The organism is Bacillus sp. Marseille-P3661 (genome assembly GCF_900240995.1).
In the GTDB taxonomy this organism is placed as follows: domain Bacteria; phylum Bacillota; class Bacilli; order Bacillales; family Bacillaceae_J; genus OESV01.
The window spans coordinates 115,344-173,014 of the sequence record NZ_LT965953.1 but is presented as its reverse complement, the minus strand read 5'-3'; the positions used below and the strand labels follow the sequence as shown (position 1 = coordinate 173,014).

43 protein-coding genes (2 of these 43 cut by a window edge) are annotated in these 57,671 nt (G+C 37.5%); 10 read left to right on the top strand and 33 right to left on the bottom strand.

Going from position 1 to position 57,671, the window contains the following annotated elements; all coding sequences use genetic code 11:
* The 5 genes from C1724_RS00755 to C1724_RS00735 form a co-directional block, all read right to left on the bottom strand.
* Nucleotides 1–3,418: the 5' portion of a hypothetical protein gene (locus C1724_RS00755; protein ID WP_102344853.1), read on the bottom strand. It extends 26 nt beyond the left edge of the window; the window shows 3,418 of its 3,444 coding nt (coding positions 1–3,418); it begins with the start codon at nt 3,416–3,418; its stop codon lies off the left edge, out of view.
* Between the two features lie 99 nt (nt 3,419–3,517).
* The gene (locus tag C1724_RS00750) at nt 3,518–4,381 is read right to left on the bottom strand and encodes a nuclease-related domain-containing protein (protein ID WP_180994080.1); all 864 of its coding nucleotides are present in this window, start codon (nt 4,379–4,381) and stop codon (nt 3,518–3,520) included.
* Nucleotides 4,382–4,977: 596 nt separating this feature from the next.
* Entirely contained in the window at nt 4,978–5,139 is a 162-nt protein-coding gene (locus C1724_RS00745) for a hypothetical protein (RefSeq protein ID WP_180994079.1), read from the bottom strand.
* Between the two features lie 436 nt (nt 5,140–5,575).
* Nucleotides 5,576–6,268, bottom strand: coding sequence for a response regulator (locus C1724_RS00740; RefSeq protein WP_102346678.1), 693 nt, complete (start codon nt 6,266–6,268; stop codon nt 5,576–5,578).
* A 233-nt stretch (nt 6,269–6,501) separates the two neighbouring features.
* Nucleotides 6,502–7,644, bottom strand: a complete 1,143-nt coding sequence (locus tag C1724_RS00735) for a sensor histidine kinase (RefSeq protein ID WP_374703409.1) — start codon at nt 7,642–7,644, stop codon at nt 6,502–6,504.
* Between the two features lie 491 nt (nt 7,645–8,135).
* Here C1724_RS00735 and C1724_RS00730 point away from each other — a divergent pair, with 491 nt between their 5' ends.
* On the top strand, nt 8,136–8,771 hold the full coding sequence (locus tag C1724_RS00730; protein WP_102344850.1) for a YigZ family protein: 636 nt from the start codon (nt 8,136–8,138) through the stop codon (nt 8,769–8,771).
* Between the two features lie 77 nt (nt 8,772–8,848).
* Nucleotides 8,849–9,895 (top strand): LCP family protein, encoded by a 1,047-nt coding sequence (locus C1724_RS00725; RefSeq protein WP_102344849.1) that lies wholly within the window; start codon nt 8,849–8,851, stop codon nt 9,893–9,895.
* A gap of 123 nt (nt 9,896–10,018) precedes the next feature.
* Here C1724_RS00725 and C1724_RS00720 read toward each other — a convergent pair whose 3' ends face one another.
* The 8 genes from C1724_RS00720 to C1724_RS00685 form a co-directional block, all read right to left on the bottom strand.
* Entirely contained in the window at nt 10,019–11,980 is a 1,962-nt protein-coding gene (locus C1724_RS00720) for an N-acetylmuramoyl-L-alanine amidase (protein WP_102344848.1), read from the bottom strand.
* Nucleotides 11,981–13,050: 1,070 nt separating this feature from the next.
* On the bottom strand, nt 13,051–14,121 hold the full coding sequence (gene csaB, locus C1724_RS00715) for a polysaccharide pyruvyl transferase CsaB (protein WP_102344847.1): 1,071 nt from the start codon (nt 14,119–14,121) through the stop codon (nt 13,051–13,053).
* Between the two features lies 1 nt (nt 14,122).
* A complete protein-coding gene (locus C1724_RS00710; RefSeq protein WP_102344846.1) occupies nt 14,123–16,087 on the bottom strand; it encodes a DUF5693 family protein in 1,965 nt (654 codons plus the stop codon).
* 423 nt (nt 16,088–16,510) lie between these two features.
* Nucleotides 16,511–17,572, bottom strand: a complete 1,062-nt coding sequence (locus C1724_RS00705) for a glycosyltransferase family 4 protein (protein WP_102344845.1) — start codon at nt 17,570–17,572, stop codon at nt 16,511–16,513.
* Between the two features lie 293 nt (nt 17,573–17,865).
* Nucleotides 17,866–19,443, bottom strand: coding sequence for a putative polysaccharide biosynthesis protein (locus C1724_RS00700; RefSeq protein ID WP_102344844.1), 1,578 nt, complete (start codon nt 19,441–19,443; stop codon nt 17,866–17,868).
* Entirely contained in the window at nt 19,440–20,186 is a 747-nt protein-coding gene (locus C1724_RS00695) for a WecB/TagA/CpsF family glycosyltransferase (protein ID WP_102344843.1), read from the bottom strand. Before C1724_RS00695 ends, C1724_RS00700 begins: the two co-directional genes overlap by 4 nt.
* Before the next feature lie 436 nt (nt 20,187–20,622).
* Nucleotides 20,623–20,856: a hypothetical protein gene (locus tag C1724_RS00690; protein ID WP_102344842.1), complete on the bottom strand. Its 234-nt coding sequence runs from the start codon at nt 20,854–20,856 to the stop codon at nt 20,623–20,625.
* 84 nt (nt 20,857–20,940) lie between these two features.
* Nucleotides 20,941–21,159 (bottom strand): hypothetical protein, encoded by a 219-nt coding sequence (locus C1724_RS00685; protein WP_102344841.1) that lies wholly within the window; start codon nt 21,157–21,159, stop codon nt 20,941–20,943.
* 275 nt (nt 21,160–21,434) lie between these two features.
* Between C1724_RS00685 and C1724_RS00680 the strand changes: the two genes are divergently transcribed.
* Nucleotides 21,435–21,950, top strand: coding sequence for an HXXEE domain-containing protein (locus C1724_RS00680; protein WP_102344840.1), 516 nt, complete (start codon nt 21,435–21,437; stop codon nt 21,948–21,950).
* Between the two features lie 113 nt (nt 21,951–22,063).
* Here C1724_RS00680 and C1724_RS25945 read toward each other — a convergent pair whose 3' ends face one another.
* The 9 genes from C1724_RS25945 to C1724_RS00645 form a co-directional block, all read right to left on the bottom strand.
* A complete protein-coding gene (locus C1724_RS25945) occupies nt 22,064–22,195 on the bottom strand; it encodes a hypothetical protein (protein WP_258000247.1) in 132 nt (43 codons plus the stop codon).
* A 728-nt stretch (nt 22,196–22,923) separates the two neighbouring features.
* Nucleotides 22,924–25,695: an S-layer homology domain-containing protein gene (locus C1724_RS00675; protein ID WP_258000246.1), complete on the bottom strand. Its 2,772-nt coding sequence runs from the start codon at nt 25,693–25,695 to the stop codon at nt 22,924–22,926.
* Nucleotides 25,696–25,767: 72 nt separating this feature from the next.
* Nucleotides 25,768–26,367 carry a YdcF family protein gene (locus C1724_RS00670; protein WP_102344839.1) on the bottom strand — a complete coding sequence of 200 codons (600 nt, stop codon included), beginning with the start codon at nt 26,365–26,367 and terminating at the stop codon, nt 25,768–25,770.
* Nucleotides 26,354–26,521 carry a hypothetical protein gene (locus C1724_RS25365; protein WP_180994078.1) on the bottom strand — a complete coding sequence of 56 codons (168 nt, stop codon included), beginning with the start codon at nt 26,519–26,521 and terminating at the stop codon, nt 26,354–26,356. Before C1724_RS25365 ends, C1724_RS00670 begins: the two co-directional genes overlap by 14 nt.
* Before the next feature lie 127 nt (nt 26,522–26,648).
* Nucleotides 26,649–27,860, bottom strand: coding sequence for an MFS transporter (locus tag C1724_RS00665; protein WP_102344838.1), 1,212 nt, complete (start codon nt 27,858–27,860; stop codon nt 26,649–26,651).
* Between the two features lie 764 nt (nt 27,861–28,624).
* The gene (locus tag C1724_RS00660) at nt 28,625–30,127 is read right to left on the bottom strand and encodes a stalk domain-containing protein (RefSeq protein WP_102344837.1); all 1,503 of its coding nucleotides are present in this window, start codon (nt 30,125–30,127) and stop codon (nt 28,625–28,627) included.
* A 201-nt stretch (nt 30,128–30,328) separates the two neighbouring features.
* Nucleotides 30,329–33,442, bottom strand: a complete 3,114-nt coding sequence (locus C1724_RS00655) for an efflux RND transporter permease subunit (RefSeq protein ID WP_102344836.1) — start codon at nt 33,440–33,442, stop codon at nt 30,329–30,331.
* 2 nt (nt 33,443–33,444) lie between these two features.
* Nucleotides 33,445–34,713 carry an efflux RND transporter periplasmic adaptor subunit gene (locus C1724_RS00650; protein WP_180994077.1) on the bottom strand — a complete coding sequence of 423 codons (1,269 nt, stop codon included), beginning with the start codon at nt 34,711–34,713 and terminating at the stop codon, nt 33,445–33,447.
* A gap of 42 nt (nt 34,714–34,755) precedes the next feature.
* Entirely contained in the window at nt 34,756–35,631 is an 876-nt protein-coding gene (locus C1724_RS00645) for a TetR/AcrR family transcriptional regulator (protein WP_102344834.1), read from the bottom strand.
* A gap of 466 nt (nt 35,632–36,097) precedes the next feature.
* Here C1724_RS00645 and C1724_RS25270 point away from each other — a divergent pair, with 466 nt between their 5' ends.
* Genes C1724_RS25270 through C1724_RS25360 form a run of 4 tightly spaced genes read left to right on the top strand, consistent with a single transcriptional unit; the run spans nt 36,098 to nt 41,031 of the window.
* The gene (locus tag C1724_RS25270) at nt 36,098–36,286 is read left to right on the top strand and encodes a hypothetical protein (protein WP_180994076.1); all 189 of its coding nucleotides are present in this window, start codon (nt 36,098–36,100) and stop codon (nt 36,284–36,286) included.
* A gap of 38 nt (nt 36,287–36,324) precedes the next feature.
* Nucleotides 36,325–38,019 carry a hypothetical protein gene (locus C1724_RS00635; protein ID WP_102344832.1) on the top strand — a complete coding sequence of 565 codons (1,695 nt, stop codon included), beginning with the start codon at nt 36,325–36,327 and terminating at the stop codon, nt 38,017–38,019.
* Complete coding sequence (locus C1724_RS00630) at nt 38,012–40,888, top strand: DEAD/DEAH box helicase (protein ID WP_102344831.1); 2,877 nt, start codon at nt 38,012–38,014, stop codon at nt 40,886–40,888. The genes C1724_RS00635 and C1724_RS00630 overlap by 8 nt, the downstream gene beginning before the upstream one ends.
* Before the next feature lie 2 nt (nt 40,889–40,890).
* Nucleotides 40,891–41,031, top strand: coding sequence for a hypothetical protein (locus tag C1724_RS25360; protein WP_180994075.1), 141 nt, complete (start codon nt 40,891–40,893; stop codon nt 41,029–41,031).
* Nucleotides 41,032–41,214: 183 nt separating this feature from the next.
* Here C1724_RS25360 and ssb read toward each other — a convergent pair whose 3' ends face one another.
* The 4 genes from ssb to galU form a co-directional block, all read right to left on the bottom strand.
* The gene (gene ssb, locus C1724_RS00625) at nt 41,215–41,598 is read right to left on the bottom strand and encodes a single-stranded DNA-binding protein (protein ID WP_102344830.1); all 384 of its coding nucleotides are present in this window, start codon (nt 41,596–41,598) and stop codon (nt 41,215–41,217) included.
* A 403-nt stretch (nt 41,599–42,001) separates the two neighbouring features.
* On the bottom strand, nt 42,002–42,256 hold the full coding sequence (locus C1724_RS00620) for a hypothetical protein (RefSeq protein ID WP_102344829.1): 255 nt from the start codon (nt 42,254–42,256) through the stop codon (nt 42,002–42,004).
* Entirely contained in the window at nt 42,222–42,509 is a 288-nt protein-coding gene (locus C1724_RS00615) for a hypothetical protein (RefSeq protein WP_102344828.1), read from the bottom strand. The genes C1724_RS00620 and C1724_RS00615 overlap by 35 nt, the downstream gene beginning before the upstream one ends.
* Before the next feature lie 357 nt (nt 42,510–42,866).
* Nucleotides 42,867–43,763, bottom strand: a complete 897-nt coding sequence (gene galU, locus C1724_RS00610; RefSeq protein ID WP_102344827.1) for a UTP--glucose-1-phosphate uridylyltransferase GalU — start codon at nt 43,761–43,763, stop codon at nt 42,867–42,869.
* 144 nt (nt 43,764–43,907) lie between these two features.
* Between galU and C1724_RS00605 the strand changes: the two genes are divergently transcribed.
* The gene (locus tag C1724_RS00605; RefSeq protein ID WP_102344826.1) at nt 43,908–44,393 is read left to right on the top strand and encodes a YwpF family protein; all 486 of its coding nucleotides are present in this window, start codon (nt 43,908–43,910) and stop codon (nt 44,391–44,393) included.
* Nucleotides 44,394–44,559: 166 nt separating this feature from the next.
* On the opposite strand, the gene C1724_RS25355 is transcribed toward C1724_RS00605, so the two are convergent.
* Complete coding sequence (locus tag C1724_RS25355; RefSeq protein ID WP_180994074.1) at nt 44,560–44,730, bottom strand: hypothetical protein; 171 nt, start codon at nt 44,728–44,730, stop codon at nt 44,560–44,562.
* A 597-nt stretch (nt 44,731–45,327) separates the two neighbouring features.
* Between C1724_RS25355 and C1724_RS00600 the strand changes: the two genes are divergently transcribed.
* Entirely contained in the window at nt 45,328–46,173 is an 846-nt protein-coding gene (locus C1724_RS00600; protein WP_102344825.1) for a helix-turn-helix domain-containing protein, read from the top strand.
* Nucleotides 46,174–49,070: 2,897 nt separating this feature from the next.
* Here the strand turns inward: C1724_RS00600 and C1724_RS00595 are convergent.
* The 3 genes from C1724_RS00595 to C1724_RS00585 form a co-directional block, all read right to left on the bottom strand.
* On the bottom strand, nt 49,071–50,903 hold the full coding sequence (locus C1724_RS00595; RefSeq protein ID WP_102344824.1) for an S-layer homology domain-containing protein: 1,833 nt from the start codon (nt 50,901–50,903) through the stop codon (nt 49,071–49,073).
* An 89-nt stretch (nt 50,904–50,992) separates the two neighbouring features.
* Nucleotides 50,993–52,957, bottom strand: coding sequence for a S41 family peptidase (locus tag C1724_RS00590; protein ID WP_180994073.1), 1,965 nt, complete (start codon nt 52,955–52,957; stop codon nt 50,993–50,995).
* A gap of 248 nt (nt 52,958–53,205) precedes the next feature.
* Nucleotides 53,206–53,673 carry a hypothetical protein gene (locus tag C1724_RS00585; RefSeq protein ID WP_258000245.1) on the bottom strand — a complete coding sequence of 156 codons (468 nt, stop codon included), beginning with the start codon at nt 53,671–53,673 and terminating at the stop codon, nt 53,206–53,208.
* Nucleotides 53,674–53,879: 206 nt separating this feature from the next.
* On the opposite strand from C1724_RS00585, the gene C1724_RS00580 reads away from it, so the two are divergent.
* Nucleotides 53,880–54,245, top strand: coding sequence for a VanZ family protein (locus tag C1724_RS00580; protein WP_102344822.1), 366 nt, complete (start codon nt 53,880–53,882; stop codon nt 54,243–54,245).
* Between the two features lie 77 nt (nt 54,246–54,322).
* Here C1724_RS00580 and cysC read toward each other — a convergent pair whose 3' ends face one another.
* From cysC to C1724_RS00565, 3 genes are all read right to left on the bottom strand, one after another.
* Nucleotides 54,323–54,931, bottom strand: coding sequence for an adenylyl-sulfate kinase (gene cysC / locus C1724_RS00575; RefSeq protein WP_102344821.1), 609 nt, complete (start codon nt 54,929–54,931; stop codon nt 54,323–54,325).
* Nucleotides 54,932–55,096: 165 nt separating this feature from the next.
* Nucleotides 55,097–56,278 carry a sulfate adenylyltransferase gene (gene sat, locus C1724_RS00570; protein ID WP_102344820.1) on the bottom strand — a complete coding sequence of 394 codons (1,182 nt, stop codon included), beginning with the start codon at nt 56,276–56,278 and terminating at the stop codon, nt 55,097–55,099.
* 997 nt (nt 56,279–57,275) lie between these two features.
* Nucleotides 57,276–57,671, bottom strand: the 3' end of a protein-coding gene (locus C1724_RS00565; protein WP_102344819.1) for an S-layer homology domain-containing protein. It continues 2,595 nt past the right edge of the window; only the last 396 of its 2,991 coding nucleotides appear in the window; the start codon falls outside the window, past its right edge; the stop codon is at nt 57,276–57,278.

The following is a 57,671-nucleotide window of genomic DNA, read 5'->3' as shown; positions in this document are numbered from 1 at the left end:
CGGTATACACAGGTCTTAAAGGTTTGGTCACTTGATTTTCTTGATTCGACGATTCGCTAGTTTGCTGATTACTTATAGGCGTCATTCTTGTAAAACTAATACTATTAACGTTATAGCCAATCTCATCCAGCTTTGCTTTTGTAATTGCAGCAATCGGCTCCATTTTTTCTTTGAACCCTGGCTTATCATTTTTTATTGTAATTGCCAAATTTCGATCAGTTGAGGTAAGCATAATGCCTACATCACCCAACTTTTTCGTTTCAAGTAAAAAGTATAGGCTGCAATTCTCCCAATCTACTTGTTCACCTTCATTTTGCGAGTTTACAAATACTTGAAGGTTTTCAGGATTTTCACCTAAAAGCAAAGGCAAACTGAAAAACATACTTTGTAGGTTACCACTATCTGATTTACTTAATAGCTGTTGGCCAGTAAGATTGTTTAGCGCTTGTTCAGCGTGTTGGGCTACTTTTGGAGAATTTTCAGCACTATCCATTTGCGCTAATTTCGTTAATGCTGCTTTTAAATTTTGCTGTTGTTGACTTTGATCACTAGTATCTGGTCCTGTTCCATCACTTTTTTGAAATACAAGAGATTTTGCTAAGTCACTATCATGGTTTAAACCAAGTGAACGTAGTGTTTCAAACATCTGACGTGGTGATCCGTCTTGATTTAATTGCGTCCGAGCAGTTTCATTTATTTGAGTTAAAAGTTGCTGACTAGGCGGACGATTTTCCAATGCTGCACTTTCTTTTGAAACAAAGTGCATAACCCTCTGATCAGATGGTTTAAAATTAATTTTATCGATCAATGCTTTTACATCCTGAACAATTTTAGCAGCGTCTGCATGTTTCGCTTTAGCTAATAGTTTTTTGGCATCAGCTAAATGAGTGCTTGCTTGCATTAATTGTTTTTCAGTTTTCATATCGGTAAATAGCATCATTTCACTTTTTAGAATTGCATTATCAAGTTTACTGATTGCTGTCTCTAGCATTTTTTTAGCTTGTGGATTTGCAATGTTCTTAAACGTTTCTACTAAACGTTGTACATTATCGAGATTTTTTGAAATATCCCTTTTTAATTCACGAAAATCATGAGTAGCTTGAGCTAACTTTTGAGTAATTTTTGTAACTACTATATCTTTAGAATTTAGGTTCATAGATTGCATTTGTTCATTTAAATCATATTGAGCTGATTCTTGCTTTTGGTTGTTATCAACAAACTGCGTTTCTGATTTTGCAAACTCTTGTTGGAGCTCAGTTAGTGAATTAATAATAAGCTGTCGAGCAGCCAATTCCCTACCTTTGTCCTGCAACTGGGATGCTTGATTAAACGTTTGATTAATTTTTTCTACTGTTTTTAAATCAAGATTAGGGTTACTTGAGACTTCTTTTCTTACCTGTTCAAGCGCTTTTTCCAGTACAGGTTCCTTTTGTATATGTTTTAAAGCTTGCGAAAGCGTTTCGCTTGGACGCACTGCAGATTCCTGTCGTGGTTTCGAATTATTAGCTTGCAATCCATCTATACTATCGTCTGTATTTTGAGTAATTGAATTTGTCAATTTTGTTTCAGCTTGTTTTAGCGATTTCACTATTTGATCTAATAGGTTTATTATTCGATCACGACCTGCTTGATTCAATTGATCAGCTTGCTTAGCTAATCTTTCAACATTACGAGCAACTTCTGGGTCGATATTTTTATTATTAGCAATCAAATTTTGAACTTTTTCCACTGCTCTTTGCAGATTCGGCTCTCGTTGAACTTCCTCTTTTACGTGTTTAACAGTTTCGCTTGATGGCTGGGTCTGCTGAGGACGTTGTTCTACTTGCTTGAGTTCACTTTCAGCTTGAGTTAATGCTTGAGCTAATCGCTCTCGACCTACACTTTCTCTACCTATTTGTTGCAGTTGACGAACTTCATTCAAGGCTTTTTCTACCTTTTGCGCTACTTCTCGGTCAATCTTCGGATTATTTACCACTGACTCCCGCACTTTTTCCACTGCTTTTTGCAGATTCGGCTCTCGTTGAACTTCCTCTTTTACTTGTTTAACCGTTTCGCTTGCTGGTTGGGCCTGCTGCGGACGCGATTCTACCTGCTTGAGTTCACTTGATGCCTGGTCACGACGAACTACTTGAAGTTGTTGAGTTTTTTGCGATTCGATAACCTGAAGATCTTGTTCAATTGAGTTTAGATCATTCACCAGTGTTTCTTTTCCTGCTGTAAGTCGCCCTTGACCCAACAATTTACTAGTTTCAGCGATTGATCGCTCTACTTTATCTAGCACGTCCTTTGAAAGACTTGATTCGTTTACTATTCTTGCTTTCACAGTTTCAATAGATTGCTTCAAGTTGGGATTATTAGCAACACTATTCCTAACCTGTGCTACAACTTCGCTAGGTTTAGCTGCTCTAATTTGGGTTGACTCAACTCTATTAGGTTGATTATTTCGAGTCTGAGATAGCTGTTGCTCTTTTTTAACTAGCTGCTCTTCCGCACTCTTCAATGCTTGTACAAGACGCTCTTTTCCGATCGTTTGTAATTTTTCCGCTTCAGAAAGAGCTTTTTCTATTTTTTGTGCCATTTCTCGATCAAGCTTTGGATTTTTTACAACTTCTTCGCGTATTTTTTCAACTGCTTTCTTTAAATCTGGTTCTTGTTGCACTAATTCTCGACTTTTTCGAATTGCGTCTCTTAGTTCTAAAGTATTTGAATCATTTGATTGGCTTTGTGTATTTTCAGTTCGAACTGCCTGAGTTACATTACTTTGACTTGCTTGAGATACAATATTCCCCGTCTTACTATCCGGTTGCAGCGTTACTTTTTCCTTTTTAGCAAACTCAAATTCAGGGTCAATTTCTTTTGCTAAATCTGAGAGCACTTGGTTCAATGGCTTGCCATGCAAAGCCTCGTGAATCGGACGCAGATGGTTCTCAGTGACTTCCAACCTCTTGTTCGCCAATGCCTTCACTGTATCCAACTTGGCTTCAGTTGTCCCTGGCGCTTTTTCAAAAAAGTCCTTGAGTACTTGTACAGATTCTTTTGTAACAGGAACACCTTTATCTAATAACATTTGCACGGTACTTTTTAACTCAGGAGAATCATTTTGGCTAATACCAACGCTTTGTAAAATTTTCGACTCAGACGAAGATTGTGGCGAACTTGTTATACCCGTGTCAACTGCAATCGTTTTAACAACCGCTCCTTGGTCTTTTTGTCCTGTTACTTGTACGGTGACCCGGTTTTCGGAAGGAACTTTATCTTCAAAGGTAGCTGTTATTTCTTTTCCGCGGATTTGTAATACCGCTTCTGAATCTGAAATTCTTTCTTTAATTTGCGCTTTATATAATTCCCCACGTTTCAATTCAAGGGGCTTTTCCGGCATTTTCGGTTGAGCTGTCGAAAGCTGATTGTAAATTTGCATATGGTTCCACTCCCGTACCTATCGCTTAGTACCTTTTATATCGGTTGAAATTTGTCGATGTTTACGGGAGATTTTTTTCCAAATGTACCAATTGATTTTTTAATCTTCTGTCGGAAGGTGATAAACCCGGCCTTTATTAACGCCAGTGGTTTGGAGATTTAATGTAGTAAGAATTTGATTCGCAACCTTAGCTGAAGATAAATGTAGAAAAGTTCTTAACTGCTTATTCGTAATAGAAGTTTGAAATAGTAAGGCATAATCCTGTAGTGCCAAAAGATGGGCATCTTTTGAGATATTTGAGCAGTTTGGGCATTTCCAAGTAGAATAAATCCTTTTCATGGGAATAAACGAACATCGAGGGCAACATACACCTGTCAATACGTTGGCTGGGTTAATATTGAATTTCTCAAGAACATTTTGGTCAGCAGGCGTATGTCGTTTAATTAATAAATTTGATAATCTTCGAATTTCTTTAGCAGTCATGACATTTTCATTATATAGTTTTTCAAAAGAAGTCATTTTCTTAAGTAGGCTAGCACCGCGGATAACTTTATTTCTATAATGGCGATCCCCGCTTTTAAACTTTATGATGGAGCTAGAGTTAGCCACAACAACCAGCGTTTCAATTGGTGGAACCTGACATTTGTTGCTCTTTAACCATGCTTCAAATTGAAACTTCTGATGATTAACCTGATTTACAGGATCAGGCAGCGCTTTTTCTATATTATTTTGCGTCCATATAAGTTGATCACAATCAGGATCGAACTCTAAAATCCCTGAAATATATTTCACTTCGGTAATCAGAAAATATGCCGGAGAAAGGAAAAATATATCCATTTGAAAGTGGTAATTATTACATGGGAATCTTAAGTGATGATAGATGAAGTATTTTTCCTGAGGTAAAAAAATTAAAATAATATTGCAATGATTGCTCACCTTTATATCCAGCCAAATGCCTACCATGTTCTTCTTGAATTTCACGCCTCATTGGATGATTTGACGGGATTCTTCTTGTAAGTGCCTCTAGTTTCCTCACATATAGTGGCACTTTAAATTCTTTTTTTATCAAAAAGCTCAACTCCTTTCAATTATGATTTATACTTTCGTACCGCATCGAGCAAAATCCTTCATTGTTCGACATAAAATTTTATTTTCTATATTGGCTCATACATATATCTGCCACTTTTTAAGGATATCAGCAACTTTTCCTATAATATCTGCCAGAAGGGACCGGATATCTGCCACTTTCCAGTTATATCTGCTACTGACTTTGATTCTCACCCTGGCCAGTTAACCTTACACAAGCAAAATCCCCTACTAATGCCAAATTTAAATAATTAGTTAATAAAAACACACGCATTTATGTGTTAACACAATACTAGCTGAACCAAGCACCCAACTAAACGCACCATTACCGATCATGCCCATTAACCTGCAGTTAACAGTGCGCTTACACTTTGGATGATACATATATCTGCCACTTTTTGAGGATATCAGCAACTTTCCCCTCGATATCTGCCACTCGGGACCGGATATCTGCCACTTTCCAGTTATATCTGCTACTGACTTTGATTCTCACCCTGGCCAGTTAACCTTACACAAGCAAAATCCCCTACTAATGCCAAATTTAAATAATTAGTTAATAAAAACACAAGCATATCAATGAACAACACAATTCTAGCTGAACCAAGCGCCCAACTAAACGCACCATTACCGATCATGCCCATTAACCTGCAGTTAAAAGTGAACTTACACTTTGGATGATACATATATCTGCCACTTTTTGAGTATATCAGCAACTTTCCCGAGATATCTGCCACTCGGGACCGGATATCTGCCACTTTCCAGTTTTATCTGCAACTGACTTTGATTCTCACCCAGGGCCAGTCACTCATTGCATGCTAACTTACACTAAATAGTCAGTTAATATAAACACACGCATATCTGTGTTCAACACAATACTAGCTGAACAAAGCACCCAACTAAACGCACCATTACCAACCATGCCCATTAACTATCATTTTCACTATGGGTGTGATGTTAATCACACCCAACATTTATCAATTATAGTAAAATATAAAAGCAAATGGCACAGGCCACATATTCAAAACAAAAAACCCTCAGTCATCGACAAAGGGCCTTTGCAACACTATTCATTTATCGAACTTGTACCCAACCGTTTTTGATCGCGACAACAACTGCTTGGGTACGATCATTTACATTCATTTTTTGAAGAATGTTACTTACATGGTTTTTAACTGTTTTTTCACTTATATACAGCGTTTCGCCGATGGCTCTGTTGCTTTTACCGTCCGCGAGCATTTGCAGCACTTCGCATTCGCGACGTGTTAAAATATGCAGCGGCTTGCGGTATTCTACGTCTTTTAATGTTCCTACTGATTGTCCGTTATCACCAGTAGCTAAACGACGGTATTCATTTACTAGATTGTGAGTCACTTTAGGATGTAAATATGAACCACCTTCAGCTACAACTCTAACAGCTTCAATCAATGAGTCAGCATCCATTTCTTTCAGTAAATAACCAGATGCACCTGTTTTAAGGGCATGTGTTACATAGCTCTCATCATCATGAATAGATAAAATTAATACCTTTACATCTGGGTATTGCTCTACTAATTTTGCAGTTGCTTCCACACCATTCATTGTAGGCATATTAATATCCATTACGACTACATCAGGATTATACTGCTCAACTAGAGCTACCGCGTCGCTGCCGTCATCCCCTTCTGCCACTACCTCAAAGTTTTCTTCAAAATCTAGAATACGTTTTACACCTTCACGAAATAGTTGATGATCATCAATAATTAAGATACGCGTTAATGTTTTCACCACAACTATCCCTCCCTCATTAAAAGTTATTTTACTATCTTTCTACTATTTAGAACTGACTCGAATTTTCTCTATATAATCATTAATTATTATTTTTAGAAATTCCCCCACTATAATAATACCAATACTTGTGCCTTATATAAAATAGAATGAACAAAACCATCCAACAATGGTAGATAGGACCTATGAGTCTATCCAATTTTACCTAAATTAATAAGTATAGATTCCTAGATTTATGTTTGATCCGAGAGTGGCACTTGTATCATAATAAGAGTTCCTTTACCGATGACAGAATCAATGGTTAATTGTCCTCGTAAAAGCTCAACTCGCTCTCTCATGCCTACTAACCCAAACGAGCCTTCCTTTTTTGAAGTTGTATCAAAACCTTGGCCATCATCTTTGATCACTAGTGTGACGTGTTTTTTATTTATATCCATTTTCACTTGAACTGCTTTAGGCTTAGCATGCTTCATTGCATTTTGCACAGCTTCTTGAACAAGTCGAAATAAAGCAACCTCTAGGCGCTGGGCCAGCCTAATTTCTCTGCCAATACTAATAAACTCAATTCGAATTTTATGGTAGTCTTCTACTGTCGTTAAGTAACGCTTTAATGTAGGAATAAGTCCTAAATCATCGAGTGCCATTGGTCTTAAATCATAAATGATTTTTCGTACCTCATAGAGAGCTGAACGAACCATTTGCCGTAAATCTTTTACCTCAATTAGCGCTGCATCCATTCCTTTTTCCCTAGAAGTTCTCTCAATCAATTCAGAACGCAGCATGACGTTGGCTAGCATTTGTGCGGGTCCATCATGAATTTCCCGTGATAGACGGCGCCTTTCCTCTTCCTGCGCCTCAATAATTTTTAAGCCAAATTCTTGTTTTTGCCTAGCATCCTCGATCAGCTCGTTCACTTGTTTTAAATCACTCGTTAAATAATTTAAAACAACTGAGATTTGACCAACTAATGCTTCGGCCCGCTCTACGGTATTCTCTAGTGCTTTTAAGCGGCGTTCGAGTTCATTGCGGCGTTCGAGTAATACCCTTTCGCTTTGGCGGATGCTTGATAATTGCATTTGCAGATTGTGTGCTTTTTCATACGCATCACGAATTTGCTCTTCTGAATACTTATTGAAATGTCTGCTCACTTCGGACAAGCGCTTTCTAGCAAATTTTTCTTGAACTTCTAAAATATCGCCTTTGTCAATTAAGTTATTTACTTCTTGCTTTGTCATTTCTAGTTCATTTTTTAAAACTTCATATTCACTTCGCGATTGTTCGCTTATTTCAAAAATTTCTTTTTTACTATCGGAAACGGTATTAACCATCCTTTCCAATATACTATCTAAAACTTTGTCATCTAATTTTATTGACACAATATCGCCTCCATATAGAAAAGCGGAAACGTCTGGATTCTCCCGACCTCGTGCCACTTTTTTATCAAACTTCCTTGTTGTAAAAAACCTATTACTATAGTCTTCGTATATAAGGAGCACTTTTCGGGGTGTTTTTATAAAAAATTAATAAAAAGTGCTTATAACTGGAAATTATCTACTATAAAAGCAACGATGCACCATCATTCTTTAAGATTAATTATACTGAAAGTAGGCATATATACATCCCTTGGAATTTCGGAGTATCCAGCAATCATTCAGGCCCCTTATCACTTTCATTGAAGCAAAGCAGATGTCGTTCTATAATAAAATAAGTCTATAAACAGATGGCTAAAGCTTTCCAATGTAATCTACCCAAATAAAACCATTTTGAAGATAGTTTTTATTGACGAATTTCGACAAATTTCGCAACCATAGCAATACGAAACCCTTTATTTAATTGATTTACTCCAAAATACATTAGGAGGAATGGCATGTTACTTAACTATTATACAGTAAAAACAACAGGTGAGCATGAAATAATTATTCAAAAGTCAAGATTTATTGCTTACATAAGTCGCGCAACATCTGAAGAACAAGCGCAAGAGTTTATTCAGACTATAAAGAAGAAAAATTGGGATGCTACCCATAATTGCTCCGCTTATATGATTGGTGAACATAATCATATTCAAAAAGCAAACGACGATGGCGAACCGAGCGGCACAGCTGGAGTTCCAATGCTAGAAGTTTTAAAAAAGCGTGATTTGAAAGATACGGTCGTTGTTGTAACGAGATATTTCGGGGGTATTAAATTAGGAGCCGGCGGACTGATTCGTGCATATGGTAAAGCTGTATCTGAAGGTTTGAACGCGATTGGCGTGGTCGAACGAAAATTGATGCGCGTTATGCACACAAAAATTGATTATACCTGGTTAGGTAAAATTGAAAATGAACTGCGTGCACACCCACTATATTTATTAAAAGATATTCATTATTTAGATAATGTTGAAGTTGAAACCTATGTGGATGAAGATAAAAAAGAAGGCTTTATTTTGTATATGACAGAATTAACGAACGGACAAGCTGACATCAGTGAAGGGGAAAGCGAGTATTTAGAACAAGATATTTAAACTCTATTTGTTATTTTTTGCGCTTTTAAGGGTAAACTGACTAGTAAACTCTGTTTTACTAAAGGGAGTTAATACCTATGGCAAAATCAAAAAAGCGTAAGAGCGTAAAAATTCTTATGGCTGTTCTCATCCCAGTGCTTATTGCCTTAATTGGCGTGGCGACCTATGCCTCTTATCTAACTAGTACGGCAAAGGAAGTTGTGGAGAGTTCACAGCATAAGCTTAGTACCCGAAAGCTCGAGGATAAATCAAAACTTCGCGAACAAAAAGTGGATCCACGGATCGATAATATTTCTGTGCTTTTTTTAGGCATTGATGATGGCAGCGATGGTGTTTTTAGTGGTTCGACCCGGACGGATGCAATGATTCTGGCCACTTTTAACGAAAAAGAGAAGTCGGTCAAAATGGTGAGTATTCCTAGGGACTCGCGTGTAGAACTTGTCGGACGTGATCGAATGGATAAAATCACCCACGCTCATGCGTTTGGCGATATTGAGATGACAGTTGATACGGTAGAAAAGCTTTTTGATATTCCAGTCGATTACTATGTTCGCCTTAATTTTGATGCTTTTATCAAAATCATCGACGCTTTAGGTGGAATTCAAATGGATGTTCCTTTTGAAATTACAGAACAAAATAGCCATCGTGAAAAAAATGCAATACATATAGCAAAAGGGTTTCAAACGTTAGATGGTGAAGAGGCGTTAGCATATGCTAGAACACGCAAATATGATGGCGATGTAGAACGCGGCCATCGCCAGCAAGAAATTTTAAAAGCAATAATCAATAAAGGACTATCATTGCGGTCTGTCGCAAAATATGATGACGTCATGAAAGGCATTGGTGACAATTTAACAACGAATATGTCGTTTGACGATATGCTCGCGTTTCACGACTATGCCTATCAAGGCTCAAATGTAGACATTGAGATGCTGTCGTTAACAGGTGAAGGCGCACGGATCAAGGGTTTATATTACTATGTGCTAGATGATGATAACCTTGAAACAGTAAAAACAACATTAAAGCAGCATTTAACATTTGAAGGTACTGATGATTCAAGTACTGGTACTGATAGTGATACATCATCTGAGGAAGATATTACAACGGAAACAGATCAATTTTAAGTTTTGTTATTAGTAAAGCGACAGTCGAATGTAATGCCCCGCGAACTAGCCCCGGCGCTGGACAAGTTATATACTTCTTTTAAAGCTAAAACCAGTTCATCCATAAGGAGAACTGGTTTTTTGTTAGTTATAAAATTCAACGAACGATTCGTAAATCGCTTGTGCTGCTTTTTGACGTGATTCGTCTGATTTAAGCATGGCTTCTTCAGTAGGATTCGATAAAAACGCAAGCTCGACTAAAATGGCTGGGATTTCAGTTTCACGAATAACGTGTAAGCTTTTGTCGTTCGAACCTCGATTAACGGTTCCTAGCGCTGCAACAATTTTTTTAATCGTAATATCCGATAACTGCTTACTTTGTTGCCAGCTTGGATTTTTACCTGAATGATAAAAAGTCGTTGAGCCCTGAGATGTTGCTTTAAAAGAGTCTGCATGTAAGCTAATAAATGCATCCGCATCATTTCGGTGTGCAATCGCTACTCGCTCTGACAGAGCAAGAAAGGTATCACTATTTCTAGTCATTGTTACTTCTGCTCCTGCATCTTGCAATAAATTAGCTAATTTTTGGGCAACAACTAAGTTAACCGTTTTTTCATTCAACCCTGTTACACCTACTGCACCAGGATCATGGGCACCATGCCCCGCATCAATCACAATTCGTTTACCTGTTAATCCACTTTCAAGCAATGTTATTTTTACATCATTGTTTGAATGTCGGACAACAAAATGATAACCCGGATTGAAATATATTCTAATTTTTGAACCGCTTGCATATTCAATTCGTTTTACCGCGGGATGATTGCTGCTCCATTCGTCTACCGTTGTTGCATTCGAACTAATTTCAACTCCGCCTGAAATCAGTTTATGGCTTGTTGTAACTGCACCAACCTTTGACCACGTTAACAAGCTGCGGTTTCCGTTATTTTCAAACGTCGGCGATCCAAGAGCAACATAGGATTTATTATTTTTTTTCAAAGTTAAATAATAACTATGTACATAACCCCATTTGCCGTTCGTTTTAAACCTAGCCCACTGACCATCAAACTCATAGACAATCACTTCTTGACCTTTGCTTAGTCGGTCAACGATATCTGATTCGGAATCTGCATACTTCCGAACATTTAATGCCGTTGCATTAACCGTACCTTTGATAGTGCTTTGCTGTGAACGAATTGAATCGGACTTTATATAAGCTGATTCATTTTTATATTGTATTTCTAACCATTCGTCGTTCTTACTAAGGCTAGCAGCATAAGCTTTAATTGTATCTCCCTGCTGCAGACTACCAAGTTTTTTACTTTTAGAATTCGGCTCTTCATAAACGCCTACATCCGCATCTTCAATTAACGCTAGGGTTAGTGAGCCACTTGTGTTTGGCGAAGTCGCTTCCTCGTTTTCGTTTGAAATAGATTCTCCTCGGTTGATTTCAACTGTACGTGTGGAATCGATCCAGCGTACGTCAGCACCAAAGCTTTCTGCGAAAAACCGCAGCGGCAACACTGTGTATTCTTTTTCAATACGAGCCGCAGGCACTAAATTCAAGGTTTCATTTCCAACCTGAACTTTTTGTTTGCCAATGGTAAACAACACGTATTTTCCGTTATCAATGGCTTCAACCTGTCGAGTCGCATTTAGCCAATTCACTTGTATGCCTAGCGCTTCGCTAATTCCGCGAAATGGAACAAGAACTCGTCCATCTGTGATGGGTGGTTCGATTGGGAGTTGTAATAATTCACCATTAACATAAACCTTTACTTTTGAAGACGATGAAGTCGCTGTAGAAGTGTTTGATGTTTTATTCGTAGAAGTATGTATATTTACATATGAACTATGAACAAATCCGTCACCAAGATTCGAGCTGATTTTGTACCACTCACCTGTTTTTTCGAGTATTTCCACTTCAGTTCCAGTATGGATTTTACCTAAAATTTCACCTTGAGTGGAAGGTGCTGTTCGCACATTGAGGTCATCTGTCGTTATTAGACCTAATTCATTTGCACTGGCCGTTTGCAGTGGTATACCAAGGTATATGAAAACAATGGCAAACGTGCAAATTATGAATGTTAAAAACGACTTTTTTGTCATGTTGTTTGTCTCCTCCCTTCTAGTAGTTTTTTCTAAAACATTAGCAAATCCTACCTATTTTTTCTTTACTTCAAATGTAATAGTTTACTAGGAATATATCAAGGGTGTTTCAGCAATTTGCAACAAATTGAGACAATTGACCCCATTTTGTCATTTAAAAGAAATTTTTGTAGCAATTATTGGTAATATGTGTCGCTAGTTTGGAAGTGGAGGTTGAATAATGCATGGTCTAAATCAAGTTTGCAACGATCCCCCGACTAGGATCACAGTGTTAATTTAGAATGTCTACTGTCTGATTGAAAATAATAGTTTGCAATAATGCGTATGGCATTTGATTTTTCAATTATCTCCGTCTTGGCGGCTCTGCATTAATTGAGAATGTCTAACTGTTGGAAAAAACGTCAGCAGGTTGAAAAAGTAGTTTGCTATTATTTACTTTGCATTTAATCTTGCAATTACCACTGACCAGGCGCCCCCGCTGTAATTGAGAATGTCTATTAGTTACTGATATGTATCCAAAAGTGGACGATATATTGAAAAAGTAGCAGATATCTACAGCAAAGTGGAAGATATAATCGAAAAGTGGCAGATATCTGCTTGCTGAGGTTTTAACTCTAAACGAAATGTTGTGGATAACCCGTTTTTGCATGCTTAAAATGTTGAAACAAGTTGAAAATCTGTTGATATCTTGTTAAATGTTTAAATTTCTTTTGCAGCTCTACGTTAATATTGCAAATAAAGCCGAGTTATCCCCGATAAAATGTTGATATATTGCTAAACTATAGATATGTTTTTATACGATGGCACTTCATTCATAAAAATTGTGTGGATATGTTGGTAACAATTTAGATTTTGTGCACAAATGATGACATGTTGAAACAAATTAATATGACGTGAATGCTAGAACCCGTGCACAAAACGTTGGTATCAATTAAATGTTGTACACAGGTTCATTAATGATATAAAAACTGTTGATAACAAACCGAGCCAATCTCCAATTTATAATTCACAGCAAAATAAAAACCCCACAGCCAATCATCAGACTGTGGGATTTTCCAAAGTTATCTCAACTAGCTCAAATACTCAACCACTTTTGCTGCAGTTTCATTTGCTTGTTGCTGTAATGGAGCTGCTTTACTTTTTAAAATACTAACTTGGTTGGCATCATGCAATTGCTGTTGAATGAGTTTATACAAATCATCTGCTGACCATTTTTCATCAACATGGCCGATTAAAGGTTGGCCGACTTGGTTAATAAAAGAATCAATTTTCGGATCATATGATAAACCAATCATCGGCGTATGTGCAACCGCTGCAAAAATCAACGCATGCAGGCGCATACCAAATAGTAAATCAGAATCGCCAATCACGGAGATTTTTTCTTCAATACTTGCTTTATAAGGAAACACAACGGCTTTCTCTTCCATCATCTCAACCATTTCGCGCGATGTTGCATCGTCGTGCACACCATGCATCGGTACATACACTACATCGATACCCTCTGCTGCGCACTGGTCGAGTGCTTTTACAATTTTTTTCTTAAAATCGACCTGTGATGGCCAGTCTCTGATCGCGACGGTAACAAACGGAGTTGTCACGCCCTGACTGCGCAGCCAGCTATCGTTTAAATCCTTCCGAAAAGCCATGCCCATTACAGGATCAGGAACGAGTTCTACTTCTTTTTTTATACCAATACGTCTTAACAGCTGCAGCGAATCTACATCGCGTACAGTTAGAAAACTTGCTTTTGAAAGTGCATAGCTTACAAGTTTTTGGCTAACAGAATTATTTAATGGACCAATACCTTGTGCGTAGATAAAAAATGGCTTTCCTAACATACGGGCAATCATCATTATTCCTGTGTAGTATGGCACGCTTTTCATGCCCGTTTTATCCTGAAGCAAGCTACCACCGCCACTAATAACGCCATCTGCAGCGCGTATCGCACTCATGACTTGTCCAAGTTTCCAGCGATTAACCGCATCTACGTTATATGTTTTGCTTGTATAATCAGGATCATTTGAAAGCACGGTGATTTGTATATCTTTTTTCGCTTGACGTAACGCATGTATGATTGCTTGTAAAATGGCTTCGTCGCCGACATTATGAAAGCCGTAATACCCTGATAGCACTACTCTCATTTTATAACCTCTCCTGAACTAACGGCCAATATTTTTTTGCTAAACGATAAAGGGCGATTAACACAAGACCGATAATCGCACCGATGATCCAGCCATACACTGTGCGTAACAATGATAAATACAGTGGGATATGCAAATGCGTAAATGTATTTACGCTTGACATAAAACCAATCGCGCCGCCTGCTAATAAATATTTACCGATGCGCTGCTCCCAGCCTTTTCCTTGATAAATAATATACATCGCTAACACAAATAACGGATAACCAATTAAAAATTCTTTCGTACGTGGACGAACGAACATCAAATCTTCTAAGCCTTGACGGAACATTAATTCAGCACCAGAAACAAGCTCACCTGCATCATTGCCTGAACGAGCTAGTAAAATCATAAAACCAGCACCAAGTATACCAATGATAATAAAATAATAGTTGCGAGTAACCATCATTGCCAGTTCTTTTATATGATCACGCATTACATGTAATGCTGTTAACACAATCGGCATAATAAACAACAACTTAACGCCTCTGAATTCTTCAATTTTAACTAGGAATTCATTGCCATAAAGCAATGCCGTTACAAACCAAGCGCCAAGCAATACAAGGCCTGCGCCTTTTAAAAACTTCACTACCATGTCTTTTTTACTTCGAATATGTTCGCCTGAAATCGCAGCCAATGTAGCAGCTACAATCGACACTGCTAGTGCTGCAGCTTGTAAAAATAATGTTGCACCGGTGACGACATAGCCTAGAACTAGTACTAGCATCGCGCCAAACGTAAGCAGTGCCATTTTTTCATTTAACATCATTGCTGCCAATGCGACAAACGCAGCTACTCCAATTAGCGCTGCTATCGACTGCCAAATAGGAGCTGCTAAAATATCATAAGACTGTGCGATACCTGGCTCATGTTTATCAGCCATTTGATTTTGAATGGCTTGAATTTCCTTAATAGCAACTTCATAGGTTTGTTCTGCGGTCATATATTCAGATTCAAGCTTTTTTACATCGGCAACATGTAGATACAGAGCACGAATATTACGTTCCTTCACCGCACGTGTCGCGCGGTCCGTATAACCGCCGCGTGAATCAAAAAAGTTTAAGCTATGAAGACGAACAATTTTATTATCAAATTTTGCGGCATATGCTGAAAGTCCATCTTGCTTTGTAAATTCAATCGGCATAATCACATAGCCTTCATCTTTAAAACGAGTCGCATAATACTCTTCATCATGTTTCATCTCGATCGCAGTATGCGGTGGTACACCTAGCATTTCTGTACCGGTAAATAATATTTTATGCGCATCATATTGATCAGACAGTTTTTTCATTTGATCTAACACATATGAATTGTTGTCGTCGATATCATTTCCAATACGAAAAACAGGTTCAAAACCGTGTGCTACAAATTCTTCAACAATACTTTCAGCAAAGCCAAGCGGTTTCGTTAAAATTGGGTTAACGATGGTGCTCGCACCCTCAAGCAATTCAATTTTATCCGCACCCTGAATGAAATAAAGTGACTCGCTTTCTAATGTCGGAAGTCCTTCAACTTCCTCAATTCGATCAGCAAATGTTGTTAAAATGGCATCCTTCCAACGAGGATTCAAATTTTCTTTTAATAATATAAACAAGCCCTTCGATTCAGTGTAAATAATTTGTTCACGAAGTTGTTCATCATGATCAACCATACTTAACATATCGCTTTTCGTTAACGTAATAACTTGACCATCTTCCACGAGATCACGAATACCCGTTGGTTCAATTGCAACCCCACGTACACCACTTTCGTAAAGCTCCTTATACATAACATCCGGGTCAAGACCTCTCAATGTTAATTCTTGAAGTTCATCATAAGGTACAATCATTTCGTATGTATCATTTTGCCATTCAACTTTGGCGCGGTTATAAATGAGTGGTGCTGTTAACAATATCGATAGAGCGACGATTGCAAGTAATATTTTCTTCACAAAATCACATCCTTTTCAATTAGAAATGCGCAAGCGCCCTGATCAGCCCCGACAGGCAAATGTTCTTCCGACGAAGAAGTCGGTAGACTTCACGAGGAGGAAGGTTATTTGACCCCGAGGGGCTGGGCGCTGAAGCTGGACAAGTACGTACGATCCTAAAGCCAAAATAATCTACTCTTTTCATTTTCCCCTAATAAAAAACTCCCGCCAATACCTCTAGCGGAAGCCACATTTTCCAATACGAGCGCCATCTGGATTCCATATCTTTTTATATACTACCATGCTTGCTCTTAAAATTCGACAATTTATCCTTTGATAGCTATTAAAAAGGAAAGCTGTCGCCAGCTCTCCTTTTGTTAAAATGTTTAACCGTTTAACGCGTTTGTATACTAATTTTTAAAAACAAACCGTTTAACAGCATTTTTATCTTCTACTATTTGCTACTTTCCCTACTCTTCTAAATAGGTTTAACATCGGACGATAGTTTTCACTAACTAAGCCAACTAGCTCCGCTATTAATTGAATCGCTAGCAGCACGATTGTAATAATCAATGTTGCACTCCAAAGCGTTGACTTTGTTAACAACACAGCTGCAATTCCGAAAAATGCGCTCATTGCATAGATAATTAAAACCGTTTGGCGATGTGAATAACCTAATTTTAATAAGCAATGATGTAAATGTGATTTATCTGGAGCCGATAAAGGCTTTTTATTAACGATTCGACGAATAATCGCGAAAAATGTATCAGAGATAGGTACACCTAAAATAACGATTGGTAGTACTAGTGAGAATACTGTGATTTCCTTAAATCCTAAAATAGAGATAATTGAAATCATAAATCCTAGTAATAGAGCACCTGTGTCACCCATGAAGATTTTCGCAGGGTGGAAGTTATAAATTAAAAATCCAAGCGTACTAGCTAGCAATACAGTACTAGCCATCACAACGAAGGCATTACCCATAACCATACCCATTGCTGCAATCGTAATTAAAACGATTGATGATACACCAGCAGCAAGGCCATCTAAACCGTCGATTAAATTAATGGCGTTCGTAATCCCAACGATCCATAGCAATGTAAATGGAATACTGAAATATCCTAAATTAATTTGTGTTTCAATAAACGGTACGTTGATAACTGGGATTTGAACACCGCCAATGATTACAACTGCTGCAGCCAAGATTTGCCCTAGCAACTTAACCTTCGGCGAAATTTCAAAGCGGTCGTCAAATGCACCTGTTAGCATAATAACGGTTGCCCCTACAATAACAGCCCATGTATAAGGCTCATCAGGCCGCATAACAAGGAAACCTATCATCATACTTATATAAATCGCTAAACCACCTAAACGTGGCATAATTCTTTCATGAACTTTACGTTGATTCGGCTTATCGATCGCACCAATATAAAGTGCAAATTTCTTTACTAATGGCGTTAACGCAATTGAGGAAAGAAAACATATAACTGCCGTTAAAATTAACATATTTACACTCCCCGTACTAAAGTAATTACAAATGAATTACTAGTTAATATCCGTTTCTCTACTAAGATTGTTGTTTTCTACTTTTCAAATACCTATTAATTTTAAAACTTGTTTACCGTCATAAGTTGAATAAAATATAAGAAAAATCAGCATAATTTTCCATTGCGGGCAAAATATGTGTTTTTCTGATATCACAAGTGATTATATCATAACTACTAGAAACGCGTTAAGATATTTTATGACAATTTCTGACTTTATTCATTTAATAATGCTATCACTTTTACTAGGTTAACTCAATTTCGCTGATGTAATTTGCCAAAATAGCGTCCAATTATTGGTAATCCCCGCAACTCCTCATTGCTAAATCCTTTTCCTAGTAAAACTAGTGCTGCATAAACAAGCGCACCAATAGGAATCATAACTACTAAGTATAGCATTGCTTCCAGTCTTGACCATGTCATTACCGAAAGATAATGTAACGGTAAAAAAGCCACAACCCCCATTATAATACTTGCGCCGACAAATACAAGAGTTTCTTTTCGCCAAATGTTGTAATTTGTCGTTCTGTAGATCATCACAATATTTACGATTGTTAATAAAATATAAGTAATAATCGTTGCATATGCTGCACCTATAATCGCAAACTGACTGACGAGCACAATATTTAATAACCCTTTTAAAATTGCTCCGCCAACAATTAACCATGCTGCAAGTTTCGAGCGATTAAGGCCCTGCAAAATTCCAGTTGTTAACACAGTTAAAGATGTAAATACAGAGCTAAAACTAATGAGCGCTAACACCTCACTACCTTGAAAATCCATAAACAATGCCCGGTTAATCGGCCACGTAAGTGCAACGAGCCCCAGCGCTGCCGGCCAAGAAACTAAATGGGCCATCTTTAATGAACGTACTATGTAATGATTCGTTTGCTGTATGTCGTTTTTGGCCATCGTTTTTGAAATAATTGGGATCAGCGGCAAAATGACTGCACTCGAAAAAACAGCAGCAATTTGTACAAGCGATAGCCCTCTCCTGTAAATACCAAATTGCTCTTGCACATCGTCTGGAAGAATTCCTATCCACTTTAAGCCATGTGGAACGGTTAATGAGTCAATCATATTTAGCAATGCCATCGTTAACGATCCAATTGCAATCGGAATGGACAACACCAAAATTCTCTTCGCCCACTGCCTAAATATATTCATTGATAGCTTATTCATTCCAGTTGGACGAGCATGGAACCTTCTAAATTTCATTCTTAAATAAAAGAGTGACAATAGCGCTCCTACGGATGAACCAATCATGACCCCACCCGCTACCACTTCATTCTCAGCACCTTGTTTAACTAAAATATAAGCCGCCACGATGATAAGTCCCACCCTTAAAAACTGCTCAAGAACCTGTGAAATCGCGGTCGGTCTCATATCCTCAAAGCCTTGAAAAAAGCCACGGTAAACTGCCATGTATGGCGCGATAAGGAGCGTAAAGGATACAACGATTACCGCTGGGCGTGTGAATTCTCCACCAAGTGCTTGGGCAATCGGACTAGAAAATCCAAACATGAGGATAAAGCTGGTGATTCCAAATGCAATCGCTAAAATACTTGCTGATCTGTAAATATTGGCAATTTCGTCATCACGGCCAGCTGCTTTCGCTTCGGAAATAAGCTTGGAAATCGCAATTGGAATCCCTGCTACTGATAAAATTAATGCAATCATATACACCGGATAAACAAGTCCGAAAATCCCAAGCACCTTATCCCCAGCGATATTTTGCAATGGAATTTGAAAAATACTGCCTAAAATTTTAGATATTAAGGTCGCAATCGTAATTATGATTGTGCCTTTTACAAAGGAAGACTGTTGGGTCATGATGCGTTCGTGCCACCTTTGAACTTTTGTCCGAATACTTTAATCGCAAAGCGTGGAAGAGCTAGCATCCGTCCTGCGCGCGTTGGTTGTTTTACTAGTCTGTAAAGCCATTCGATATTCAGCTTTTGCCACATTTCTGGCGCCCGTTTCACAGTTCCAGCAATCACATCAAAACTGCCGCCTACTCCGATAAATACGCCCTTATCAAATTGGTTAATATGCTCGGCAATCCATTTTTCTTGACGTGGCACACCTAAGGCTACTAACACTAGATCAGGCTGCTTTTCTTTGATTTCGTTTGGAATACCTGGGTCGTCCCAATTGAAAAAGCCATTGTGGTAGCCCACTAGCTGAATGTTTGGATATTCCGCTTTGATTTTATCGACTGCTTTTACGATCGTGTCTTGCTGTGCTCCAAGCATATATAGCTTTAAGCCTTTTTCATTGAGCACAGCTAGCATATTGCGCATTAAGTCATAGCCGGCAACTCGCTCTGGCAATGGATTCCCAAGAATTTGCGCAGCTTTTACAACTCCGATGCCGTCCGCAGTTACATATGTGGCTTTTTCTACATACTGCTTGTATGTCGCATCTTCGCGTGCTTTCATCACAATTTCTGGATTAGCTGTAACAACAAATGCTTTTTGATTGCTTTGTATTCTTTGTTTTAAACGCTCGACCATATCAGTCATATTTGTATGTATAAAACGTACGCCTAATATTGAGACGAATTTATCTTCCATTTTGTTTCACCTTACCTGCAATTTTGACATTTTTTTATGAATAACTATATCAGACTATACCAAATTCACGAAAAAAAAGCGATATTTTGCGGATTGGTGCTGGAGGTGGTGGGTAGCGTTAGGTTGAATGATTGGTGTGTTTAGCAAGGTTTGAGTGGCAGCGTGCGGTGGGGAGCGATTTACACTGCGGGACATTAGACGGTGAGTATTGGGAGGACGTATTTTTTGCCTAGATGAAGGAGAGTTGAAAATAGTATGCTGAAAGCTGCAAATAAATTTGCTAAGCTTGAAAATAAAATTTGAAAATAAACTACAAATCCTACCGCAGACTGTAAAAAGCTATGCGTTAAAAATAGGGAAGTTTCCCATATATAGCACGGTTAGAGTTTATATAATAGGTGTCAATTTATCAATTAATTATTATTGAGTATCCATATTAAAATTCTACTTTATCAAAAACAGTTGATTTGGCTGGAGGTGCTAGCTGTGACTTGACTTGATTGACCAATGTTTTAGCTTGAGCAATTTCAAATGACGCTATCTTTAATGCTTCATTTGCCAGAATGGCGTTCGCAGCAGATTGTTCGATTGCTACCGTAATCGAATCTTTTGCGAGCGTGGCTGCAGCATCAGCTTGCTTGAGTTTGGTAATGTCAATTTGTTTTAGCATGATTGCACTCCTCTTTCTTTCCTATGTATTCTAATTTAATCGGTAAAAACAGTCGCTTATAAAAGCAACTGTTTTTATATATCATTATGATTCAGATTTTGATGATTGAGTTTGCAGCTGCGATTGTACTTGGCTAATTAATGTCTGAGCTTGAGCAATTTCATTGGCCGCCTGTTTTAATGCTTCTGAAGTCATTGTAGTGTTCGCTGCAGATTGTTCAATTGCAGAAGTGATAGAGTCTTTTGCTAAAGAAGTTACAGCCTCTGCTTGTTTTAGTTTATTCGTGTCGATTTGATTTGTCATGGTTTTTCCTCCTCTAATCATAAAATACAAACTATAGGATGCTTTTAAAGAAATGTTTTATTCTAGGTATAGGAAAGGTATTTACTTCCTATCTACTGAATCAGAAGGATTGCCAAAAAATTATTATTTACATACAATCATTAAGGTTATCTGTTTTCATGACAATTTATGTAAAGTAAGTGTAAGAACAACTCAAAGAAATTATTTAAGGAGCATAATTTATAGTGGAGTTTGTGTGAGGATTAAATGAATTTATTTATGATAAGGTGATATCTATGAACAATCCATTTTTAGAGTTTCCATTGTTAAAAAAGTTAATTTTACTGTTTCCAATTCTTTATTTAATTCATGATATCGAAGAAATACTAACCGTCGAAAAATTCCTCATAGATCACGCAGAAATCCTTCCTATTTCCATGACATCAGAAAAGTTTACATTCGCATTTATACTACTGTGGATTCTAAGTGCAATCGGATGTTACCAAGCATTAAATAATAGAAAATACTTTGGGATGGAACCGATCACATTTTTATCGTTTTTAGTTCCCGGGGTTTTGTTAGCAAATGGAATTGGTCATTTACTTCAATTTATCTTTTTTCGAGACTATGTTCCAGGAATCCTCACTTCCATAGTAATCATATATCCATACTCTTTTTTCACATTAAGATACCTACTAAAAAATGAATTGTTGACCTTTAAAAGGTTTGGATTATTTTTCCTCATGGGCTTTATTTTACAAGGCCCATTTGCGCTTGCAGCTCATTTAGTTGCTAAGTTGGCATTAAATTAATCATTAGATTAATCCTTTTTTATAGTTATACATTAAAACAAATAAAAACGGACTGAAGTCAGCACACTCCAATCCGTTTTTATTTTATTAAGAACTCATTTTCCAAATGCATATTATTTAGATTCAGATTCTTGATATTTCTCATATTTTTCTTTATCAATATACTTCTCGAAACCTTTTTCAACAATTTCTTCCCACGTTAAATCAAATAAATTAAAAGTTGTAACTTCCCCATGCATGCTCATGTATATTTCTCCTTTCATAATAGACAGTGATATTTTAATAAATAAGCGTACCCCTTGCGTTGGTGTACATTCTAAAATGGCATTTCATATTAGTAAACTTTTTTCCAAATCAAACGCTTACATTTTAGGAAAACTAAAATTTTACGCGCTAGTTGAACTCCCCCTCCCGTTATTTGAATTGTTTGAAAAGTAAGTTAATTATATCAATTATTTTAGCATATTTCATCCCAAAATCAATATTATTTTCCATAAAATTCAAAAAGCGAACTGGAGTTTTAGCTCAAGATCGCTTTTTTATAAACATAGATTAACTTTTATTCATAACCTGCTTTTCATTCACAATAGAATAGCAACAGCTTTTAAATTGTGGCTTGCCTTTGCACATGTGAAAACGTCGCACCAACAGCCTTGAATCAGACTTCGCTTAGAAATGACGAATTTGGATTAGAAACGTTGAAATTCCGATTACAAATCCATAAAATCCGCTTACAAATCGAAAACTTCGACTAGAAATCAGCAAAATCGGATTATAAATGCAAAACGACCACACTACCGGTATGTTGAATCCGCTAGATCATTTAAATGACGCACAAAGTCTGCTAAACCACGCTCTTTTAGTGAATAAAAATCAGGTTATAAGTTTGGATCCGGGCATGTTTTTAACTATACCAAAGCAAAAAAGCACCATTCCCCTAGTTGAACCAAGGGACTGGCACCTTCTCTATAAATTATTTTGCTAACTTAATTACACGCTCCATGAATGATGAGAATTCAGCACGTGTTGTTGGTGCAGATGGCTTGAATGTGCCATCCGGATAACCGCCTGTAATGTCGTTCGCAACTAATGCTTTGATCGACTTAATGGCCCAGTGATTATCTTTTACATCTGTAAATTTATTTTCTGCTTCACCTTGCAGTGAATATGCCCGATTTAAAACAACTGCCATTTCTGCTCTTGTTAAAGGCTCATCTGGCGCAAATGTGTCTGCACTTTTACCTGTAATAATGCCTGCAGCTGCTACCTTTTTAATGTCATTAATCGCATAATGCTTTTCTGGAACATCCGTAAATTTTAACTCGATATCATTAGCAGCTTCAAGCTTAAGTTCGCGCGCAATCATCGCTGCTGCTTGTGCTCTTGTAATTTGAGCACCTGGTCTAAATGTTCCATCTTCATAACCGCGAATCGTATTGCGATCGCTTAAGAACGTAATCGAACCAATTGCCCAATGATCGCTGCTCACATCTTTAAATGATACTTCTGTGTAATTATCAACATATACCGATTGCAGTTTATCAAGATAAATAACACCACTGTTTTGCTTTTCTTTTACAGTTTCCGCAACGTAAATGCGGTCAAACTTAAGCGGTAATGGTAAGTTTGCTGGAACTTTCGCTTGAACATACTTCCAGCCTTTCCATGTTAATTCGCCTTCTTCAGTAAAGCTGATTGCATGTTGTTTACCTGTACCATCACTTATCGTTCCGCGTAACCAATGGCCAGCGCCGTCGCCATATACCCATAAGCCGATCGCCTTAGGATTACCTTGAATCGTGATTGGATTGATTAATTTCGCATATGCTGCTTTAGTACCTTCTTCAGCAGTTGTAAAATCATACGTTAATTTTAATGAGGAGCTACCTTGCTTGACTGGCTCACCACTTGCTGATTTTGCAATCGATGCTGTTGCTTTCGCTTGGTCAGCTGACCATTTTGCAAGATCTTCAAAGCCGTCAATTAAAACTGGATCTGCACCAACCTGTACAGCAACTTTTGCTTGAACTTGTCCAAATGTGGCAACGATATAGCCGGATGATTTTTTAGCACCAGCTGTAAATTTACCATCAGCTGTTATAGAGCCAATATCGCCTTCAACAGACCATTTTATTAAGGATGTATCGAATAAAAGTGGTTCACCATTGTTATTCGATGCTTTTCCACTAAATTGAACCGTTTCATTTACGCCAACTACTGCTGACTTCGGACTAATTTCAAGCTTATCAAACGTATCCACAACGGTTAACGGTAATTCACCAACGCCACCATTATAGTGAGCGACTACTTTACCTGTACCCACGTTTTCAGCGATGAATTTCATGCCTTCTGTTGATCCAATGCCACCTTCAGCACTTAACGTAATAGCACTTGGACTGAACGCCACTGGGTTCATATATTGGTCAATTACATAATCAACTGTAATATCAATTGGTGTTCCTTTTAAAATTTTACCTGCAGGCTTGCTAAGCTTAATTGTTTTCGGGTCACTTGTTGGCGCTGTGCTAATAACTTGAAGAACAGTTGACACCGGTCTTTGCCAGTTATCAGATGGTTGGTTCGCTAATGTTGGCTGCGAACTGCCTAGTTGACGTACAGCCATTTGCGTTGAACCGCCACCATCAAGGTTGATTGCGTTATAAGCACCAAGTGAAATTAAATGGTTTGCTAAATCGCGCAACCCTACACCATTACTATAGCCTGATTGTCTGCCATCAATTGTTATAATAAATACTTTATCGCCCGCTTGATTTGTTGCAATGGCTGTTCTTGGATTACGGCCTTTTGAAAATGCTTGCGCCTCGTCCATTGAAATGGAAACCTGGCCATTTTTTACTAATAACGGGCCTGTACCAATGACATATTTCGCATCCTGCCAAACATCGCCTAAACCTAGCTCCACTTGAACAGAATCACCTTCAGTAATATTTTTTAACTTCTCGGCCCATTCAGAGCCGTGCGCAGATAGAACTAAACCATTTGCAGGAACAGTTGAATTCCCAGCTTGTCCAAATCTAACAACCTTTGAAACTGTTCCAATCATTTTTGAGCCGACTTCCATTGAACTTGGCGATGGACTTACATCGGTAATAATAATCTCTGTTCCCCATTCATTTGATCCTGTTGTTTGATTAGCTTTTGTATATAAAACAACAGATCCCTCTGTACGTGTTGTGTTTACTTTTTTAATGGCTTGTGTAAAATCGCCAATTCGCACATCATATCTTAAATTATATTCGCCAATCACTGCTTTGCCATTCGCATTAACTCCAAATGCTACTGGTGCATTAAGTGGACTTGTAATCGGTAAATCAAAAACACCAACATTAATAACCTTATTTTCTTTCGCAATTAAATTAATAGGATATTTACTAACTGTATCAAAAAATCCAGCATTTGCTGCGCCAACGACAAAGTTGCCTTCGCGATTATTTTGCTGTGCAACCTTCGTTACAGTCGTAGTATTATTAATTGGATTTGGAATGTGTACATCTAGCACTGTAAACGGATCATTTAAATCGACTGTTAATTGGTTCACTGCTTGTTTAGTTGAACTGCCTTCGTACGCTTGTGAGCTGTACGTAACCCCAGGTGATATTTTCGTACTGTTATCGGCAACTTTTGTGCCTAAAACAGATGCACTGGCCGTAGCAGCACTAGCAAAGCTCTGTAAAACTAGTAAAATAGTGAGCAGTATTGCCAACCTGTTGCGTTTCAATTTCATTTAATTCTCTCCCTTATGATGAATCTTTTGTTTTTAGCTTAGAAGCTTGTAATCTTTCTTTTTTTTAAAAAACTAGTATTTAAGATAATAAACGATAAACTTAGCCCATTCTGTTAATACAATTTGCTGTTTTTCAGAGTCTGTCCACCATTCTGTTAAACTATCAATGCGCTCATCCTGCGCACCAGCATATGTGAGTGCAATATCTGTGCCTTTAAATACCTCATCAAAAATAAACTGACTTCGTTTCGTATGCCAATCTGTCGTAACAACGATCGCCGACTCCCAACCATTTTCAATCATGACTTCTTTTGAATAAAGAGCATTTTCATAGGTACTGCGCGATTTTGATTCTTTTACAATTGCAGATTCAGGCACATGTAGCTCAAGCGCTAGCGCAACCATTTCATCTGCTGCTTTCGTTCGCCATGAAAGGTCGGTTCCATCTGAAAAAAGCAGCATTGGTGCATAGCCTTGATGATAAAGTTCTACTGCTTTTTTAGTACGTTCGCCTTTCACCTCACCACCAAGAACGATGATCACATCACTTTGGACAACCTCTTCTTTGACAATTAAAAAATCCGCCAGTGCTTGCAATAACGGATTTTTTATGACAAAACCTAATAAAATTAGCAATACGACTACTGCGAAAACTAGCCTAAACTTTTTCATACTTTGACTCTTCGACTTCCTTCATCTGCTTAATCAAATCCTGAATCATTTCAATTGGATCGTTAATGATGGATTTCTCTCCTTTTGCATGCGCAGATTGTAGAATAGCCAATAAATTCCCCTGATTAAGTCCCAATTTTGTTTGGTTGTTCATAAATCTAGTTCTCCTTCAAAACGATAACTATTACCCTAGCATTTTTGTTTTTCTAAGATGTAAATTCGACAATTTATTTGAAACATACCATGTTATTCTAACATACTTGTCAAAATATGTCTGTCAATCACTTTGATTTGTAATCTATTAGTAATTTTATTGTAATAGGAATGAATAAAACTGTTAAAGTTGCAATGCCTATCCAGCCAAAGGATGACCAAATAAACCCAGTAGCTGTACCACCTGTTGCTACACCAATATAATAGCTTACTAGATATAAACTTGAAGCACCGCCTTTATGATGTGTAGCCTGCATATTTACAAAAGCCGCCGTCATCGAATGCGCAATAAAAAAACCTAAACATACTAAACATAAACCGATGATAACCGCACCCACCGAATGGATCACCGTACATAAAACCCCTAGTATTAAAATAAGGATGCCTGTTACAATAATCGTGCTATGCTTATAGCTTTGCGCTAATTTCCCCGCTACAGGTGAGCCTATGACCCCAAACGAGTAAGCTAAATACATTAATGAAATTTCCTTCATCGATAAATTGAACGGCTCGTCACCAAGGTAAAAAGGTAAATACGTCCAAACTCCTGTAAAAGAAATTTGAAGAATAATCCCCATCATAAATGCGTTCATTAACACAGGATTTTTCAGATGCACGAGCATCCCCTTGACATCCTGCTTGAATGGTAAATGGCTTGGTTCAAAGTATTGAGACTTTGGTAACCACCATATAAATAGAAGGAACAGAGTTACACTAGTTGCACATAAAGACCAAATCGCCGTTTGCCAACCTACCATGTCAGATAAAATTCCAATTAGTATGCGGCCAGCCATTCCACCAACCGCATTACAAGCAATATAAATCGTAATTCCAAGTCCGATGCTTTTTTGTTCAAACTCCTCACCGATATAAGCAATGGCCGCAGCTGGAAGTCCTGCGATAAAAAAGCCTTGAATAATCCGAAGACCAAGCAATACCCAAAAGCTAGATAAAAACGGAAAAATGAACAATGGAACAATAGATAACACCAATGTTACTTTCATTAGCGTCGTCCGTCCGTACCGATCCGAATAAACTCCAAAAAACAACAAACCCGCTATCAGAGCAACCACCGCCACCGATAACGACAAACTAGCCGTCGTTGGAGTAATTTGATAAGAATCAACATACGCCGGCATCAATGGCTGCACAAAATATAAATTCGCAAACGTTAAAATTGAACCAATTCCAAGAGCCGAAATCGCCAACCAAAACTTTCGATCTTTTGGCGATAATTTTTCCAACTTAGGCTTAGTAAGCTGATAAGCACTCAATCCCATTGAAACCATCTCCATCTATTAAAAAATTCGAACTATACACTTTTGATCAATAGCGGTTTTTTGCTGCTTTTTACAAAATAGATAATAGAGAAAATTTTCTCACTAGCTTGTCAGATTTTCAAGCAAAATCGAGAGTAGTAGAGAAAGTTGAAGATAAATTATTATATCTTGTCATTTTGGATTGTGCTATAGGTTTAGTTGTCGGTACATTTGGTTGGTAGGTTGGCTGGTGGATTGAGAATCATTGTCAGTTGCTGATATATTTCATAACTGGCAGATATCTTACTTGAAGTGGACGATATATCATAAAAAGTGGCTGATATACGTGAAAAGTGGCAGATATCCTGGTATAGAAAGAGAAATTAATGCCTGCGGTCTGCCTGAAGTTGTTCATTTTCTGATTCACTGCAATCTAGTGATCTACTATTATGTAAAAAATTTGTCCACCTCTAATTCAGGACTCCTTAATGCAATCTTTAATAGCAACTAGTTAACTCTTTTTAAAATATAGCTCTGCTAAGATGCTAGTTGCTTTCCACTTATGAGCGCACTGCATGAAACTACGGACATCCAAAAAGCCGTAGCAGCACAGCAGCACTCCTAGCAGATCTCCCTGATCCCCGTAGAATTCTCGGCACTCCAACCTACATAACCGCCATTGCCCAAAAAACTTCAACACACGGCCTTAAATATAAAAAAGCGAACCTTTCAGTAGCATTCACTGAATAGGTTCGCTTTTAAATTTTTCATTTTAAAGTGATTTTCTATCGTCCTGCCGCAACCCACGGCTTTTCATATGATACTTGTAAATAGTCAAGCTGTGCTTTAATATCAAACATTTGTTGTTTAATTTGATCGACGCCCATATTAGCATTCATAAGCTCAAGCGTTGTTGCCATGCCGAGGTCGTGTCTAGCTTTCACTAGCCTTTGTGTTTGTTCAGCGTTATTTAAGTTTGTTTCTAAAATAGATAATTGATTTTGCAGCTGCTTTATAGAGTTATAAGTTTCTCTAACTCCTTGTTCAAGCTGTTTTTTTGTATCAGATAATGAATACTCTGCTTTTTCTACGTCAATTTCCGTAGCTTTGTACGTGTCTGGATTTGTTGGGTCATTAAATACATATAAATCTAGGTTTAACTTCGCAATATTCACTTCCTGCTCAGCTAACCAAACTGAAGTGCTGCCAGATAATACTTTAGCAACCTGGTAGTCAACATCTTCCTCAATCATAATTTCTTCATCAGGTTGGTCTACTAAGTTAAAACGTTTATCTAATGAATAGCCAACTAATAAGTTAAATTTCTCATACTCATCCTTCAATGCAGTTTGTGCTGATTGAAGCTGTTTTTCCTTTTCATCATAACTATTATTTTCTTTTGTTAAATCAAACTCGCTTACAATGCCAACTTTCGCCTGTTGCTCAACAATATTCCGTTGAACTCCTGCTAGCTCCAATGCTTTTTCAGCAAGACTTAGTTGAGCTTGCGCTCGTAATATTTCGTTATATGCTATTTGAACAGAAAATGCCACAGACTCTTTGGCTACATCTAATTGCTTCGTTGCCACTCGTTCACCAATGTTGGCTTGTTGTAAGCCAGTAAATGCGCGGCGAGCTAGTGCATCTGCTGCACCATTACCAGTACCAATTGGCGCATATGTCACATTATCAGCAGCCTTACCCTGTACTTCCTCAGCTCTCTCAACATTCGCATCCGCTGTTCGGATATCATTACTAGTAGTAAGTGCCTTCTCAACCGCCGCAGCAACTGTCAATTCCGGCAACGCATTTTCCACTTCTTCACTTACTGATTCTTCACTGTCCTCATCTACTGATTCAACAATAACAGTTTTAGTTGAACCATCCCAATCCACGTTTGCACCGAACGATTCACTGACAAATCGTAATGGAACCATGGTAGAATCATTGATAATCATCGCCGGCTGCATTAATGGAATCGGCTTATAATTCTTTAAGGCTTCCTTCGAGCCGATTTTCAACTCAAGAACTTCTTGGTCACGAATAGCAGTCACTTTACGCAGCTCAGGATCCCACTTTACTTCCACTCCTAATGACTCAAAAATACCTCGTAAAGGTACGAGTGTCACATCATGGAATAATACAGGTGGTTGAGCAAAGTTCTTTTCCACACCGTCTATTTTAAGATTAACAGGTTGATACGGTGAATTTGCTGCTTGAACAACATTTAAAGAAGGCAGGACAAGCATAGATGCTGCAACAACAGATGAAATAAGTTTTTTATTCATTTAAAAGTCATCCCTTCCAAATTGGTTTCATTATGTAAGGAGTAAGGCCTTTAAAGCCTTACTACATAGCTATGAAACTTCAATACTATTATACGATTTTAAGTTAGACAATCAGTAATCCATTTTATTCCTTCAACGGACTAATAAACTGATAAGATGGCAGCAGCCAACCACCCGGCTACCACCACCTTACTGAAAATCTTACATCTCAATCGTCGGTTCTTCTGGAACGTTTTTCTTTTTTCTTGTAAATATTCGTTTAAATAAACGTTTAATTTTATTCGTGATATCCTCTAAAATCGTGTACATAACTGGTACAAATAGTAGCGTGAAGAACATCGATGTTGATAGACCAAAGATAATCGTAACGGCCATTGGAATTTGCGCTTCGCCGCCTTCACCAAATCCTAATGCAAGTGGCACCATTCCAAGAACAGTTGTTAATGTTGTCATTAAAATTGGACGTAAACGGCTTGGGCCTGCTTCAAGAATGGCTTCAGTTCGATCATAGCCACGACTTCTTAAAATATTAATATAGTCAACTAGCACAATTGCGTTGTTAACCACGATACCCGCTAACATAATAATCCCGATAAACGCTGGGATACTAAATGACTGTCCTGTTATCGCTAAACCGCCGATAATTCCGACAAGTGTCGTCGGCATCGCAAACATAATGACAAACGGATTAATTAGCGATTCAAACTGTACGGCCATCACGACGTATACTAAGAAAATTGAGAAGATTAACGCCATCCCTAGTTTCGTGAAGGACTCCATCATTTCCTCAGATTGGCCGCCGATATCATAACCGTATCCATCCGGGAAGTTCATACTATTTAACGCAGCTGTTACGTCTTTTGACACACTACCTAAATCGCGTCCATTAATATCAGCTGTTACGTTAATTTGACGCTGCTGATTTTCACGAGAGATTTGCGCTGGTCCCATTACTTGTTTTAATTCCGCTACTTCTGAAAGCGGAATAAGCGTACCGCTCGCTGTTTGGATAAATAAATTTTCTAAGTCGCTAATTTGCACGCGCTTTTCTTCTGGAAGAATAACTCGAACGTCAAATTCGTCACCATCTTCTCGATATGTTGTAGCTTGGCGACCATTAAAGCTAACTTCGACTTCATTCATAACCTGTTGATATGACAAACCATATTGCGCAGCAACTTCGCGATTTACCTCAACGCGTATTTCAGGACGCCCCTCTGATGCTGAGCTTTCAACATTTGTCGCACCATCTATATCACTGATCAACCATGTTACTTGTTCAGCAATTTCTTCTAAAACCTCTTGCTCAGCTCCGTGAATCTTAACCTGAATTGGACTACCAGTGCCTAAACCGCCTTCCATTTCAGAGACTTTAATTTCGGCACCAGCAATTTCACCTATACCTTCAGAAACAATAGTAACAAATTGCTTTGTCGTTACATCGCGGAGCTCTTTATCTACCAACTGAATTTGGAAGTTACCTGAGTTGGCACTGCCGCCCGTTCCAGTCATTTGGTTTGAGCCAATTGACAAGTAACTAACTTCCAACACATCTTTATGCTGCTCTAAAACTTCATTAATTTGATTGGCTACTGCTTCTGTATCTTCAAGAGTTGTACCTGACGGTGTTTCAAACGTAATTTGAAGTTGCCCTTGATCTGAAGCTGGTATGGACTCTGTACCAACCATTGGAGTCAAGCCAAAGCTTGCTACAATGGCAACGATTGTTAAAATAACAGTCGTTTTACGGTGCTTTAAAACCCAATTCAGCAACTTTTGGTATAAATTATTAATGCCTTCAAAGAAACGGACAAACAAATTCTTTTTCATTTCACTTGTTTTTATTGGTTTCGTTAATAGCTTGGATGACAACACCGGAACTAACGTTAACGCCACCACTAATGAACCGATTAACGAGAACGAAACGGCTAGAGCTAACGGCGTAAATAATTCTGATGCAATACCATCAACAAACACAATCGGCAAGAATACGACCAAGCTAGTTGTTGTCGATGCTATAACGGCTGACCCTAGTTCGGACGCACCTTTAATCGCCGCTTCTTTTACCGATGCACCTTTTTGACGATAGCTATATACATTTTCTAAAATAACGATCGAGTTATCCACCATCATCCCGATTCCTAACGCTAAACCACCGAGCGATAGAACATTTAATGTTTGACCGCCAAAATACATCATAACGAATGTGGCGATAACTGCAAACGGAATGGAAACAGTAATAATTAACGTTGGTCTTATACTGCGTAAAAATAAGAACAGTACGATAACCGATAAAATACCACCGATAACCATATTAGAAACTACAGAGCTAATGGAATCGCGAATAAATGTTGATGTATCAAATACGTTAAATACTTTTACACCAGCAGGAAGAAGTTTATTCACTTCATCCATTGCTTTATAAACTTCATCCGCAACTTCAACTGTGTTTCCGTCTGATTTTTTCAAGATTGATAAAACTAATGATGGTTCGTTATTCACTCTTGAAATAGATGTAACTTTTTTATACGTATCCTTTAATGTACCAACATCGCTTACTTTAACAGTATCACCCGAAGGTAGCTGGATGATTGTATTGTTAATATCATCTAATGATTGAAACTCGCCATCTACACGAATTTGCAATTCCTGTGAACCTTTTGTAATAATACCACCTGATGTTGTACGATTTTCACTTTGCAACGCTGAAATCACATGATTAGGCGTTATTCCATAAAGTGAAAGGGCTGCACTATCTAATTCAATTAAAATTTCGCGCTTTTTACCGCCTTCGATTCCAACAGATGCAACACCTTCTGCACGCTCAAGATGCGGCTGAATTGTATTTTCCACAATTTCTTGAAGGTTTTCAGGTTCATCACCTGTTACCCCTAACCACATAACCGGCATTTGCTGCGGATTGAACCTTAGAACCGACGGATCATTGGCAGACTCTGGCAGCATGCTTTTTACTTGGTCAACTTTTTCACGAACCTCTAATAAGGCATTATCAAGATTCGTGCCCGTGGCAAACATTAAAATAACAAGAGATGAGTTTGCTTGTGACTGCGATTGGATCGTGTCAACACCCTCAATCGATGTCAACGCTGCTTCAAGCGGCCTGCTCACCATTTTTTCAACTTCTTCTGGACCTGCACCTGAATAACTTGTTGCCACAACAGCTATTGGCAGGTCTACCTCAGGATATAAATCTACCTTTAAGTTTGTTAAGGAAACAAACCCTAATGCAAGAATGGCTAGGACGACCATAAAAACGCCGACAGGGCGACGGACTGAAGTTTCTACTAATTTCAAGGTTACTTGCCCTCCTCGATGATGTTCACTAAATTACCGTCCGTTAATGTATTTTGTCCTTTAATTACAACTTGTTCATTTTCTTTTACATCGCCCTTAAAAGCCGTTAAAACTGTTTGACTTTCAATTACTTCAATTGTAACTTCAACTGCTCTGCCATCTCTCACTACATAAATCTTTGACTCTCCACCTTGTTCAACAATCGCTTCAGTTGGAACAAGTAAGCCTTCCTTCACAATCACTTGATCAATGACAAACTTACCAATCATACCTGGCTTGATTTCTTTATTTGCATTGTTAATCTTGGCTTCTACTGTGTATAATCCTGACTGATTTGCTACTGGTGATATGTAGCTCACAACACCTTCGACTTGCTTGTTTAGCACTGAAATATCAACGTTAATTTTAGCGCCTTTTTTAAATAAGTTTAATTGGTTCGAGCTTACCGTTGCTTCAATTATGATCGGATCAAGCGACACAATCGTAACTAATGGTGATTGTTGACCTACTGTATCGCCAACTTCAGCATTTACTTCGACAATCTCACCTGATTGTGTGGCTATAATTGCAGCATCAGCAAGTGCATCTTGGGCTTGTTTTACACTGATTTCAGCTTGTTTAACTTGTGCTTGTGCACTTTCAATACCGATGCCTGCCTTTTCAATTCCAATTTCAGCTTGTTCGATATTTTGTTGCGCTTGTTCATATTGAAGTTTCAGCTTTTGTTCTCGAGTCACAGCCGCTTCATAATCAACCTTTGAAACTGCACCTGATTCGTATAATGCTTTTGTACGTTCAAGGCTTTTCTTTGCATCTTCCCAATCCACTTGAATGGAGTTTAAATCAATTGTTTGTCGATTCGTTAAAGTTGATTGTGCTGATTTTTTATCTGCGAGTGCAACATCTAAAGCTGCTTTCCGTGCTTCAAGTGCTGCTTGCTGTAATTGAAGGGATGTACGTAAATCGCGATCATTAATTTTACCAATGACTTGACCTTTTTGGACTTGATCACCTTTTTCAACAGTTAGCGAAATCAGTTCTCCTGCCATTTTAGGCACAACCGCCACATTAGAATCAGCTTTCATTTTACCTACAATCTCTTTGTCTACCTTTAATGCACTGTTTGCTATCGCAGCAACCTTAACAGGAGTTTGTTTTTCTACCTGTGCTTCTTGATCAGCGGGTTTTGCTGCACAGCCTGCAAGCGCAATTGAACTAGCCACCATGAACACGATGCCTGTTTTAAGTGTTTTTTGAATTTTACCTTTCACTGCCAATCTCCTTCCCATATTGCGAGGTTTTTCCTATAACTGTTAATTAAGTTGAAGTATAGTCGCTACTTCATTTCTGTTTTCCTCTAATTCTTTAATGCTTTGTAAATTGGATAGCATTCCTTGGAAAATGATCTTTTGTGGTTCTTCCTTTTTTATTTCATTTAGTAGGACTTCAAGTGTTTCATAGAGATCCTGTTTTTGCATGCTTTCAATGCTTAGGCTGTCTACTTTTTCTTTCATTATGATTAGTTCATTAGCAACCTTTTCTTTTACATTTCTACTAAATACACTTTGAAAATACGGTTTTAGCATTGATTTTGTAAAAAGCGGACTTTTTTCTGTTTTTATCATCCCGAAAGCCATGTCATCAATTCGGCGGACTAGAAAACGTCCAATTTCTTCAAGATTAACGTCTACTCCCGTAAAAAACATAATCTTTAAATATGAATCTAATAAACCAGTAACTAATGTTGCACCATCAACAATAAAAGGCTGTATAGCATCTCCATAAACATCTAGTAATCTTCTTTCAAGCCAGTCAAACAGCTCGGACCTCATTTTCAAGATAAGACTTTCCAACTCTTCATGAACTTGAAAGTTTTCATGAAAATGCATAATAATAAATTCTTTTTGTTTAAGAAACTCTTCGTAAAAAACAGTGATTTCCTTCGCTAGCTTTTCTCTAGCATCCAAATCAGCTTGCTGCTCGATGTTATCAAGGTTTGTTTTCATTGTGCTATAGTAATATTCATAAATCGCGATAACAAATTCCTTTTTGGACTTAAAATGAAGATAAAACGCTCCTTTCGAAACACCGCATGCATCGGCGATCTCTTGAATAGAAGTATTATGAAAACCTTTTTTAGTAAAAAGCTTCATCCCCACTTGAATCATTTTTTGTGTTTTTTCATTCATTCAATCACCTCATTACTTTAAAAGCGGATATCACCTTTCTTATTTATTATTTATTCTATATAAAAGCATCCGATAATTACTGACCGGTCAGTCAGTACTTTTTAACTATAATCCATATGGACTAATTTTTCAATGAAGAAGTGGGCCTTTACGCATTTTTTACATACGATGGAATGGCATGAAAAGTTTCTTAATTATGAACAGAAAAAAGCAATAAATAAGACGCCTTTTCGAAACAAAAAGTTACTGTGTATTGCTAATGCACCAACAATTATTTCGAACAGAGCCAAGCACAAAATCCACGCCCCTAATAACCCTCGACAAATTACAATGAATTACTACAAATTAGAACAAATTACAACAAATTACAACAAAATACAACAAGTGCCTGTCACTTGTCGATTTTGGACAGGGTGCATTTCGTCAAATCCCGACAAGTGACAGGCACTTGTCGGTGTCAGATCGCTTGCCGGTACGCTTGGCCGTACGCTTGGCGGGTATGCTTGGCCGTGCACTTGACGGTACGCTTGGCCCTCTCGGAACATTTCTCAGAACACATTTCGGTACGCTTGGCGGAATACTTCTCGGACACTATTCGGGATACTTGCATTATATCCACACAAAACGTGAAATGGTTGTTCACTTTAAGGTATAATGGAAGGATGATTTGATTCCAGATGGTGGTGTCTACAAATGTTATTAAATGAAATTCCAAAAGAAAAAATAACTTATTGCATCGAAAAACTTAATACATTATTTAATCCAGCCTATGAAGAAGACATCGGATTAATTAAAAGGGCTATTTTCCTATATCGAAATGGCTTTGTTTTTAATGCCAAGGTTCAAGATGAAACGATTTCTGCCAATGTTTTAGATGAAGGTGAAACATTTGAAATTGAGTTAGAGCTAGACTTTATGGAAATCAGCTTTTGCAGCTGTGGTGAACCAGAAGATATGTTTTGCGTTCATAAATTAGCAGCGTTATTTTATGTATTTTCATTATTTGATAGCCCGGGGCAATTTTACGCAAATTGGAAAAAGGCAATAACCAAGCCATCAAAAAAAGATTCTTCAAAGAAGATGAAAGCAAGTACGACTGAGGATTTGCCTTATGAAATCAATTCCCTTTCAAGCTGGCTGCACTATTTTGACACTGTATATGATCAATTCATGAAGAAAAAGAAACAGCAAAATAGTTTTTATTTCGCTTACAACCGTGATGTTGAGTTAATTCGAAATATTTTTGAAGATTTTTATCCAATGATTTTAGACGTCCAAAAACCACCATCACAACTCGGAAACGATTTATTTCACATTCATGCTGCGCTTTATACCATTGAAAAATTATTTGAAACAGCGAAATCGATTCAATCTTCAACATATGTACACCAGCATCTCGGCACTTATGTACATCAAATAATCAAAGATATACTGGACATACTGTTGGACATTCATAATAATGATTTCACCGTTAACAGCGATGATGAAAAAATTCTATCTGCAACAGGCCAGCGCATGATGGACATATTATTAAACTCAAGAGACTTCCAGCATGATCGCTTTTATTTATTTCAAATTATTTGTTCCAATTTATTAAATCGCAAAAACTGGCTTGACGAATTAGAACAGAAGTTTACCTTGCAGTTTCAAAAAGAAGAACATCTGCGAAAACTTGGGAAGGTTCACTTCACATCAGAATGCAGACTTGCGTTAGCACAATTTGAATTTATGAGAGAAAACGACGGAAAAGCCATTAATATTTTAAATAGTGGAGACGCACGCGAGGTTTATTATTATTCAACCTGGGTTAAAGCGCTGGCCCAAAGCGAGCAATGGTCACGTTTTGAACAATGGCTTGAATTTGTGGAAGAGCGAATGGATCAATATATCCATCAATTTGGTGAGCAGCAGCTTAAGCGCGAGCTAACCGACTTCTATTTATATTTCATTGAAGAATACTCAGAAAAAAATAATAAACAAGTGGCCTATCTTCATACTTTACAAAAGTGGCTACCCTACAGCTATCACAAATTTAGTGAGTATTTACTTGAAAAACAAGAGTTTCGCAAATGGACAGAGCTCCAGCTATTTCTTGGCATTTCATTCGAAAATATTGATACCGAGCTTGTTAAAAGAATTGAAAAAGAGGATCGCGCTTGCATCCTTCCGCTTTTACACAATGCAATTGAAGACTTAATTAATGCAAAAAACCGCGATGCCTATCGGCAAGCGGCTAAATATTTACGTAAGCTTAGAACCCATTATCGTTCATTAAAAAACGAAACAACATGGGATCATTATATAGATTTTCTTGCAAAAAAATATAAAAGATTAAGAGCCTTTCAAGAGGAATTGCGAAAAGGGAAAGGAAAATTAATCAATGATTAAGCAAACCACTTATTTTATGACAATCGATTACCTTGAAAATGATCATTTTTTAATGTGTGCTGAAGCGAGCGACCAACGCGGAAGACGTGCACGTATCGAAGAATGGAAAAAACTTGTGTTTTCTTGGCATGCAGAAAGCTATTACGGAACAGCTTTAACTGAATTTAATCAAGGTGTGCTGTTAACACCTTGGGAAACCTTACATTTCTTTGCAAACCAAAATGATTCATCTTTGTTTACATTACAATGGTGTGAAAAAGGACAATGGTTAAAGCAACATGCGCCCACAATTTTTCACGACATTAGCTCAGGTCAATTCAAACCTGATTTTCAGCGTTGGCAAAACGGTGCATTTGGGTGGTCATTAATGAGGAATATGGATGACTTTCAAGAATACCCTCCAGCTTTCTCGCATGAATTTATTCAAAAGTGGATTTCCAATGCAATAGCAGAATGCATCACTGCAGATCCTACATTAAACGTGATTTGGTCAGAAATACTTGAACATTATCCGTTAATCGAGGTTGAAAACAATGAATCAAACGAATTGTTTAATGAAGAAATGTGGTTGGAAAGCATTGGCTGGCAGCAAGACCAAGCCCCCTTTACAGTTGAACTACGATTAAGTGAACCAGTATCGGAAGAAGAGCTTGATGTCGTTAATCCTTCTGAAACTATTGATAGCTGGAAGTTAGATATTATGCTGCGAGATAAGTTCGATGACAATATGATCATTCCGCTCGAAAACAGAGAATCACTCCTTCAAGTACCGCTTGAATGGCATGATAACCTTGATAAGGTTGATAAAAGCCTTGAGTGGTGGTGTCAAATTGTTCCTTGGTTAAAAAATGAGGATGAGGAGTTTGGTATTCTTCAGCATCTACGTGAAGATCAAGCATGGAACTTTTTAACGGATGGCAGTATCCAGCTTGCCGAAGCTGGCGTTCAAGTTCTACTGCCTTCTTGGTGGCAAGAAATCAAAGCTATGAACCCAAAGCTTAAAATTAAATTACGGTCATCGGTTGGTTCTGCACAGCAATCGATGTTAGGACTTTCATCAATTAGTGAATTTGATTGGAAACTCGCGACCGGTGACTCGGAGCTTAATGAAGATGACTTTTTTCAAATGGTCGAGGATAATCGTCGGTTAATAAAAGTAAATGGCCGTTGGATGAAGCTTGATCCTTCTTTTGTTAAACAAGTGAAAGAAATTATGCAGAAGGTCAAAAAAGATGGTTTATCTTTTCAAGATGTACTTGCACAAGAATGGCTCCAAGCTGCTGATAGCCACGATGCTGACGGCATCGATGAGCTTGATAATCCTTTTTCGCAAATTCAAGTTGAGCTTAGCAGTCATTTAGAAAAATTAGTATTCCAACTGCATAATCTTAATGCAATTCCTCAGGTCGAAATACCATCAAATCTGCACGGGGAATTGCGGCCATATCAAAAGCAAGGTGTAGAATGGCTGTTGTTTTTGCGTAAGTTTGGATTCGGAGCATGCTTGGCCGATGACATGGGACTAGGTAAAACGGTCCAAATGATTACTTACTTTTTATATGTAAAAAATCACGAAAAGCCAAGTACACCCGCTTTAATCATTTGTCCAACATCGGTGCTAAGCAATTGGCAAAAGGAGTTGGCGAAATTTTCTCCTTCGCTAAAGGTGCGACTACATTATGGCTCAAATCGAAAAAAAGGCGAAGATTTAGCGGAAGATGTTAAGGACGTAGATATTGTCTTAACTTCCTATGGACTTTCACAAATTGATGAAGAAGATTTAGGAAACATCCATTGGAGTACCATTTGTTTAGACGAAGCTCAAAATATAAAAAATGCGTTCACCAAGCAATCAAAAGCGATTCGCGGCTTGAACGGTATTCATAAAATTGCTTTAACGGGTACACCGATTGAAAATCGTTTAACAGAGCTATGGTCGATTTTTGACTTTATGAATAAAGGCTATTTAGGAAGTCTTAATAGTTTTACAAAACGATTTGTATCACCAATTGAAAAAAATAAAGATGAGAAGAAAGTAAAAATTGTCCAACAGCTTGTGAAACCGTTCCTGCTACGGCGTACGAAAAAAGATGAAAGTGTCAGCTTAAATCTGCCTGACAAGCAGGAGCAAAAAGAATATATTCCATTAACAGTTGAGCAAGCTTCCCTATATGAACAATTAATTCAAGATACATTTGAGCGCATAGAAAAGCTTTCAGGTATGGAGCGACGCGGACTGATATTATCCATGCTAACAAAGCTAAAACAAATTTGTAATCATCCAAGCTTGTATTTAAAAGATGATTTAATTAGTATTGATGAATCGGCCGTGCAGCGTTCACACAAAATGGAAAAATTGATGGAGCTTACTGAAAATATCATCGATCAGCAGGAAAGCTGTTTAATTTTCACTCAATATATCGGTATGGGTAAGCTTATTCAGAAATTACTTGGGGAACATTTCCGTGAGAAAGTTCATTTCCTTCAAGGCAGCTTAACCAAACAAGATCGTGATAAGATCATTGATTCCTTCCAAAACGGTGAGCAAAAGCTGTTGATTCTGTCATTAAAGGCCGGCGGAACAGGCTTGAATTTGACGGCTGCAAACCACGTTATTCATTATGACCGTTGGTGGAATCCTGCTGTTGAAAACCAAGCAACAGACCGCGCTTATCGCATCGGTCAAAAACGTTTTGTACACGTACACAAGTTAATTACAACCGGCACGTTGGAAGAAAAAATTGATGAAATGATTGATAAAAAGCAATCGTTGAGCGATGAAATTATTTCAGGTGAAAATTGGATTACAGAGCTATCAACAGATGAACTGCGAGATTTATTTACACTCCGTAATGATTGGAGCGAGTAAGCATGGAGAAGATAAAAAAGACTACGAAGAAATCCACTTCGTCTCCGACTAAGAAAGCTAACGTAAATGAGAAATACAGTGGCATGAGTGAGCTTTGGCAAGAGCTATATTTAGAAATGAAAAAAAAGTTGGAGAAGAAATAATTAGGATTATGTTTGTATGAACAGGTTGCAGGAGTGCAGCCTGTTTTTTATCTATACCGCATTTCGAAGGTAATGATTAACTCTCCCTTTATCCATTACACCTTGATATATGGTATTGTGAAAATAAACCTTTTATAAGAGAGGGCCGAACCCTCTCTTATTTTACGACTAAATAATAACCATTTAAGTACCTACCACCTCACTATTTTTGACAAGCTCGCCGCTAAATGTCTGATTATTGTTAGGAGTCTTTAAGCTAATAAAGCGGATATCATCGCATAAGACCTCTGTAACATAAACGCGGACACCCTCTTGATTTTCATAATGTCTCGACTGCAGTTTACCTGTAATTCCAACTAGTGATCCTTTAAGACAATAGTTTGCCGTACTTTCTGCATTCTTTCTCCAAATGTGGCAATTAACAAAATCTGCTTCATACTCGCCGTTACTATTTTTATAATTTCGATTTAATGCAAGGGTAAAATTTGTCACCGCTATTCCTTCAGATGTGTACCTCAATTCCGGATCTTTCGTAATTCGCCCTATTAAAGTTACTTGATTGAACATATCACTCACTCCTATTTGGATTTTAAAATACACCTTATTTAGCAGCATGATGTGTAATTTTTAAAATGTAAGGAATCAAATTAACAGGAAATGTGAAACTACCATCGGTGAGAGAGGTACCCTCTTCACTGATAGTTACTACTTAAAGGCTCTTGAACCAATCGGGATTTAAGTGCTGCTATCCTCCATTTACCTTACTCATTTCTACTAAAGTTCCTGAGGCGGAGTATTACAGTCGGTTAAACCTGGAAACATAGTCAAAGTTAAGTCACAAATTTAAAGTAAAACGGGGAGTGCTTTTCCTTACATCTTCCACTATCCAATATGCAGAATCGTGGGTATTGATTCTATTGAGAGGTTAAACATATTGATGGTTGATTCAGTCAAAGCACGGAGAGGATTACTAGTTGAAGACATCTAACTCTGACTTTTCTAGTTTCACAGGAATTGCGTTCTTTTTAGGCAAATAATATAATTTCCTGTTTCGTTCTTGTGTAACTTTTGCTACTTGAAGGGATAACACCTCAAGCTGTTTTTCCAACTTCTCATATTCCCTCCTTGAAATTGAGTTTTCTTTCAACTCTCTAATTTCATCAAACATGTAATCAAGGACAGAGATTGTTTCAATGACTAAAGCTTTCACTTTTCGCGGATCCATTTTGACCTATCCTTTCTTCAATACGATTCAACCCTAATTGTTGATATTTTACTAGTTTAATAACAACTCCTGGATGAAAAACGCAGCGATCTGAAAGTAAAAATAAGCCGTTTCGAACGATCACCTCTTCTTTATTTTGAGTAGGGTTTCGTTTATAATGCGCCTCCGAAAGGCACACGTAGACAACAACTAGCTCCGGTGGTTTTCGTGGACTTTTAATAACAAAAGTTACGTCATATTCTTCAACGATCATGTAACCTCTCCCCTTCACACTACTAAAATACTTTTTTCTAACTTTATATGCAAATCGGTAATTTTGAAAATTGATCGGAAAAGTGCCTTGGAATTTTTAATTTTGCCCTAGGGGAATTTTTAATTTTGGCCCTATGAGCCAGCCGCAAAATCAAACTTCAAATAAAATTTAACTTTTTTTAAGAGGTTTTTAGTTTTTCTAATTTTGAAATATAGATAGAAGGCTAGAACTCTATCCTTTTATACGAACCCGTTCAATATTCGGATATACTTCTAAATATTTATTTGTGCCCTACTATTTTTGCACAAAAAAAAGCCAGCAAATCGTTTCATAAACTTTTTTTGCTGGCTAGTCTATTTAATAAGTATTCGTTTTTTCAACAATATCTCTCAAATAGCGAAATACCTCATCCTTGATATCTTCCCGTTCTAAAGCAAAATCGAGCGTAGCTTTTATAAAGCCAAATTTATCGCCTAAATCATAACGCGTTCCTTGAAAGTGGTTGGCTAATACTGCTTGATGTTCGTTTAAGGCATTAATGGCGTCTGTGAGCTGGATTTCACCGCCAGCACCTGGCGATAGATGATCTAAAACGCCAAAAATTTCTGGTCTTAAAATGTAACGTCCCATAATTGCGTAATTAGACGGAGCCTGATCTAAAGCAGGTTTCTCTACCAAAGCACCGACATGGATAACGCCTTTTTCTAGTTCATTTCCTTTGGGCGCGATAATTCCATATTTTGAAACATCCTCAGCCGGAACAGGTTTCACACCGACAACAGATGAATGATATCGATTGAAAACATTCATTAACTGTTTCAAACAAGGCTCTTGTTCGTCAGTTGTTTTTACAATATCATCACCAAGCATGACAGCGAAAGGCTCATCTCCGATAAACTTACGTGCACACCAAATCGCATGCCCTAGACCTCTCGGCTCCTTTTGCCGGATATAATGAATATTGGCAATTTCCGCGATTTCTTGAACTTCCTGAAGCCGATGATATTCTTCCTTTTTTGCTAACGTTTCCTCTAGCTCATATGATTTATCAAAATGGTCTTCGATTGCCCGTTTACCACGACCAGTTACAATAATAATATCTTCAATTCCCGAAGCAGCCGCCTCTTCAACGATATATTGAATGGTAGGTTTATCAATAATCGGCAGCATTTCCTTTGGTTGCGCCTTTGTTGCAGGTAAAAAACGAGTACCTAAACCAGCCGCAGGTATAATAACCTTCCTAATTTGTTGCATAAAATTCCCCCAATTACTATACTTAGTATAATATTAAACAAATTTTTTCAAAATATGGTACGATCTCAAACATAATGGTAAAATTAATATATATTTCATGTTATAATAAAATTAAACACTTCCTCAACAACTAGGAGGTTTATCGTGAAAACATTTCGACTATGTTCTCTAACAATTTATGTTAAAACAGATGAAAAAACAACCGCGCATGAGATACCTTTGGAAGATGGTCTTATAATAAACAAAGAAGATCAAGGTGATCATTGGTTATTAGAAGGTTTATTAAGTAAAGATTATAAAGAATTCTTTGATGTGTTAAAAGAAAAAGCTGAACCTCTTCTGGTCGAGGCGGCAATTACCTCGAAGGATAATCGACCCGCATCATTTGTAGCAACCGTCCGCGAGACTAAAAGTATCGAAGACAGAATACAGTTATTGTTAGATGCGACAAGAATAATCCGGAAAGAAAATTTCTCTGATATTATCTTAAAAGATTTAATTGATAAAGGTATTACTGGCGAGGATTTAATGTCGGAATTCAAACGTATGAAAAAAGAACGAGGACCTGCATTTCAAATTATGATTGACCAAGAAATGAAGGAAATCAAGGCTAGACGTATTGAAAAGTAGTGAACTCCTACATCTTTTGTAGGAAATTAAATTCGTATTCCTTCCCTATGGAATAACATAGAGGCCCTCCAATTATAAAATTGTGAGGGCTATTTTCATTAGCAGTACACGACTTATGCGTCTATACTAGTAGGAGTTTGCATTTTAATTTTAATATCTCCATTTTTTATTTCTTTTTTACCGGAGCTGCAAACAAATCAGGACCATTGTCACTTTTGTCTTCATTAATCATAATCATGTAAGGCTTTCGATTAGCACCTTCCTGGTTTTCATAAACATAATGTCTTTTTTCAAATAAATATGGAACATAATATTTTCTTTTTTTAGTTATTCCCATCAACTTACGTCTCCCTTTATAAACCTCAATAAGGACTTAGCTATTTTGATCGCGTTTTCAATTTTGTTGATAGATTGATTCATAATTTCCATTTTATTTAACATAAACCTGTAAAGCTTTATACCGAAAAAACATACTGATCCGAAGTTTGAGCAAGGTCTCCTGACTGAAGAGTTCATTTCAATGTGTCCACAATAGAGTTGAGTATGAGAATAAAGGTATGTCTCCTAAGCTATTATGGCCATGGAGGATACTGTTAGTGAGCTTTCACTTATGTTGATGCATGCGATGACATTTTTGGATGGATTCACATCACAACATATATCATTACCTTGAAAAATCAGTTCTTTCAACTTTCCTATCGCATTCATGCTAACTCTATTTTAAAACCCCCGTTTCTTCTGAGTTTTCTACAATAATAAAGGCATCACCCCCTATTTTTTCTTCTACATTATACAAAGGAAAATATGGTTCACAAAATTCAATATTCACTAATATTTCATTTCTATTTGCCATTTTTAGAAGGAAATACGTAATATTTATCGTAATTTGAAAAGTGATATTACTATAAGAATTTCCTACGAAGAAGGTGCGTGGATGGTTGGTTGTTTTGATTTTTCACGAGTTGGGAAGGAAATAAAAAAGCTGCGCTTGTCACAAGGGCTAAGTCAGAAAGAGTTATTCCATGGAATACTATCGCAAAGTGGCCTTAGTAAAATTGAAAATGGTGATACGAACATGCAAGCTAAAACACTATTTTTAATAGCTGACAGATTAGGTAAGGACGTTAATTATTTCTATCAAATTGCTGCAACCGAACGATTGGAATACATTGATAATTTGATTACGCAAATGAATGCTGCTAGGAAAAACAAAGATTATAAAAAGCTTGCCAAATTGGTTAAAACAGCTAAAGCAACTACACTTTATCAAGCTACTGATCATTATCGTCAATATTTGCTTTGGAATGAAGCGTTAGCCATTTATTTTGTAGACCACTCCTATGAAAAGTCATTACAGCTATTGACCCAAGCCCTTCAAGTCACACATAAATCTGGTACAATTTACCATGAAAGGGAAATTCACATCCTGGCTAGTTTAGCCTGTATTAAATTGGATAGTGGTGAAAGGCAAGCAGCCTACGAAATATATCAACATTGTTTAAGCTCCATAAATAAATTAGGGATTCTTCATGATGTGCATCTTAAAACACAGCTCTTTCATAGCTTGGCATGTGCGAAACTTGAAGATCACAAGTACGAGGATTGCGTTTATTATTGTGAATTAGGAATACATTGGTGTGTGGAGCATGAAAGCTTATTTTTGCTAAAAGATTTCTATGCTTTGCTTTGTAAGGTCTATGAGCATTTAGGGGAAACAGCACTAGCGCAACAATTCCGGGATGGGTTTCGATTATTCATGAACTTGGGAAGTAATATATGAGTTATATTGGAAAGCCTTTTGGGGGGGATAACGGATTATATGTCCGTGTAGAAATTTTGTGAGATTTTTTGGATAAATAACGAATCAAATGTCCGCATAGAATTTTTTCCGGACATACAGTACCTTATTCTCACTTAAAACGTGGCTGCGCGAAGTTTCACGGACATTGAATGCCTTATTTAGTGGTTTTCAGCAAATAAAGACCTTGTTTGTATCGAATAGCGTACCAGATGTCCGGAAAACTCTATGAAACTGCTTTTTTGGGTTGAATAACGGCTTATTTGTCCGGATAGAATTTTTGCGGACATACAGTACCTTATTCTCGCTTAAAACGTGGCTGCGCAAAGTTTCACGGACATTGAATGCCTTATTTAGTCGTTTTCAGCAAATAAAGACCTTGTTTTTATGGAATAGCGTACCAGATGTCCGGAAAACTCTATGAAACTGCTTTTTTAGGTTAGATAACGGCTTATTTGTACGGATAGAATTTTTGCGGACATACAGTACCTTATTCTCACATAAAACGGGGCTGCGCGAAGTTTCACGGACATTGAATGCCTTATTTAGTGGTTTTTATTAAATAAAGACCTTGTTTTTATGGAATAGCGTACCATATGTCCGCTTATCTCTATGAAACTGCTTTTTTGGGTTAGATAACGGCTTATTTGTCCGCCTAGAAATTTTGCGGACATATGGTACCTTATTCTCACTTAAAACGGGGCTGCGCAAAGTTTCACGGACATTGAATACCTTATTTAGTGGTTTTTATTAAATAAAGACCTTGTTTTTATGGAATAGCGTACCATATGTCCGCTTAACTCTATGAAACTGCTTTTTTGGGTTAAATAACGGCTTATTCGTCCGCATAGAAATTTTGCGGACATATGGTACCATATTCTCACTTAAAACGGGGCTGCGCAAAGTTTCACGGACATTGAATGCCTTATTAGTGGTTTTTATTAAATAAAGACCTTGTTTTTATGGAATAGCGTACCATATGTCCGCTAAACTCTATGAAACTGCTTTTTTAGGTTAGATAACGGCTTATTTGTCCGGATAGAATTTTTGCGGACATACAGTACCTTATTCTCACTTAAAACGTGGCTGCGCGAAGTTTCACGGACATTGAATGCCTTATTTAGTGGTTTTTATTAAATAAAGACCTTGTTTATATCGAATAGCGTACCATATGTCCGGAAAACTCTATGAAACTGCTTTTTTGGGTTAGATAACGGCTTATTTGTCCGGATAGAATTTTTGCGGACATATGGTACCTTATTCTCACAAAATACGTGGCTGCGCAAAGTTTCACGGACATTGAATGCCTTATTTAGTGGTTTTCAGCAAAAAATGGCCTTGTTTATATCGAATAGCGTACCATATGTCCGCTTATCTCTATGAAACTGCTTTTTTGGGTTAGATAACGGCTTATTTGTCCGGATAGAATTTTTGCGGACATACGGTACCTTATTCTCGCTTAAAACGTGGCTGCGCGAAGTTTCACGGACATTGAATGCCTTATTTAGTGGTTTTTATTAAATAAAGACCTTGTTTTTATGGAATAGCGTACCATATGTCCGCTTAACTCTATGAAACTGCTTTTTTGGGTTGAATAACGGCTTATTTGTCCGCCTAGAAATTTTGCGGACATATGGTACCTTATTCTCACTTAAAACGGGGCTGCGCAAAGTTTCACGGACATTGAATACCTTATTTAGTGGTTTTTATTAAATAAAGACCTTGTTTTTATGGAATAGCGTACCATATGTCCGCTTAACTCTATGAAACTGCTTTTTTGGGTTAAATAACGGCTTATTCGTCCGCATAGAAATTTTGCGGACATATGGTACCATATTCTCACTTAAAACGGGGCTGCGCAAAGTTTCACGGACATTGAATGCCTTATTAGTGGTTTTTATTAAATAAAGACCTTGTTTTTATGGAATAGCGTACCATATGTCCGCTTAACTCTATGAAACTGCTTTTTTGGGTTAAATAACGGCTTATTCGTCCGCATAGAAATTTTGCGGACATATGGTACCATATTCTCACTTAAAACGGGGCTGCGCAAAGTTTCACGGACATTGAATGCCTTATTAGTGGTTTTTATTAAATAAAGACCTTGTTTTTATGGAATAGCGTACCATATGTCCGCTTAACTCTATGAAACAACCTTTTTGGGTTAAATAACGGCTTATTTGTCCGGATAGAATTTTTGCGGACATACAGTACCTTATTCTCGCAAATAACGTGGCTGCGCGATGTTTCACGGACATTGAATGCCTTATTTAGTGGCTTTTATTAAATAAAGACCTTGTTTTTATGGAATAGCGTACCATATGTCCGCTTAACTCTATGAAACTGCTTTATTGGGTTAAATAACGGCTTATTTGTCCGGATAGAATTTTTGCGGACATACAGTACCATATTCTCGCAAATAACGTGGCTGCGCGATGTTTCACGGACATTGAATGCCTTATTTAGTGGCTTTTATTAAATAAAGACCTTGTTTTTATGGAATAGCGTACCATATGTCCGCTTAACTCTATGAAACTGCTTTTTTGGGTTAAATAACGGCTTATTTGTCCGGATAGAATTTTTGCGGACATACAGTACCTTATTCTCACAAAACACCGGGTTTCACGGAGATTTCCAAACATACACTACCTCATACTCACATAAACCTGACATTGCCTAGATTTCCAAACATACACTACCTCATACTCACATAAACCTGACATTGCCTAGATTTCCAAACATACACTACCTCATACTCACATAAACGGGGTCTAGCGGAGACTTCCAAACGTACAATACCCTATACTTACAACAATTCAAATACAAACTAAAAAGAACTGACTTCCATTACCTGAATGAAGTCAGTTCTTTAACAAGCATTAATTAATAATCTCCGCAAATTCCCCTTTAGAGCCACTTGCGTAAATATAGCCTTCTTCATAATCTGGATGATCAGATTTGATTTTGTACCAAACGCCATCACTTCTTTTGATTTCATCTAAAACAACCATCGCAACACCGGCATATTTAAGATCATATTGCACTCTATCGTTTGTGCTTGGACCTGTCCTTACGTTTAACGATGGCACCTTGCTCATCGCTAACGTATAACGATTGTAATCATCGTTGCCTAAATAACGGTCAGCGCGATACATATAGCCTGCAATTTTTTGGCCCCAGAACGGGTCTGACGCGTAAAACATGTTCATGCCAGCGCCTTTATTGCCCAAAAATGAACCAAAATAGAAGGTGCGCTCACCTGGTATTAAATACTTATCTTTTACATAATTGGCAGCGTAAAAAATACTGTCTTCAAAGCTATCAAACTCCATTGCCGCGTTATATGCATCTGCATCTATTGCTTTTAAACCATATAAATTAAACTTATCAGTTGCAATTTTGCTATAGCCCCACGCACTTTCATGGATCGCATGCGCTAACAAGTATAGTGCGTTCACGCCTGTTTCTTCCTCAGCATCTTTAAATACATCCCCCAAGCCGATTAACGGTGACTCTGGATACTCTGATGCAACGAACTCATCTAGGTCCTCGCCACTATAAGATGTTTCGGACAATACGGGCATATAGTTAAAGTATTGATAAAATGTTCCGTCGCTAAAAGTACGGCCATCAAAGCTATAATCTTTATCGCCTTCATCCATAAACGATGGAGCTCGTCCAAAAATATAGCTTTCCATTCTACCATTTTGAGCAAGATAATGTCGTAAATGTCCGTTTACAACCTTATAATAAGCTCGATTAACCACTTGACTCTCTGGCACGAGCTTCACGTCTTCCTTTTTTACATAACCGGTCGCGCCTGCTAGCTCAACCTTGATCGAATTGCGATCTTCCTCAATATACTTCATTTCTGTTTCTACATTGACATATGTTCGTTGGCTTTTTAAATTATTTTCATAAATGTTTAACAGTTTCTTAGCAATAACAATAAGCGGCCCATCTAGGTTTGAGCTGTATTCTTCGTCGCGCTCATTGTTGCTATCATCGATTTCGTCTTTATTTGAATCGTTTTGTTTTGCTTCTTCTTCGGCCTTTTGACTAGCTTCTTCCTCGGCCTTTTCCTTCTCCTTTTGTGCAGCCGCCTCGCGTTCTTTTTTTACTTTTTCAAGAAGTTTGTACATATTCATGATAACCTTGGCTGTCTGACCACGCGTTACTCCTTCTTGAGGGCGAAACGATCCATCACCATAGCCATTCATTATTCCATATGTAAAAATCGGTTGAATGGCGTCCGCATACTTTATTTTTGCAGTATCTGTAAAATTCAAAGGCTGAAGATCAGCAGTTAAACCATTGTTATTCAACACGCGGCTCACCATTAGCGCCACTTCTTCACGTGTAAGCGTGCGGTTCGGTAAAAACTTCCCTTCACCAACGCCGTTAATTAAGCCAGCAGCGGCGGCATTATTAATTTCTTGTGCCAACCCATGGCCTTCAACGTCAACGAACGGCTTATTTTCTGTTTTAGGCAACTGCAGTGATCGGTTAAGAAAAGCAGCAAATTGCGCTCGTGTTACTTCTTGGTTAGGAAAAAAATGCCCTTGTCCATCGCCGTTCATAATCCCAAGTTTGTCCAATGTACGTATTTCTGTTTCAAAATAATGGCCTGTAATATCATCAACGGCCGCAGCTTGAACACTATTTGTAATCGTTAGCAGCAAAATAACCAGTATGAACATCCACTTTTTCATACATGACCTCCATTCACAATTAAGTTTAGTTCTATATAGTAGGCTAAAATATTAGTTCTTTTAAATAGAGTGGTCCAAACAAAAAACTATTAATTTATACTTTCCACAACGATCATGCCATTGCTTTGGGTATGAACTAATGCACGATATAAAAAGATGGCGAACTCACCTCTCGTCACACCTTTATTTGGTGAAAATGTAGTTTCGGTAACCCCTTTAGCAATACCAGACTGATAAACTTTTAAAATATCAGTTGAAAACGGTGAGCGCCCTATGTCAGAGAATGGCATCTTTCCTTCTTCTACTTGCAAATCAAATGCTCGTGCTAACAGTGCAGCCATTTCTTGTCTAGTTAGTATATCTCCCGTTCCAAAGCGATCTTTACTTTTACCGCTCATAATTCCAGCCTCTTTTACAGCAGCAACAGATGTGTAAAAATAATCATCTTCATCGACATCCGCAAATCCTGGGTTACTAACATTAGATGTATTTAAATTAAAAATTCGTGTAAACAGCGCCGCTGCTTGTTCTCTTGTTACATAATGGTAAGGTCCAAACTGCTCATTGCCAATACCTTTGATATAGCCTTCATTTGTTAACGCTGCAATAGAATTTGCAAAGAAAGCATCATCTTTTACATCGACAAAATCTGTTAAATTACCATTATTTTCATCTATTTTATCAGACGTTTCAAACTCTATAACATAGGCTTTTATTCCTGTTTGTACTTTTAATAGATATGCAGAATAATAGTCTAGCGTTTCACTTGGTCGTATTTCATATGTTGTCAACGATGTTGGCTTAACATCGATATCAATTTCTTGCCCACCTAGTTGATATAACGTTATTCTTTTTTCCAATTCACCTTCACGTAAGGGACTTTGTAAATCCAAAGTGAATACTGGGTTTCTAGCAAGGAACTGTGCAAATTTTTCATTTTCTATCTTTTCTATATTTTCATCTTGTAAAATAAGATCTCTGTGGGCAACTTGCAGCTCCACACCCAGTTCAGTTTCAACATCTGGCTGTATGCCTATTTCATTGATCGGATCACCGTTAGGCGTGTAAAATTGAGCAACTGTCATTTTAAATAAATTGCCGCTTTCTAACTCGTAAACAGATTGTGCGACCCCTTTACCAAAGGTTGTTTGCCCATAAAGCGTACCGGCACCGTGATCTTTTACAGCACCCGCTAAAATTTCTGCAGCGCTGGCACTTTCTTCATTAATTAGTAAAAATACAGGTTCTAATAACTGCGGAGATTGTTTCATCGCTGTATACGCAATCTTTTTTTGATCTTTCCCCTCAATAACTATAGTGGTGTCAACAGCAGGAAATAACCCCGCTACATCTTGAGCTGTATCTAAATATCCTCCACCATTAAAACGAAGATCAAAAATCCAACCTTCCACATCATCTAGAGTTGTAATCGCAGCTTTTAACTCATCAACTGATTCCTCATTAAAACTATGTAAGCCAAGATAACCTATATTCCCTGCCAGCTCTGCCGAATCAACAGTTGGTGCATATTCTGTTGTCGCTCGAATGATACTTTCATAGAAGGTTTCATTCGTACTTGGACGAAAGACTTTAAGTTTAACAGCTGTTCCTTCGTTTCCTAGAAGATACATTTGCGAATCTTCCAATGCTAGCCCTTCTAGGCTTGTACCATCTGCTTCAATAATGATGTCGTCTATTTGCAAGCTTGATGAAATCGCTGCCCCTTTTTCAAAAAGATAATCTACACGGACACCGCGTGGATTTTCTTCACCAATAATTCCAATTCCGACATAATTCATATCAATTGTATTTCTAAATTCATTAAATTCTTCTAACGTAAAAAACTCTGTATAAGGATCGAGCTCAGCAACAATCTCATCAATACTCGGCTTATTCAAAATCTCCTCACTGACCGGCAAATAATAGCCATCACGCAATAATTCGCGAACTTCATCCAAATCATCAGCTACTACCACACCGGAATTGAATGAAAATAGTATAAAAGTAGTTAATAAAAATAATAGCTTGTTCTGTTTAATCCAGGAACATTGCACAAAGTTCTCTCCCTTTTCACATTTTGCCAAATTAGTAGGTAATTCAACACATTACCATTTAATTCTACATACCCATCTTACCATTAAACGAAACGAAAAGATGTAACAACGGTTTTACAAATTGTGATTTTATTCGCGTTTCGACAGGTGCCAGGCACCTACCGAACCACAAGTTCGGCAAATTCAACAAATTCAACAAATTCAACAAAATCGACAAGTGACAGGCACTTGTCGGTCGAATTTACTTGTTAGTTAGTTTTATAATCCCATAACAGTTTCCATTCATCGCCTTCTTGGACAGCAAATACATCTTGATGGATCTCAAAGTTGCCGTATTTTCCGTTATACATTTGTGTGACCGGGATTTCATAGACAACATCAAATGGCGGTGAATCCTCTGTCATGCTCCAGTTTTTCTCTTTATTTGGAAAACCGATCGAATACCGAAACGTTACTACACCATAATCATTTCTAAGAATATTACTTCTTTCCTCAACGTATGTAGCATCTGGAAGGCGCTCTTTCATTTTCGAATGAAACAGCGCCCATGACGCTGCAAAGTTTCCATTTTGCTCATAATTATAAAATGCTTCAACAACCTCTTTTGCCTGCTGACTTGGAAATGGCTTAAAAAAAGCAATATAAAGGACTGACAAGCCAATCAGAGTTAAAATAAGCATCAATACAAATACAATTGGGCTTTTCTTATAGGACACAACATCACCTGCATAATTTTAATTTATATTACAAGCTATTCAGGAAATGGTGGTAAAATGAGTTGTGCATGTGTAAAACAAGATAAACTAAATAGATATTTTAGATATAGGCCGCGTTAAAGCTTATTGTTGATACAGCTGCTATGTTGATTGGAGTGGAAATCAACAGGGAAACTTTAATAGCGCTAAATATAAAGGAGTTCATTATGGTTAAATATTTGCTTATTTTAAGTCCTTATCTTTATATGGTACTAATTTGGATATTATCTAGCTTACCTAGCGACGCCATCATCGACACAAATTACTCTTTTGATAACCTATTCAAAGAATCGTTACATCTAATTGAATTCGGAATTTTATATTTGTTATGGGCGTTGTCACTAAAGCTTTCCGAAAAATTAACCTTGCGTTCCAACCTCGTTATCGCGATCCTATCGATCGCCTATGGCTTAATCGATGAAATACACCAAGCTTTCGTTCCTTATCGTTCTGCAACAGTGATCGACTTCGTAAAGGATACGATTGGAGTATTAGTTGCCTTTTATTTTGTTAGAAAAAAGATGAAAGGATAAGCAGTTCATCAGAGGGTTCAATTCATACAACCTTAGAACAAAAAAATGCGCTTGCCTTCAAGACAAGCGCATCACCTCTATTCCTCAATATAACCTTCAACCACTAAATACTCTAACACTTGATCGACAGACTGTTTCAATGTCTGTGTATCCGTTTCAACAATAATTTCAGGATTTCTCGGCACCTCATACGGAGCATCGATGCCAGTAAACCCTCTAATTTCGCCATTTCTAGCTTTTTTATATAAACCTTTTGGATCGCGTTTTTCGCACTCCTCAAGCGCACATTTTACATAAACTTCAATAAATTCACCTTCCTGCATGAGTGACCGAACCATTCTCCGGTCTGCTCGGTACGGTGAAATAAACGCTGTTAATGTCATGACACCCGCATCCACAAACAGCTTGGAAACCTCACCAATCCGGCGAATGTTTTCAGTTCGATCTTCATGAGAAAAGCCTAAATTATTATTTAAGCCGTGCCGAACATTATCGCCATCTAAAATATACGTACGAATTCCACGCCTGTGTAGCTCTTGTTCAACAGCTACCGATAGCGTTGATTTTCCAGCGCCTGAGAAACCAGTAAACCACAGCACAGCACTTTTATGGCCATTTAATTGCTGCCGCAGTTGTTTGGTAACTTTACCTTTATGCCAAACAATGTTTGTAGGTTTCACCCTCATACAACTCCTTGAAATCACTTTTAATATCATTGATAAGTACAGGATCAGATTCCAAATTTTATGGGCATAAGATTAAGAACTTGTTTTATATTTTTCTAAAACAAGCCCTTTACAAAAAAAACAAAATTCAAATCTCCCAGTACTAACTCAAACAAATCTCTATGATTAACGTTCTTTCATTCCTTTAATTAACACATCTGCGACTTCAGGACGTGAAAATTCAGCTGGTGGCCTTTCACCATTTCTAAGCATTTCACGAACCTTCGTACCGCTTAAATGTACATGATCTTCTTTACTATGCGGACATGTTTTCGCAGTTCCCATGTTGCCGCATTTTTTACAGAAGAAACTGTGTTCAAACTTTAAAATTTCAATGCCAATTTCATCTCGTGAAAACTGATCAAAAATCATTTGTGCATCATACGTGCCATAGTAATTGCCTACACCAGCATGATCGCGGCCAACAATGAAATGTGTACAACCGTAATTTTTACGAACCAATGCATGCAAAATCGCTTCACGCGGTCCCGCATATCGCATTGCAGCCGGATAAATGACTAAACGAGTGCGGTCACGCGGATAATAATTTTCTAAAATGACTTGGTAACTTTCCATACGAATTTCAGCTGAAATATCATCACTTTTCGTTTCCCCAACTAAAGGATTTAAAAGCAAGCCATCGACTATTTCCAAAGCACTTTTTTGGATATACTCATGTGCGCGATGCACAGGATTTCGAGTTTGAAAACCAACGATTCTTTTCCAACCTAGCTCAGAAAACATTTTTCTTGTTTCCGCAGGGTCCATATAAAAGGCCTCGAAAGGTGAATGTACAGGGCGATTCAACAATGTGATCGGACCTGCCAAATAGACATCGCCTTTTTCATTAATTTTTTTGACACCAGGATGAGCATGATCGGTCGTACCATACACATGTTCAGCTTCGAATTCTTTATCATAGCTGTATTTATCCTCAAGCTTAAGGACTCCATAAATCACACCATCTTCGCCTTTTAGAACTACATCCATGCCAATTTCTAAAGCATCAGCCTCAGCTGCTGTAACCGGCAACGTAATCGGAATACTCCATACCAAGCCGTTTGCTAATCGCATTTCAGTTAAAACACGGTGATAATCTTCCTTCCCCATAAAACCCGTAAGCGGACTAAATCCACCTATTGCAATTAATTCAAGATCTGACACGCTCCAACTTGAAATATTTAAAATTGGTAATGTTTGCACATGTTTCAGTAATTGCTCGCGATCTTGCCCCGTCAATTCACGGTTAATTAATACACCACCGTGCGGGGAATTACTCCAATCCTTGGAAACTATTTCTAAAGACATGATAAACCTCCATCACTTTTTCTTGAGTTTTAGAAAAACAAGTGAACCCTAACTTCGTTGTTTTTCTAACTTCTTGGACGATAATACTAATACAAAAGGTAATATTAATTTATGAAAAAGGCTGACAAAGTCAACTTGTCAGCCTTAAAAATATAATTAAACCGAGTTAAAATGTTTCGTAATGCAGAGCGAAATTTAAATGGAATAGTGGATTGAGAAGTAGATAGGAAGCGTACTTATTCGTACATGATGTGGAATTTGTTATTCCGTTAAAATTGATAAGTCTTATCAGGCATGATTTTATAAGCCGGTGTGGTGTATTTTAATAAGCCTTCTTACAAGCTTAAAAGTGATAATCCTACTTGGTGTCGACATTAGATAAATTAACCGGACATATATGCCGTTATTTAGACTCAAAGTATGGCTTTTAAAAATTTGCAGGACAAATAATACCTAATTTACGCGAATTCGGGAGTTTATTAGCTGTTTTTCGTTGAATAGCGAATTTATTGTCCGGAGAAGTGCACAAATAGCCCTTTTTTAGGTGAATAAAGAACTATATGTCCGCAAAAAATTTCGACATGATCGTTCACTAGATGTTCATGAGCGTATATGAGCCTATACCCGTTAGAAATGTTACTTGGACAATCTTCAAGCAGTTAAAAAGCAAAAATAAGATATATCAGTTTGTCTTCAATAACTGACATCGACATAAAATTCAACACCGTAAAACGCTGTCAGTAATTGTATTTTCCAGGAAATAATTGCTGCGAAAATCGACACAAAAGATGAAGAAAGGGACGAATTCACAATGAATTCGTCCCTTTTATTTTATAGGTCGGTCTGCCGCTTTTGGATTGTATAACATCTATTTATCGATTTTCCCCTATGGATTTGTTTGGCATTGCTATCAAGGAAAACAATAACTCTTTTGTTAATGGATAATGGATCTATCAACACTTCCCTTGACGCCCGGCAGCCAACCTTTCTCTATACTCTATGGTTTTGCTCTACTACTTCTTTCTTCGTTTATGCGAACATCAATGCCGGTAATAATATTATCATTGTCATCAGAAATAGCTGCTTTTTGTTTTACATATTCACCGACAAGATTTGATGCTTTATTACCATTCAATTTAACAATAAAAGCAATTTTATCGTCATTTTCAACGAAGGCAGATTCAATTTCATAGTCTTTGCCATCGCCGATTACAAATGAAAGGCGTGTAAGTGTATCTTTATCAATATCATCAGTTAACTCAATGCTGACAATGGCTCTGGAAGAATCATTGCTAACCGGTTGGACATACACTTGCTCTGTATCTCTATATGTCTTAATTTTCGGAGCAATTCCATCTTCAACTCGTAAGTTACTAATCTCAATTTTTTGACC

Coding starts and splice junctions, on each gene's coding strand:
- C1724_RS00745 (WP_180994079.1), bottom strand. CDS start 5,139: ATGATCGGTAATGGTGCGTTTAGTTGGGCGCTTGGTTCAGCTAGAATT.
- C1724_RS00635 (WP_102344832.1), top strand. CDS start 36,325: ATGTTATTAAATGAAATTCCAAAAGAAAAAATAACTTATTGCATCGAA.
- C1724_RS00595 (WP_102344824.1), bottom strand. CDS start 50,903: ATGAAAAAGTGGATGTTCATACTGGTTATTTTGCTGCTAACGATTACA.
- C1724_RS00675 (WP_258000246.1), bottom strand. CDS start 25,695: ATGAAATTGAAACGCAACAGGTTGGCAATACTGCTCACTATTTTACTA.
- C1724_RS00750 (WP_180994080.1), bottom strand. CDS start 4,381: ATGGTAGGCATTTGGCTGGATATAAAGGTGAGCAATCATTGCAATATT.
- C1724_RS00695 (WP_102344843.1), bottom strand. CDS start 20,186: ATGGAAGATAAATTCGTCTCAATATTAGGCGTACGTTTTATACATACA.
- C1724_RS00690 (WP_102344842.1), bottom strand. CDS start 20,856: ATGCTAAAACAAATTGACATTACCAAACTCAAGCAAGCTGATGCTGCA.
- C1724_RS00685 (WP_102344841.1), bottom strand. CDS start 21,159: ATGACAAATCAAATCGACACGAATAAACTAAAACAAGCAGAGGCTGTA.
- C1724_RS25945 (WP_258000247.1), bottom strand. CDS start 22,195: ATGAGCATGCATGGGGAAGTTACAACTTTTAATTTATTTGATTTAACG.
- C1724_RS00580 (WP_102344822.1), top strand. CDS start 53,880: ATGGTTAAATATTTGCTTATTTTAAGTCCTTATCTTTATATGGTACTA.
- sat (WP_102344820.1), bottom strand. CDS start 56,278: ATGTCTTTAGAAATAGTTTCCAAGGATTGGAGTAATTCCCCGCACGGT.
- C1724_RS25355 (WP_180994074.1), bottom strand. CDS start 44,730: ATGGGAATAACTAAAAAAAGAAAATATTATGTTCCATATTTATTTGAA.
- C1724_RS00665 (WP_102344838.1), bottom strand. CDS start 27,860: ATGGGATTGAGTGCTTATCAGCTTACTAAGCCTAAGTTGGAAAAATTA.
- C1724_RS00620 (WP_102344829.1), bottom strand. CDS start 42,256: ATGGATCCGCGAAAAGTGAAAGCTTTAGTCATTGAAACAATCTCTGTC.
- C1724_RS25365 (WP_180994078.1), bottom strand. CDS start 26,521: ATGAACAACCAAACAAAATTGGGACTTAATCAGGGGAATTTATTGGCT.
- C1724_RS00645 (WP_102344834.1), bottom strand. CDS start 35,631: ATGAATGAAAAAACACAAAAAATGATTCAAGTGGGGATGAAGCTTTTT.
- C1724_RS00680 (WP_102344840.1), top strand. CDS start 21,435: ATGAACAATCCATTTTTAGAGTTTCCATTGTTAAAAAAGTTAATTTTA.
- C1724_RS00705 (WP_102344845.1), bottom strand. CDS start 17,572: ATGTTAATTTTAACGGCAGTTATATGTTTTCTTTCCTCAATTGCGTTA.
- C1724_RS00615 (WP_102344828.1), bottom strand. CDS start 42,509: ATGATCGTTGAAGAATATGACGTAACTTTTGTTATTAAAAGTCCACGA.
- C1724_RS00670 (WP_102344839.1), bottom strand. CDS start 26,367: ATGAAAAAGTTTAGGCTAGTTTTCGCAGTAGTCGTATTGCTAATTTTA.
- csaB (WP_102344847.1), bottom strand. CDS start 14,121: ATGAGAGTAGTGCTATCAGGGTATTACGGCTTTCATAATGTCGGCGAC.
- C1724_RS00660 (WP_102344837.1), bottom strand. CDS start 30,127: ATGAATAAAAAACTTATTTCATCTGTTGTTGCAGCATCTATGCTTGTC.
- C1724_RS25360 (WP_180994075.1), top strand. CDS start 40,891: ATGGAGAAGATAAAAAAGACTACGAAGAAATCCACTTCGTCTCCGACT.
- C1724_RS00720 (WP_102344848.1), bottom strand. CDS start 11,980: ATGACAAAAAAGTCGTTTTTAACATTCATAATTTGCACGTTTGCCATT.
- C1724_RS00630 (WP_102344831.1), top strand. CDS start 38,012: ATGATTAAGCAAACCACTTATTTTATGACAATCGATTACCTTGAAAAT.
- C1724_RS00725 (WP_102344849.1), top strand. CDS start 8,849: ATGGCAAAATCAAAAAAGCGTAAGAGCGTAAAAATTCTTATGGCTGTT.
- C1724_RS00730 (WP_102344850.1), top strand. CDS start 8,136: ATGTTACTTAACTATTATACAGTAAAAACAACAGGTGAGCATGAAATA.
- cysC (WP_102344821.1), bottom strand. CDS start 54,931: ATGAGGGTGAAACCTACAAACATTGTTTGGCATAAAGGTAAAGTTACC.
- C1724_RS00700 (WP_102344844.1), bottom strand. CDS start 19,443: ATGACCCAACAGTCTTCCTTTGTAAAAGGCACAATCATAATTACGATT.
- C1724_RS00600 (WP_102344825.1), top strand. CDS start 45,328: ATGGTTGGTTGTTTTGATTTTTCACGAGTTGGGAAGGAAATAAAAAAG.
- ssb (WP_102344830.1), bottom strand. CDS start 41,598: ATGTTCAATCAAGTAACTTTAATAGGGCGAATTACGAAAGATCCGGAA.
- galU (WP_102344827.1), bottom strand. CDS start 43,763: ATGCAACAAATTAGGAAGGTTATTATACCTGCGGCTGGTTTAGGTACT.